This window comes from Amazonocrinis nigriterrae CENA67 (assembly GCF_016056305.1).
Lineage (GTDB): Bacteria > Cyanobacteriota > Cyanobacteriia > Cyanobacteriales > Nostocaceae > Amazonocrinis > Amazonocrinis nigriterrae.
In genome coordinates this window covers 115343-173013 of sequence record NZ_JAECZC010000108.1, presented here as the reverse complement: position 1 = coordinate 173013, position 57671 = coordinate 115343, and the positions used below count along the sequence as shown (strand labels likewise).

33 protein-coding genes (1 of these 33 cut by a window edge) are annotated in these 57671 nt (G+C 42.0%); 20 read left to right on the top strand and 13 right to left on the bottom strand.

Annotated features, from left to right (window positions below; genetic code table 11):
- Nucleotides 1-185: 185 nt before the first annotated feature.
- The 6 genes from I8748_RS33420 to tftA all read right to left on the bottom strand — a co-directional run bounded on the left by I8748_RS33420 (nt 186) and on the right by tftA (nt 8596).
- Nucleotides 186-1520 carry an LLM class flavin-dependent oxidoreductase gene (locus I8748_RS33420; protein ID WP_198128764.1) on the bottom strand — a complete coding sequence of 445 codons (1335 nt, stop codon included), beginning with the start codon at nt 1518-1520 and terminating at the stop codon, nt 186-188.
- A 359-nt stretch (nt 1521-1879) separates the two neighbouring features.
- Nucleotides 1880-2221, bottom strand: coding sequence for a 4Fe-4S dicluster domain-containing protein (locus tag I8748_RS33415; RefSeq protein WP_198128763.1), 342 nt, complete (start codon nt 2219-2221; stop codon nt 1880-1882).
- Between the two features lie 13 nt (nt 2222-2234).
- On the bottom strand, nt 2235-3872 hold the full coding sequence (locus I8748_RS33410) for an FAD-binding protein (protein ID WP_318781316.1): 1638 nt from the start codon (nt 3870-3872) through the stop codon (nt 2235-2237).
- A gap of 744 nt (nt 3873-4616) precedes the next feature.
- Complete coding sequence (locus I8748_RS33405) at nt 4617-5453, bottom strand: beta/alpha barrel domain-containing protein (RefSeq protein WP_198128761.1); 837 nt, start codon at nt 5451-5453, stop codon at nt 4617-4619.
- Nucleotides 5454-6048: 595 nt separating this feature from the next.
- Nucleotides 6049-6246 carry a hypothetical protein gene (locus tag I8748_RS33400; RefSeq protein ID WP_198128760.1) on the bottom strand — a complete coding sequence of 66 codons (198 nt, stop codon included), beginning with the start codon at nt 6244-6246 and terminating at the stop codon, nt 6049-6051.
- 997 nt (nt 6247-7243) lie between these two features.
- Nucleotides 7244-8596, bottom strand: a complete 1353-nt coding sequence (gene tftA / locus I8748_RS33395; protein ID WP_198128759.1) for a hormogonium tapered terminus morphoprotein TftA — start codon at nt 8594-8596, stop codon at nt 7244-7246.
- Nucleotides 8597-8842: 246 nt separating this feature from the next.
- Here tftA and dnaG point away from each other — a divergent pair, with 246 nt between their 5' ends.
- Nucleotides 8843-10786, top strand: a complete 1944-nt coding sequence (dnaG, locus tag I8748_RS33390) for a DNA primase (protein WP_198128758.1) — start codon at nt 8843-8845, stop codon at nt 10784-10786.
- Nucleotides 10787-10860: 74 nt separating this feature from the next.
- On the opposite strand, the gene I8748_RS33385 is transcribed toward dnaG, so the two are convergent.
- From I8748_RS33385 to I8748_RS33370, 4 genes are all read right to left on the bottom strand, one after another.
- Nucleotides 10861-11163: an RpnC/YadD family protein gene (locus I8748_RS33385; RefSeq protein ID WP_318781315.1), complete on the bottom strand. Its 303-nt coding sequence runs from the start codon at nt 11161-11163 to the stop codon at nt 10861-10863.
- A 40-nt stretch (nt 11164-11203) separates the two neighbouring features.
- Nucleotides 11204-12073 carry an Rpn family recombination-promoting nuclease/putative transposase gene (locus I8748_RS33380; RefSeq protein ID WP_198128757.1) on the bottom strand — a complete coding sequence of 290 codons (870 nt, stop codon included), beginning with the start codon at nt 12071-12073 and terminating at the stop codon, nt 11204-11206.
- Between the two features lie 189 nt (nt 12074-12262).
- Nucleotides 12263-12688, bottom strand: a complete 426-nt coding sequence (locus I8748_RS33375) for a hypothetical protein (RefSeq protein ID WP_198128756.1) — start codon at nt 12686-12688, stop codon at nt 12263-12265.
- 1266 nt (nt 12689-13954) lie between these two features.
- The gene (locus tag I8748_RS33370; RefSeq protein WP_198128755.1) at nt 13955-14578 is read right to left on the bottom strand and encodes a class I SAM-dependent methyltransferase; all 624 of its coding nucleotides are present in this window, start codon (nt 14576-14578) and stop codon (nt 13955-13957) included.
- A 96-nt stretch (nt 14579-14674) separates the two neighbouring features.
- Here I8748_RS33370 and hemH point away from each other — a divergent pair, with 96 nt between their 5' ends.
- Nucleotides 14675-15841: a ferrochelatase gene (hemH, locus tag I8748_RS33365; RefSeq protein WP_198128754.1), complete on the top strand. Its 1167-nt coding sequence runs from the start codon at nt 14675-14677 to the stop codon at nt 15839-15841.
- A 67-nt stretch (nt 15842-15908) separates the two neighbouring features.
- On the opposite strand, the gene I8748_RS33360 is transcribed toward hemH, so the two are convergent.
- Nucleotides 15909-16448, bottom strand: coding sequence for a DUF4126 domain-containing protein (locus I8748_RS33360; RefSeq protein WP_198128753.1), 540 nt, complete (start codon nt 16446-16448; stop codon nt 15909-15911).
- 665 nt (nt 16449-17113) lie between these two features.
- Between I8748_RS33360 and I8748_RS33355 the strand changes: the two genes are divergently transcribed.
- The 4 genes from I8748_RS33355 to I8748_RS33340 all read left to right on the top strand — a co-directional run bounded on the left by I8748_RS33355 (nt 17114) and on the right by I8748_RS33340 (nt 22876).
- Nucleotides 17114-18976: an NAD(P)H-quinone oxidoreductase subunit F gene (locus I8748_RS33355; RefSeq protein ID WP_198128752.1), complete on the top strand. Its 1863-nt coding sequence runs from the start codon at nt 17114-17116 to the stop codon at nt 18974-18976.
- 77 nt (nt 18977-19053) lie between these two features.
- Complete coding sequence (locus I8748_RS33350) at nt 19054-19752, top strand: carbonic anhydrase (RefSeq protein WP_198128751.1); 699 nt, start codon at nt 19054-19056, stop codon at nt 19750-19752.
- Between the two features lie 68 nt (nt 19753-19820).
- Entirely contained in the window at nt 19821-21323 is a 1503-nt protein-coding gene (locus I8748_RS33345) for an NADH-quinone oxidoreductase subunit M (protein ID WP_198128750.1), read from the top strand.
- A 230-nt stretch (nt 21324-21553) separates the two neighbouring features.
- Nucleotides 21554-22876, top strand: coding sequence for a CO2 hydration protein (locus tag I8748_RS33340; protein WP_198128749.1), 1323 nt, complete (start codon nt 21554-21556; stop codon nt 22874-22876).
- A gap of 453 nt (nt 22877-23329) precedes the next feature.
- Here the strand turns inward: I8748_RS33340 and I8748_RS33335 are convergent, their stop codons facing one another.
- Nucleotides 23330-24685 (bottom strand): AAA-like domain-containing protein, encoded by a 1356-nt coding sequence (locus tag I8748_RS33335; protein ID WP_198128748.1) that lies wholly within the window; start codon nt 24683-24685, stop codon nt 23330-23332.
- 515 nt (nt 24686-25200) lie between these two features.
- Between I8748_RS33335 and I8748_RS33330 the strand changes: the two genes are divergently transcribed.
- From I8748_RS33330 to I8748_RS33265, 14 genes are all read left to right on the top strand, one after another.
- Nucleotides 25201-26670, top strand: coding sequence for a hypothetical protein (locus I8748_RS33330; RefSeq protein ID WP_198128747.1), 1470 nt, complete (start codon nt 25201-25203; stop codon nt 26668-26670).
- 188 nt (nt 26671-26858) lie between these two features.
- Nucleotides 26859-28601, top strand: a complete 1743-nt coding sequence (locus tag I8748_RS33325) for a carbamoyltransferase family protein (RefSeq protein WP_198128746.1) — start codon at nt 26859-26861, stop codon at nt 28599-28601.
- Nucleotides 28602-28692: 91 nt separating this feature from the next.
- Nucleotides 28693-29160: a hypothetical protein gene (locus I8748_RS33320; protein WP_198128745.1), complete on the top strand. Its 468-nt coding sequence runs from the start codon at nt 28693-28695 to the stop codon at nt 29158-29160.
- Between the two features lie 206 nt (nt 29161-29366).
- On the top strand, nt 29367-35903 hold the full coding sequence (locus tag I8748_RS33315) for a non-ribosomal peptide synthetase (protein WP_198128744.1): 6537 nt from the start codon (nt 29367-29369) through the stop codon (nt 35901-35903).
- Between the two features lie 336 nt (nt 35904-36239).
- The gene (locus tag I8748_RS33310; RefSeq protein WP_198128743.1) at nt 36240-39392 is read left to right on the top strand and encodes a type I polyketide synthase; all 3153 of its coding nucleotides are present in this window, start codon (nt 36240-36242) and stop codon (nt 39390-39392) included.
- A gap of 135 nt (nt 39393-39527) precedes the next feature.
- Nucleotides 39528-40859: an aminotransferase class I/II-fold pyridoxal phosphate-dependent enzyme gene (locus tag I8748_RS33305; RefSeq protein WP_198128742.1), complete on the top strand. Its 1332-nt coding sequence runs from the start codon at nt 39528-39530 to the stop codon at nt 40857-40859.
- A 395-nt stretch (nt 40860-41254) separates the two neighbouring features.
- Nucleotides 41255-42577 carry an MFS transporter gene (locus tag I8748_RS33300; RefSeq protein ID WP_198128741.1) on the top strand — a complete coding sequence of 441 codons (1323 nt, stop codon included), beginning with the start codon at nt 41255-41257 and terminating at the stop codon, nt 42575-42577.
- A 239-nt stretch (nt 42578-42816) separates the two neighbouring features.
- A complete protein-coding gene (locus I8748_RS33295; protein ID WP_318781314.1) occupies nt 42817-43977 on the top strand; it encodes an ABC exporter membrane fusion protein in 1161 nt (386 codons plus the stop codon).
- Between the two features lie 15 nt (nt 43978-43992).
- Entirely contained in the window at nt 43993-45150 is a 1158-nt protein-coding gene (devC, locus tag I8748_RS33290; RefSeq protein WP_198128739.1) for an ABC transporter permease DevC, read from the top strand.
- A 49-nt stretch (nt 45151-45199) separates the two neighbouring features.
- Nucleotides 45200-45895, top strand: coding sequence for a DevA family ABC transporter ATP-binding protein (locus tag I8748_RS33285; protein ID WP_198128738.1), 696 nt, complete (start codon nt 45200-45202; stop codon nt 45893-45895).
- Between the two features lie 556 nt (nt 45896-46451).
- The gene (locus I8748_RS33280) at nt 46452-48341 is read left to right on the top strand and encodes a ShlB/FhaC/HecB family hemolysin secretion/activation protein (protein WP_198128737.1); all 1890 of its coding nucleotides are present in this window, start codon (nt 46452-46454) and stop codon (nt 48339-48341) included.
- A gap of 20 nt (nt 48342-48361) precedes the next feature.
- Complete coding sequence (locus tag I8748_RS33275; protein WP_198128736.1) at nt 48362-52498, top strand: two-partner secretion domain-containing protein; 4137 nt, start codon at nt 48362-48364, stop codon at nt 52496-52498.
- A 42-nt stretch (nt 52499-52540) separates the two neighbouring features.
- Nucleotides 52541-55465 carry a CHAT domain-containing protein gene (locus I8748_RS33270; RefSeq protein WP_214662864.1) on the top strand — a complete coding sequence of 975 codons (2925 nt, stop codon included), beginning with the start codon at nt 52541-52543 and terminating at the stop codon, nt 55463-55465.
- Nucleotides 55466-55552: 87 nt separating this feature from the next.
- Nucleotides 55553-56311 carry a DUF928 domain-containing protein gene (locus tag I8748_RS33265; protein ID WP_198128735.1) on the top strand — a complete coding sequence of 253 codons (759 nt, stop codon included), beginning with the start codon at nt 55553-55555 and terminating at the stop codon, nt 56309-56311.
- Here I8748_RS33265 and I8748_RS33260 read toward each other — a convergent pair.
- Nucleotides 56289-57671, bottom strand: partial view of a CHASE2 domain-containing protein gene (locus I8748_RS33260; RefSeq protein ID WP_198128734.1) — the 3' portion only. The gene runs 1347 nt beyond the window's last position; the window shows 1383 of its 2730 coding nt (coding positions 1348-2730); the start codon falls outside the window, past its right edge — the gene reads right to left on this strand; it ends in the stop codon at nt 56289-56291. The two genes, I8748_RS33265 and I8748_RS33260, sit on opposite strands and share 23 nt — an antisense overlap.

Here is a 57671-nt window from a genome sequence, read left to right as displayed (position 1 = left end):
ACCCAGTACCCAGTCACCAGTACCCAGTCCCCTGCTATATATCGTGTCAGATTGATTAGAAATCAATTGCAAGCGAAACACTCTCAGAACTTACGCACAGGTAACGAAAAATCGTAGACGCGAAGCGGTGAGGGGGTCGCGTCTACGATAAATTAAGCCCAGGAGCAATTTTTGCGTAAGTCCTATCAGTGATCAGACTGGAAGAAGCGGTTAGCGGGGCGGGTGAGTCCCAGATTTTCGCGTAGGGTTTTGCCCTCATACTCTTTGCGGAAGATCCCACGCTGTTGGAGTTCTGGGATCACCTTGTCTACAAAATCGTTCAACCCTTCAGGCAGAAAAGGGAACATGATGTTGAAGCCGTCAGATCCTTCTGAGAGCAGCCATTGCTCCATCTCATCGGCGATGGTTTTGGGTGTACCGACAAAGGCTAGTCCGCCATAACTACCAACACGTTGAGCTAACTGGCGGATAGTCAATTTCTCGCGTTGCGCTAGGGCTACCACCCGCTCACGAGAGCTACGTCCGGTGTTAGTCTGGGGAATTTCTGGCAAGGAGTCATCCGGATTGAAGCCAGAAACATCATAGCCAAGAGCGCTATTGAGGCTGGCGATGCCACTGTCATAATGTACTAAGCTATCCAAATGTTCACGCTTGGCACGCGCCTGGACAACAGTTTCGCCCACAATCACCAAAGCTCCCGGAAGAATTTTGATGCTTTGTGGATCACGTCCGATCGCCTGCGCCCGTCCTTTAATGTCTGCAAATAAAGCCTTACCTGCCTCCAGATTTCCAGCCGGTGCAAACACAGCCTCGGCGGTTTCGGCGGCTAATTGTCGTCCAGCTTCGGAAGCACCCGCTTGAACGATAACTGGCCAACCCTGGACAGGTCTAGCAATGTTCAATGGCCCCCGCACGGAGAGATATTTCCCTTTATGATGCAGAACGTGAAGCTTTGCAGGGTCGAAATAAATCCCTGCTTCCACGTCACGAATAAACGCATCATCAGCAAAGGAATCCCAAAGACCCGTGACAACATCATAAAATTCTCTAGCCCGCCTGTAGCGTTCGTCATGCTCCATCTCTTCTTCTAAACCAAAGTTGAGTGCTGCGTCTGGATTAGCTGTGGTGACAATATTCCAGCCAGCACGACCGCCACTAATATGGTCGAGAGAGGCGAAGCGGCGAGCGATGTGGAAAGGTGCGTCATAGGTTGTGGAAGCCGTGGCCACCAGCCCAATGTGTTCGGTGACGCTGGCGAGGGCAGAAAGTAGGGTGAAAGGCTCAAAAGAGGTAACGGTGTGGCTGCGCTTGAGTGCGTTGATCGGCATATTCAGCACTGCTAAATGGTCGGCCATGAAGAATGCATCAAACTTGCCCTGCTCTAGTTTCTGGATGAATTGTTTCAGCGCTGGAAAGTTGAAATTAGCATCAGGCAAAGCTCCAGGATAGCGCCAAGCCCCAGTATGTATACTAACGGGGCGCATGAACGCACCTAGTTTCAATTGCTTCGAGCTACTCATGAAACCTCCGTATCATGATTCTAAATGTGCCGCTCTCCCGTGCAAACTCATGCGGGATGAGGTGAGTTAATGGATAAGCAATAGATATAGGACTTACGCGCATTGTCATATTTTTTTAGTCTGGGCAGTACTTGGTCAAAAGGAGCCAGTCGTGTGGGCGGGTTTCCCGACTTGAACGAACTGGCGTTCAATAGTCCAAAAAATTATGCATTTTGACTATTGACTCTGGACTATTGACTGCCATTGCAGAAAATCTTTGTGCCAGTTGCGTAAGTCCTAAGATATTAGAACATGGAGGCGATCGTCATGAAATTCTTTGATGTGTCGTTTGAGAATACGACCTCGATGCAACACCTCAATTAACTTTGATAAGGACGCGGCAGTTGGCGTAGTTTATGAGCAGTATCTAATTCACTATTGTTTTTTCTGCCATATCCCCAACCCAAGATGCGACGATATTCACCCATGATGCCACTAGCAATTAAATCTTCTTCATTGACTGCAACATTGGTATGAGATTCAGGTGCAACATAGAGTGCGTCCGCAGGGCAATATGCCTCACACATAAAACAAGTTTGACAATCTTCTTGTCGGGCAATCACGGGTGGTTGGTTGGGTACGGAGTCAAAAACATTGGTAGGACAAACTTGCACACAGACATTGCAATTAATACAGAGTTGATGGCTGACAAGCTCGATCATGATACTGCTCCTACTACAACTTTGATACAGAGGGTGTGGTTTGAGTAGTTATTACTGGTGCTTTCGCGATCGCATCTGTAATCCAATCACGCCTTACCCAAAGTCTATCTAAGCCGCCGGTGGCTTGATAATAAAGCTGATTGGGATCGGTTTGGGGATAGTCTATACGAATATGTTCACTACGAGTTTCAGTACGATGTAATGCGCTAAAATATGCCCATCGTGCTACAGCCACTAGAGCAGCGGCTCGACGAGAAAATTCTACATCGCGCACTGTATCTTGCTTCGGGGTTTTTTGTAGCTGCTGCCACAGTGTTTCTAATTTGGCTAGGGAATTCAAAAGCCTCTGCTCACAGCGCAAGTAATTCTTCTCTAACGGAAACATCTCAGCTTGGACACCACGCACAATTGCCTCACTATCGAATGTTTCGGAAGTGGGGGATTGCGATCGCAATCCCACGCTTCCGGCAGGACACACAATCCTTTCATGGGCATGAGAACCCAAACTCTTGGCAAAAGCTGCTGCTCCTTCCCCTGCCCATTGTCCTGTAGAGATTGCCCAGGCGGCATTGGGGCCGCCACCTCCAGAAGCTAAACCAGCTAAAAACTCCCGCGATGCTGCATCACCGGCGGCGTAGAGTCCAGGAACTTTTGTACCGCAATTATCATTTACAATCCTAATTCCACCTGTACCACGCACCGTACCTTCTAAAACTAGTGTTACGGGTACTCGTTCTGCATAGGGATCAATGCCAGCTTTTTTATAGGGTAGAAAAGCAATGAAATGAGACTTCTCAATCACTGCCTTGACTTCAGGAGTGGCTCGATCCAAACGAGCATAAACGGGGCCTTTCATCAGGGCATTGGGAAGGAATGATGGATCGCGACGACCGTTGATATAACCACCCAGATCATTACCTGCTTCATCGCTGTAACTAGCCCAGCCAAAGGGAACACCTCGTGTGACTGTGGCATTAAAAGCGGTGGAGATAGCGTAGTGATTTGAAGCTTCCATACTGGAGAGTTCACCGCCGGCTTCCACTGCCATCAATAGTCCATCACCTGTGTTGGTATTGCAACCTAATGCTTTACTCAAGAATGCACAACCACCATTGGCCAAGACTACTGCACTAGCACGAATAGTATAGGTACGATGATTTTGTCTCTGCACACCTCTTGCTCCTGCCACTGAGCCGTCATCAGCCAATAAAAGCTCTAGAGCAGGACTTTGGTCGAGAATCTGCACACCAACACGCAAGAGATTTTTGCGAAGTACCCGCATATATTCCGGGCCATAATAACTCTGGCGCACAGATTCCCCATTCTCCTTGGGGAAACGATAGCCCCAATTTTCCACTAAAGGCAAACTGAGCCAAGTTTTTTCGATTACACGCTCGATCCAACGTAAGTTAGCAAGGTTGTTTCCTAAGCGATAACGCTCTGATAAAACTTTGTCCCAATTCTCTGGAGAAGGAGCCATGATGCCGTTGCCACTAGCCGCAGCAGCACCACTCGTACCCAAAAAACCTTTATCAACAATAATTACCTTGACACCTTGAGATGCAGCTGTCCATGCAGCCCATGCAGCGGCAGGGCCACCACCAACTACCAGCACGTCAGCAGTTAACTGTAGTTCATCGTTGCTATACACTGTAAGCAATTTTTATTCCTCCTTTTTGGCTGTCAATTTCCATACTTTGCCTCTGTTACCTATGTTCAGCACCAGGTTTTGTCAGTAATTCTTTTTAGGTAGCATGTTTAAAATGCGACTTTATCCAAACACAAAAATATGCTCTGAGTGGGAGATATGAGACAACTGCTGAGCCACTACACTGGCGAAAACTGCGGGTGCGAGAGCCATATGGATTACAAGGCTGTGGTGAATATCTGTGAGAATTTTCTCAAGCTAGGGGTAGCAGTCAAATCTGCATATTGTGGTCTATCCATAAATAGAGGCTGGAAGCAAAAGCCCCATTGCTTTGTGGGTATTGTTGTTAACTTCCTATCAAACTTTCTTTTAAATACTTATGCCAAGCTTTTCAGGTTTTTTTGCAATTTTAAGTGGGTATGCAAAATTATTGATGTCATCGCATAGGTAAGGCCAGTAAGTTAGGACTCACGAAACGAAATATACCCTTTGCCCAAAGCATCCCCGCTTCCTCAACGAAGTTTACGACAGGGTAGGGTAGGAATCTTCACACCTATATATTCCGCTAAAGCCACCTTTGCCAAATGTATATTGAATCTTGTCTGACTACTTATGCAGTAGATAGAGTTTGCATAATACATACAAGGAATGTCTACGGCAATTTACAGTTATTATGATACCCTAATATTTAGTTTTTCAAACATTAAATCTAGCAAAATGATCTTTCATCGGATTGGAACTGGTAAGTTACGTTGAAACTGCTGTCAATTGACTCAGTGTCTCTGATGCTTGATGCAGCCATGATTGATCAATAGCAGTGTGGTAGGTAGGATGATTAGCGATCGCCTCCACAACCTTTCCCAAGTCAGCGTTACCAGCACGCGCCCCTAATCCATTAATAGAGCATTCAATTTGTCTTGCTCCTAGTTCCAATGCAACCAGTGAATTCTCAACCGCGAACCCCAAGTCATCGTGACAGTGGACTGCAAGGGTGGACTGCTCAATATTAGGAACTCGGTGCATAAGCATATTAATTAGATCAGAAAACTCACTTGGCTGTGCAACCCCTAGACTGTCGGGAATACTGATTGTTGTTGCACCACTTTTAATAGCTGTTTCCACCGCTTTGCATAAAAAATCAGGATGGCTACGTGTGGCATCAAAGGCTGACCATTCCACGTCTGGGCAGTGGTCTCTTGCCAACGATACACTACTGCTGATGATTTGTAGTACCTCTGATGCTTCCGTATTTGCCTTCAGGCGAACTGGGGTAAACAAATTGATGCGTCCTTTGACTGCTTTTTTGATCGCCGCCGCCACCGCAGTAATTTCTTCTGGGTTACTACTGGCCAAACCGCAGATTGTAGAATGTTTTACCTGCTTAGACACCATGAAAATTTCATCAGCGTCTTTAGAAAATGCCCCTGGATAACCAACCTCAATGACATCCACTCCCATTTTGTCAAGAATTTTTGCCAAGCGAATCTTTTGATCAACTGTTAACTTGCGTTCTAGGGCTAGTTCTCCATCTCGTAAAGTTGTATCAAAAATTGTAATTTTAACGGTTTGGCTGAGGTCATACATAATAGGTTGGATACTTTTACGATAAAAGTATTTACGAGTTTAAGCTTTTTTAAGCGTCAGACTGACGCGATCGCTCATGGGCAGAATTTATGTATCGATTTGTTGTCAAATTGTAGTGCTAGTACAACCGCTTTCCTTTGTCCTTCTGGCTGGGGTGTGATTTGAGCCAAAAGCTTGGCTGCGATCGCACTAGCACCAGTGCAACTATAGCGTTTCTCGGTAAGCGTGAAGTACAGTTTTGACCTCTCTCCAAACCTCTCTCCTTTTAGGAGAGAGGCTTTGAATTGTTCCCCCTTCCCGCTTCGGGAAGGGGGTTAGGGGGTTAGGTCTATTTGCATACCTGTACCTCACTAGATTGAAAATGGCTATAAATCGCCTTTCCTTTCAGAATCAGTCTTCGTTCATGCTTTGAAAGCACATCAGTTTTACTCTTAATATTTTTATAAAAATATTAAGAGCAAAACTAGTAGTCTGCCAACCCAAAAATGTTAGGTGGAGGTTGGGTAAAGGTCAAAGGGAAAAGGGTAAGAGACAAAAACCTTTCCCCTTTCCCCTTTCCCCTTTACCCCGCCAAGTTTTGGCGTACTACTAGGTACTATTTAATTCCTGAGATATCAGGCAATTCACAAATATGGGAGTGATTAATTTCCACTCTCAAATCTCCATATTTTAGTGTAATTTCCTTACCCATCAATACCGTGACAATCAGTACTGTAGATAAAACAACACTGACAAACACAGTATAAACTAGACGATTATCTTTTCTAGAAGAAATCACCTTTCGTGGAAACATTCTTGTGTCTTCCTTTTTTTCAGCAGTGAAGGATATCAGCAAGAGAACTTGAAAAAGGAAGACAATTAAGGCGCGACCACTTAAGAATCTGTCTTTCTCAAAATTCTCAATGCTGACTCCGGCGTTGCTTTTGAAGCAACGTTGAATACATTATAAGCTAACGCTTAAGCTCAGTGCAGCAAATATGATGTAATTCTGAATTTAGGCGTAATTTAGGAGTTATTGCAGTTTCGATTTCAGAAATAACTAGCTACTACAGCAATTAATCTAGTATTTTTAATGAGTAATTTTTATTACTAAAGTTTTCATTTTTTGTGAGGTTTTTAACTTCTTAGAAGAACTAACGCGCTTTAACTGTAGCCATTCCTAAAAAATATAATTTAAGCTTATATGCTGTTTTTTATCAGCAATAAATAGTGTTTCTTGCTGTACGTATTATATTAAAATAATAATAAAAATTATACATTAATACGACTTAGCAGTTGAATTTACTGATTCAACTGCTAAGCTGTTTTTTTCCAATAAGATGGCTGCCAGAAGACAGACTCTTAAGTGGTCGCTTCTTAATCTTAAACAAGTTTCTGAAAAATGTCAATAAATAAAACTTTTTACTATAACTGTTTTGAATAGTAAACGTCAACCGTAAATACACACAAAAACAGCGTTGTCATATTTTACTATATATATTTATTTAAGGCTTGCCAATTTGACAACTTCATGCATTCTTTAATAAAGATTCACTAAAATTAAATATTAATAATGGACTACTCCTTGCACGCAAAAAGATTACCGTTTAGGCATCTCTTGACCACAGGAGCAGAGGAAAAGAAGTTGCATCGGTGCGCTGACACCAAAAAGGGAGTAATTAAGCGCTTGTGAAACAACGAAGTAAAGCAATCACAAAGATTGGAGCGATCGCTACCCTTTGGCAAAGTTGAACAGCGAACACTTCACTTGTTTGCGATCGCTGCGGACTTTTTATCACTCTCCTAGAATTTTAAAGCAGTCCTGCTGATTTATACAGTCGTTTAACCATCGCTGTAATTTTTGTACCATAATCTAAATCTGCTGACCAGCGCCCTGAGAGCTGATAGACTGATGGTGCAATGCCACGAGTCACAAAACGAAACCGTGGATCTACAACTTCGCTCACTAAAGGTTCTAAACTAGCGTAAGCTTTGAGATGTTGGATATGTGCCCTCACCCCAATTCTAGCACTTTCAAAAGTTGCTACTTCTGAACCACCACCAATTGCACCTAAGCCTGCAAAGTTATTTTGCTCAGGTCTAATATCACCACCAAAAAGTAAAAATCCAGTTTCTACACACATTTGGCAGAAGGCAATATCATAGTTTACCCCCTCTATATTGGCTTCTTCTCGATAGAGTTTTGGGAGATCAGGAAATTTTACTAAGGCATTTTCATTGTTATTTCTGAGGAATAATTGCAACTGCACTTCCGAGGTATTACCATTTGACATCACCTGATCTATTTGAGCAGGACAAACTGCTAAATTGGATCGTAAGGTGACAGTGCGAGTGCCAGCATCCCAGGAAATAGCAACATTAAAATCCCCCAATTCAACAGCTTTTACATAGACTATTTTACGATAGGTAATACGGCGGACATTGGGTGCTGTTGACAGGTCAATTCGCAAGCGATCAACTAAATCAATGGGGATATAAGCATTACCATTAATTAGTACTCCTTGTTCTTGATAATTTTGCCCATTAATATTAATATTAATTGGCGGATAATTTGGTTCTTGGGGGGTTTGGGGATTTGGATCAATTACACGGCTCCAAGATGCCAAACCATCAGCAACTCCTAGAGCAAAATCCCGGCGGCGAGTTTGTAGCAAAGCACGATCCTCTGGACTGCTGAGAAATGCGACTTGCATCACCAAGGCAGGTAATATTGTTTGACGACAGAATGCTAAACGACCCAATCCACTATCTGTATCTGGCTTAACTCCGCGATTTGGCAATTGGGGTACGCGGCGTAGTAACCCTACTAATAGCAATTCAGCATTACTTTTGCGATCGCTGTTGCTAGCAATGTAGAAAACGCTAGCCCCCCGCACAGAAGGACTACTAGCCGCATCAGCTTGAATTTCCAGGGCGACATCACCGCTACGGCCACGAGAATTAATCCAAGCGATGGTGTCTGCCGCACTCAAATCATCGGGAACTGCTAAAATTTCAAAACTCCGCGCCCTTAGTTCCGTTACAATTAAATCCCGTAGCAGAATCATCTCCCTGGCTTCGGTTGTACCACCTGCGATCGCACCTGGGTCAATTCTTCCTGCTTCTTTGCCTCCGTGAGCCGCTGAAATAAATATACGCCCCATCTACAGTATTTCCTCTTATAAAATTAAGCGTCAGCAATTCTATACATAGATTTGTGGCTTGGCAACAACAATATAATAACTATCAGAAGTATTTTGTCATTTGTCCTTTGTTATTTCTCTAAAGTTCATAACTGATGACTGATGACTGATGACTGATGACTGATGAGTGGGGATGAGGAAAATAACAACTGACCACTGACCACTGACAACTGACCACTGACCACTGACCACTGACAACTGACCAATATGCAAATTCCCCGCTTGCACCCAGATACAATTGAGGAAGTTAAACAACGCGCTGATATTGTAGATGTCGTATCAGAACATGTACTTTTACGCAAGCGTGGAAAAGATTTTGTGGGGTTGTGTCCCTTTCATGATGAGAAAAGCCCTAGTTTTACAGTCAGCCAGACAAAGCAAATGTACTATTGCTTCGGCTGTCAAGCTGGGGGAAATGCTATCAAGTTCCTCATGGACTTGGAAAAGCGCTCTTTTACTGAGGTGGTGTTGGATTTAGCGCGGCGTGCAGGCGTGCGTGTGCAAACTCTTGAACCCGAACAACGCCAAGAATTACAGCGTCAGCTGTCTTTGCGGGAACAATTATATGAAGTTCTCGCATCCGCAGCACAGTTTTATCAACATACCCTCAGACAATCCCAAGGACAAAGAGCAATTGAGTATTTGCGATCTAACCGCCGACTTGGGGAAGAAACAATTCAGCAGTTTGGTTTAGGTTATGCACCCGCAGGTTGGGAAACCCTTTATCGCTATCTAGTAGAAGATAAACACTATCCAGTACAACTAGTAGAAAAAGCAGGATTGATTAAACCGCGCAAGGAAGGGAACAGTTATTACGATGTGTTTCGCGATCGCTTGATGATTCCCATTCGTGATGTCCAAGGACGCGTCATCGGCTTTGGAGGTAGAACTCTCACAGATGAGCAACCTAAATATTTAAATTCACCAGAAACCGAACTTTTTAGCAAAGGTAAAACCCTATTTGCTCTCGATCAAGCCAAAGGAGGAATTTCTCAGCAGGATCAAGCGGTAGTGGTAGAAGGATATTTTGATGCGATCGCTCTCCACGCTGCTGGTATTAATAATGCTGTCGCCTCCCTCGGTACTGCCCTCAGCTTAGATCAAGTCAAACTGGTATTACGTTATACTGAATCAAAACAGTTGGTACTCAATTTTGATGCTGATAAAGCAGGGACAAATGCTGCTGAACGAGCAATTGGGGAAATTGCCGATTTAGCATATAAAGGTGAAGTTCAACTCAAAATTCTCAACCTCCCCGATGGCAAAGATGCAGATGAATACTTGCATACTCATACGCCAGAAGACTATCAACAACTATTGGCAAATGCTCCACTTTGGCTAGACTGGCAGATTCAAAAAATTACCAAAGACCGCGACTTAAAGCAAGCAACTGATTTTCAACAGGTAACTCAGCAGATAGTTAAATTACTGAAAAATATAGCTAATAGTGATACCCGTAACTATTACGTTTCTTATTGTGCAGAAATACTCAGCTTAGGGGATACCAGACTTATACCTCTACGAGTAGAAAATTTACTGACTCAGATTGCTCCCGCTGCGGCTACATACTCTAAGCCTTTACCAACTAAAAGAGAGTGGAGTAGTAGAAGCTATTCCCAGTCCCCAGTCCCCACTGGCGAGGGCTTTGCCAACGCCAAAGGCGATCGCAGTCTTTTAGAACTAGCAGAGGCTTTATTGTTACGAATTTACTTGCATTGTCCAGAACAGCGTCAAGCTATTATGGTAGCCCTAGATGAACGGGATTTAGAATTTAGCCTTTCTCACCATCGATTTTTGTGGCGGCAGATTTTAGAGTCAACAGATGAGCAAGTTGATTTAATTTCAAGTCTGCAAGACAGATATTTGGAATTGTCTGAGGATATAGGATTAGTTTCCCATCTGTTTCATCTCAATGAGAAAAGTAAGAAAGAAATACTTCGCACTCCGCAAGTGATTCAAGCTGCGATCGCTTGTATGGAACGCGTATTCCGTGAAAAGCGCTATCGCCACTTTTTGGAATTATGGCAGGAAACAGATCCAGATGTAGCACCAGAAAGATGGCAATCATACTATCAAGCATTCTATGCTGAAAAACTGCGGCTTCAAGAACTAGACCGTCAACGGCAATTTTCGCTTACTGACTTACTGTGATTCATTATTAACGTTTTAAGCGTCTGATAATCCTAGTCAATTCAGCCGATAGCCTCGGAATCACAACCTTTTGCCTAATTTGGCTGAGTGCTTTGGGCTACAAGTCTTACTTGCTCTATATCTAAACCTAATGCTTGTGCTATCTGTTCCACAGTTGCACCCAAGCTCATTATAAAAGGTACTGCCTCTAATTTGCCCTCAATCTTGCCCTCAATCTTGCCTTCAATCTTGCCCTCAATCTTGCCTTCTAACTTAGCTTCTTGATAAACTCTAGTTTGTTTTAACTCACTTAAGCCCAACATTTGCTCAATCTCCTCTTGTTTTTCTCCCAGCAATTTTTCCAAAACAGCAAGCCGCTTGTTTTGGGAAAATAACACAATCTTGACGCTCAATCTCTAAGAGGTTGTGTGCAAAGTATCAATCTTGATCTTGTTCCTGATTTGACTGAGTGCTTTGGGCTACAAGTCTGACTTGTTCTATATCTAAACCTAATGCTTCTGCTATCTCTTCCACAGTTGCACCTAAGCTCAGCATAAAAGGTACTGCCTCTAATTTGCCTTCAATCTTGCCCTCAATCTTGCCCTCAATCTTGCCTTCAATCTTGCCTTCAATCTTGCCTTCAATCTTGCCTTCTAACTTAGCTTCTTGATAAACTCTAGTTTGTTTTAACTCACTTAAGCCCAACATTTGCTCAATCTCCTCCCGGCTTGCTTTAGGAAATTTATAAATAATTATCGTCTCTATTAATTGTAAAAGTTCCCGCTGGGTAACTTCATCAGTTATTTGTTGCCTAGTGGCTTTGATCAATTCCTTGGCTTTTGTACCAACAGTTGATTCTGGTTCAATTACTAACTTGACTGTCTCAATGCCAATAGACTGTTCTCCCTCTGAGTCTAGTTCATCGAGATAAATACGGCTTACCCGCTGACTTGTCAGCAATTCAATATATCTTTCTGTATCTGCTGTATCGATACTCCTGCTGGGATAAACGACAACTCCCTGCCAATTATTAGCCAATTCGGTTTTATCCAAATAAAGGAAGATTTCTGTAAAAAAGCGTGAATAGAACTTTTTGTCAACTTGGAATTGGACTTCAACAAAATAAATGGGTGGTGATGGTGCATTGTTCCTAGGGAGAAACACACCATCAATTCGGAAGGCGAGTTGTTTAACTTCAACTGATGAAAATTGATAGGTATTTGCTGTTTCTGGTGGTTGATGTATCAGTTCAAAGAAGATGCTGGGGAAGCTTTGGAACAAGCGGTAAAAAATTGTGTCTGTTTTCACACATTTTGAAAAATATGGGTTAATTGCACAACTTTATATTTTGTGCATCTAAATTGCATATTTTCAGTTTTGTGCCCAAACTGTCAATACCCATCTCCATCTGCGAAAATAGTCAAATTCAATACCTCAAACTTCCTTTTGTTTGCATCTTCACTCCAACTGTTGTACAAATTGAGTATTGAGATAGAATTAAGCTGACTTGGACTGTCTTTGAGAATAAAGATTATCGCAATATAGCCCCCAAGCAAGTCCAAATAAACCACTTAGCGAACCTGCGATCGCAGCTGTTACACCCCATCCCAATGGCCCAGTCCAGTTAGTAATTTCCTTCAAGATTGCTGTACTTGCTTTGGTAACTACATAAGCTGTTCCTGTTGCACCAATTGTTACTAAACCTAATTGTGCCAGTATTTCTAATAATTCCTTCTTGGATAAATCCTCCTCAAAATAGATTTTCCAAATATTGGTATACATTAAAATATCAGAAGCTGTGACTAGTAATTGTTTAGGAATTTCTACACCTGGGGTTGGAACGGCTGAGGCAGTACCGCTACCAATGGCATATGTTGCGATCGCTACGGCTGTGTCCAATCTTTTCTTGCCTAGATTACTCATAGTCTCATCTCCTGTAAATCTTGCAGATATGGTATTCACTAGTGAGGGTGTCCTCCATGTTATCAACCCTACACTGTTACCTACCCTAACTAGGATAAATCATCTGTTCATCCAAAAATCTGCAAAATCTTCTCTGCTTTACAGAAGAAAAGTTTCGCCCTATGCTTTGTAATGTGATTAATAAAGTCCGCTAAAGCGGACATACTATAAGGGCTTATTGCTACCTGATTGGGCAATAATCAGGTAGTATTTTTATTTTCTCTATTTATAGAAAAAGTTCAAGCCTTTTCAAGAAAAAATTAGACATAATTCCTGATAAAACCATAAATAAAAGTCCGCTGGCGCGGACTACAGACATTGGATAAGGTTAGGTTATTACAAAGAACCCCTACTATTTGTTAGAGGCTATCTTTATTTTTAGTCATAAAATTTTCAAATTCAATATCTTGAAAGTAAATTGTTAGACTTAAATAAAGGAGTTATGTCTAGTTATAAATCTACTAAAATTACCTTCAAAATAGTAGATTTTTATAGACTTCAAACTTTTTACATAGCAATGATAAAAATCAAAGCGTTTAAATTTGTTTCAACCAATCATATCAAGTAATTTATATAACCAAAATAATAGACAAAATTAAGAAAATTATGTCTATTCTCTTGATGTTGCATCAATTATTTTTAAGTTACAAATAAAAAGGTGGTTCAAGAGGAAAATCCCCAGATTTTATTAAGTCTGGGGTTTTATTTTATTGGAAATGATGATGCCCAGGTTGCCTGTCTTGAAAATACTTTGTACGGGCAGTTTGCTCAAGTCGGCAAAGCCTTTCGGCAGTCACTCATGGGGGAGACCCCCTTTGTGCGCGCTGCCTCACCACGCAACTGCCCTCGTCTTAGTGCCTTAGTGGTAAAAAGTTCAATCACCCTTCGGGTGACGCTCGCAAGCTCGCTACCGCTCTTGAGATCGGCAGTCCCCCAGACGCTCGGAAAGCGTAGCGTCTCCCCTTGGGAGAAGACTCGCGCAACGCTTGCGCTAACGACGCTGCGGCGCCAAGACGGCAACTCCCTCACCAAGTGGAGGATGTGGCGCCCAAGACGGGGGCTGCCTCACAAAAGACACAAAGACACAGAGAGTTTTCATCCGTTCTGTTGTAGGCAGTTGATGACAACTACTGAGGCTAATGTAACAAGAAGTATTCAATGGCAACTTAATTTTCTACAAAAGCTTCAAACCTCTTCCCTACACCCCTACTCAAGATGCCTCGCAGTTTATTTTATCGCCTGTATTACTTGCAAACTACCACCTGCATACAAACTGGGCTTACCTACATCAAACCCAGCTGTAGTTAACAACCCAGCCAAATCAGTTTTCAGCAACTGCCAAGCCGTTTCCGTCTCAAACAACAATAAAAACAGTGACACCCCAGGCCAAAATATCGCATTAGTAGGTGCGTGAAAATCCACCAGTGTAAACACTCCTCCTGGTTTCAGCACCCGATAAACCTCACTAATAATTTTTCGTAATTGCTCAGGCTGCATTTCATGCAGTGCGGCGCTGGTATGCACTACATCAAACAAATTATCTGCAAAGGGCATATTTTCAGCAAAAGCTTCCACATAATTAGCTTCAGGGACATTCTGCTGTGCGCGTCGCAAAGATAATGGGGAAGCATCCAATCCTGTTACATTTTGTGAATATTTCACTAAAAATTGCGTTGATTGACCACTGCCGCAACATAAATCTAATACCTGATTATCTGAGTAAATTGTTAAGCCTTGCAAAGCAAGTTGCCGAAAACGGGCTTCACCGCCTACACTAACAGCCGCCAAACGTGATATGCCATCATATAGCCATTGATAGCGGTAACTCCAATCGCGTAAAATTGTTGCCATTACATCTTTCCTGACTATTAACCTTTATATTTAATTAAAGATATATTGTTAACATTAGTAAAAAAATTCTGAAAAGATTGGGGGAAAGTAACTGCTATGGGTCGTGTAGGCGTCTTATTACTCAATCTGGGGGGACCTGACAAGTTAGATGATGTTGGGCCGTTTTTGTATAACCTATTTTCTGATCCGGAAATTATTCGCCTACCATTTCGCTGGTTGCAAAAACCCCTAGCTTGGTTCATTGCCTCACGGCGAACCAAAACATCTCAAGAAAACTACAAGCAAATCGGCGGCGGTTCGCCACTACGGCGAATTACTGAGGCTCAAGGCGAAGCCTTGAAGGAACAGTTGGATTATTTGGGGCAGGAGGCTAATATTTACCTGGGAATGCGTTATTGGCATCCCTACACAGAAGAAGCGATCGCTCAACTTACCCAAGATAACATCGAGCGCTTGGTGATACTACCACTGTATCCTCAATTTTCCATTAGTACTAGTGGTTCTAGTTTCCGGCTTTTAGAAAGACTTTGGCAAGAAGACCCAAAACTTCAACGCATTGAATACACTGTCATTCCCTCGTGGTACAAACAACCAAGCTACCTTCAGTCAATGGCAGAACTCATCGCCCAGGAACTCGACCAATTTTCTAATCCTAATGAAGTTCATGTCTTCTTCAGCGCTCACGGTGTTCCCAAAAGCTATGTTGAAGAAGCTGGCGACCCCTACCAGCAAGAAATTGAGGATTGTACTGCTTTGATTATGCAAACCCTCAATCGCCCAAATTCCTATACCTTAGCTTACCAAAGTCGCGTCGGCCCAGTAGAATGGCTTCAACCTTATACTGAAGATGCGCTCAAACAACTAGGGGCACAAGGCGTTAAAGATTTAGTCGTCGTACCTATCAGTTTTGTCTCAGAACATATAGAGACATTACAAGAAATTGATATTGAGTATCGAGAAATAGCTGAAGAATCAGGAATTGAAAACTTTCGTCGCGTACCTGCTCCCAACACCCATCCGGTGTTTATTAAAGCACTGGCAGACCTAGTGATTGATGCGCTCAAAAAGCCCAGTCTCAAACTTTCCCAAGTTACCCAGATGAAGAAAAAAGTCAAAATGTACCCCCAAGAAAATTGGGAGTGGGGGATGACTACTAGCGCTGAAGTCTGGAATGGTCGTATTGCCATGCTGGGCTTTATTGCCCTCATCATCGAGCTAATTACCGGCCGCGGTCTGTTGCACATGATAGGTCTTTTGCAATAAATCAAAGGAGTTAGGAGTTAGGAGTTAGGAGTTAGGAGTTTTATTTCTAACTGTTCACTCTTAACTCCTAACTTTTCTTCCAATACCAGTCATACCATTGCTTAGCGCTACGCACTGCAAACCAGAGCAAGATTAAAGCAATTAATCCTCCTTGTCTGGGGGCACCAAAGGCGAAAAGCACCAGAGCAATGCACAAAGTGTCTTGAAGAAAAACTGCCCACAATGGCAAGCCACGCAAGCGATAGAACCAACCAATTTGCACTAGCTGAAGTACTAAAGCTAACAAACCCCCAATTAGAGCAATTAGCCAGTCCGGTGCTGCTGTAGCTTCAGCGACTGCTAACCCCATAATTGCTCCTACGAGCGGAGACAATAATAACTGAACTAGTTGCACCAGTCTTTGTCCCCATAGCTTTTTTGAGGCAAGCAATTCAACTAATGACCAACTAGTGAGGCAGCCTAACAAGACTGGCGAAGAAATGTGAGATAAAATTGGAACTTCCGACCACAAGTTACTGCCATGCAACAGTCCAATGATCAATAGTGGTATGCCTATTCTCATTCCTGCTGCCGCAGAAGCAGAGAGTGTAGCTAGGATTTCAATCATCAGCAGACTCTAAGCGCTACTAAATAAGCAGATAGTTATTATTTATACTACCCATTGGTGGTGAAAATGGTAGCATCAAACTGAAATTTTTCAGCAATTTAGCCCATCTTGAATCCAATACGGTTCGGTTAAAGGGGAAAGGGGAAAGGGAAAAGGGGAAGAAAAATTTTTAACCCAAGCCCAGTAACCTTTTCCCCAAACCCTATTGTGAGTTTAAAATGCTTATCCGAACCGTATTGATCTTGAATCTAGTGCTGTGTTGACAAAAGTACAAATAGATCTACTATTGACAAGTAGCCTGTTATCATGCTGCTGTGGGGGGGGGGTAGCTCCATCTTGGTTATCCGTTAGTGCTTTCTAGGCGCGATCGCTCCAATAATCCATATATTTAAATCAATAGATACTATTGCTTGAGCTAAATAATAATCATAGACTGCAACTAATATTTACCATTGAATAATAATACATAAGAATTTATTAGAGTTAATATCGCTTAATTATCTAATAAGCTTATTTCCTTTTGACACATATAAAGCTAATCTATTTCTAACAAGATTAAGCAAAAATTAATTTGTCTTAGTTTCCATACTGAGATTACCTAAAAGGAACGCTTGTATTTTTACAACTGCGCTTTGTTTTGCTGCAAATTTTTTTGAGGTAAGTTCATGGCTCAATTTTTGCTTGAAACGGTTTGGCTAGTGCCTTTATACGCTTTGATTGGTGGGCTTTTAGCCTTACCTTGGTCGCCGGGAATTATTCGACGCACGGGGCCAAGACCTGCGGGTTATGTCAATTTAATCATGACATTTTTAGCATTTGTCCATGCGACTTTGGCATTTTTGGTAAGTTGGAATCAACCACCCCATGATGTATCTATACCTTGGTTGAGTACTGCTGGTTTAAACCTCTCCATTGATTTAGAAATTTCTTCAGTGAGTGTAGGTGCAATGGTAGTGATTGCTGGCTTAAATTTGCTAGCACAGATTTACGCCATTGGCTACATGGAGATGGATTGGGGTTGGGGACGCTTCTATTCTCTATTAGGCTTATTTGAAGCGGGACTTTGTGCCCTAGCCCTTTGTAATAATCTATTCTTCAGCTATGTGATTCTGGAAATGCTGACTTTGGGAACCTACCTATTAGTTGGGTTGTGGTTCAGTCAGCCGATGGTTGTCACCGGTGCTAGAGATGCTTTCTTAACTAAGCGGGTGGGAGATTTATTCCTGCTGATGGGAGTGCTGGCAATTTGGCCCTTAGCTGGAACCTGGAATTACACAGAATTAGGTAATTGGGCAGTTACTGCCGATGTCAACCAGACACTTTTGGCACTTGTTGGTTTGGCACTGGTGGCGGGGCCAATGGGTAAATGCGCTCAATTTCCTTTGCATCTGTGGTTAGATGAAGCGATGGAAGGGCCTGTTCCCAGTACCATTTTACGGAACTCAGTAGTAGTTGCCAGTGGTGCTTGGGTATTAATTAAATTACAACCTGTTTTGAGTCTGTCGCCCATAGTGACATCCGCAATGGTAGCTATTGGTACAGTAACGGCAGTGGGTGCTTCCATAATTGCGATCGCTCAAATTGACATCAAACGCTGCCTATCCTATTCTGTTAGTGCCTACATGGGTTTGGTGTTCATTGCCGTAGGTACACAGCAAGATGAAGCCGCACTGTTGTTGGTACTTACCCACGCCCTCGCCTCAGCCTTGTTGGTAATGAGTACTGGCGGAATCATCTGGAACAGCATCACCCAAAACGTCAGCCAGTTAGGTGGACTGTGGTCACGCCGTCCGATGTCGGGACTAGCTTATATTGTCGGGACTTTGGGATTAATTGGTTTTCCTCCCTTGGGAAGCTTTTGGGCATTGTTGAAATTAGCTTCCGGGCTGTGGGAAATTAAACCTTGGCTGGTAGGAGTAGTAATAGCGGTCAATGCTTTAACAGCCTTCAGTTTAACAAGAGAATTCTGTCTGATTTTTGGTGGTAAACCCAAGCAAATGAGCGAGCGATCGCCAGAAGTTCACGCTCCTATGGCTCTACCAATGATTATTTTGCTGGGTTTTGTTCTACATCTGCCTTTAGTGTTACAAAGCTTATCACTTCTACCGAGTTGGGCAGATCTCAATAAAGATGTTGCCTTATTACTAGTTTGGTCAACTATTTTTGGTTGCAGCATTAGCAGCATCATTTATCTGAGTAATATCGTTCCTAAACCGATTCGCCTGCCTTGGCAACCTCTGCAAGACTTAATTGCCTACGATTTTTACACCCCAAAACTTTATCGGATGAGCATAGTTTTGAGTGTTGACCTGCTTTCTAAATTGGTCGATCTTATTGACCGCTTTGTAGTCGATGGCATTGTGAATATGGTTGGTTTGGCTTCCATTGGTAGCGGTGAAAGTCTCAAATATAGTACCTCTGGACAAACTCAGTTTTATGCTTTCACTGTTCTACTAGGAGTTAGCGTTCTGGGAATATTTGTTACTTGGCCATACTGGGGAAATCAATTCTTAGACTTGATATTTTAGTTTGGCTCATAGCTCATTGTTAATAGTTCAACAATTAACAATGTGTCTGCCGATTTTTCCAGTGTGAGGAGAATACAATGAAAAGAAATGTTTCCAGAAGAAACTTACTGAGATTAGGTGCAGGAGTAGTAGGTACAGGCATAGTAACAGCAGGAGTAAGTTCTGAGTTAGTTTTTCCCCAAAAAGCAGTTGCTAAAGAAGATCTGACTCCTGAACAAGCACTGCAACAACTAATAGAAGGAAATAGCCGATTTGTTAAAAGACAACGAAAAAATCCCAACCAAACTTTTACACGTCTCATAGAAGTTGCTAAAGGTCAAAAACCCTTTGCTTCTATTCTCGGTTGTGCAGATTCACGGGTTCCCTCAGAGATTATTTTTGACCAAGGATTTGGGGATTTATTTGTATGTCGTGTGGCTGGTAATATTGCCACGCCAGAAGAAACCGGCAGTTTAGAATTTGGCAGTTTAGTATTAGGCTCAAAAGTAATTATGGTGGTGGGACATAAAAGATGTGGTGCAGTAGAAGCCACAGTCAAAGGTGCCCAAGTCCCTGGTCAAATTGCTACCTTAGTGGCTGCTATTCAACCCGGTATAGAATCATCCTTAAATCAACCTGGAGATAAATTGGAAAATGCTTGTAAAGCCAACATTTTGTCACAAATAAGAAAATTGAAAACATCCCCTATTCTCTCGCAGTTAGTTTCTGATAAAAAACTCATTATTGCTGGTGGGTATTATGATTTAGATACTGGTCGTGTCACAATAGTTGCTTAGCATTCGATGAATCTCAAACAGAACACTACAAACTTTAAAGTTACCCATTAATTAAACTTAAAATCACTATGCTCAGTGTTTTGATTTGGCTCCCAATTTTGACTGCGGCTGTGATTGCAGTCCTGCCTCTCAGTATTCCTGCCAATCGCGTTCGTTTAGGAGCATTAACCCTTTCTGGAATAATTCTTCTGTGGAATCTTTTCCTACTCTTGAAATTTGACATTAACAATCCAGGGATGCAATTACAAGAGTATCTACCTTGGAATGAAACTCTTGGTTTGAGTTATCAACTTGGGGTTGATGGAATTTCCATCTTAATGCTGATTTTAAATAGTTTGCTCACCTGGATTGCTATCTACAGCAGCAATCAGTACATTGAACGCCCCCGGCTTTTTTATTCCTTAATTTTATTCGTGAGTGGTGGAGTTGCAGGGGCATTTTTAGCAGAGAATTTACTGCTGTTTTTCCTGTTCTACGAACTCGAATTAATCCCCTTTTATCTGCTGATTTCCATTTGGGGTGGTGCAAAACGAGGCTACGCGGGGATGAAATTCCTCATATACACCGCTGTTTCCGGAGCTTTGATTCTGGCAACATTCTTAGGTGTAGTCTGGCTAACTGGTTCCTCCAGCTTTAATTATGATGCAATTTCTACCCAAGGCTTATCAACAGCACTGCAAATTCTTCTCTTAGTCGGAATCATCCTAGGTTTTGGGATTAAAATTCCTTTGGTTCCCTTACATACTTGGTTGCCAGACGCTTATGTTGAAGCTTCCGCCCCGATCGCAGTTCTGCTTGGTGGTGTGTTAGCAAAGCTAGGAACCTACGGCATTTTGCGGTTTGGCATGGCATTGTTTCCCGAAGCTTGGAGTATTCTTGCCCCATCTTTGGCAATTTGGGGAGCAGTCAGTGCTATGTATGGAGCTGTAGTAGCGATCGCTCAAAAAGACATCAAGCGCATGGTAGCCTACAGTTCTATTGGACACATGGGTTACATCCTCCTCGCCACTGCCGCCAGCACCCCCTTAGCACTCGTCGGTGCAGTTGCCCAAATGTTTAGCCACGGTATTATCCTCGCCATCCTCTTCCATTTGGTGGGAGTTGTAGAAACCAAGGTGGGAACCCGCGAATTAGATAAACTCAATGGCTTGATGAGTCCCATACGTGGTTTACCCCTCACCAGCGCCCTACTTGTTTTAGGCGGTATGGCTAGCGCGGGCATTCCCGGTATGACAGGATTTATCGCTGAATTTATTGTTTTCCAAGGCAGCTTCTCTGTTTTTCCTATCCCCACTTTATTGTGCGTAGTCGCAACCGGCTTAACTGCCGTCTACTTTGTCATCCTTCTCAACCGCACCTGTTTCGGCAGACTTGACAGCAAACTTGCTTACTATCCACAAGTTCAATGGTATGAAAAAATGCCAGCCCTCATCTTGGCAGGCCTAATCATCTTCTTGGGAGTACAACCTACTTGGTTAGTGCGTTGGACAGAACCCACAACTACAGCGATCGTTGCAGCCGTTCCTCCCATCGAAAAAGCTGTAACTCCCCAAGTAGCCCTCAAAGAATGAGGGGGAGATGGGCAGAAGGGGAGAATTTAGAATCTTCTTTCTGTCTTGCGCCTTATTTTCAAGCTGGACAGTTATGTGATAAATCACATAACCAGAACATAAAAATATCTCTTCCCAATTCCCAATTCCCATTCCCAATTCCCAATTCCCAATTCCCAATTCCCAATTCCCAATTCCCAATTCCCATTCCCAATTCCCAATTCCCAATATCCCAATTTCCCAAAAGAAATATGGTACAAACTCCAGATAAACCCCTAACTAAATTACCTTCTTCTAATCATGAATTCGCAGAAGTAATTCATCGTTTGGAAGCTGGCGGTTCCATGTTACCGGATACGCCAGAAAACCTCATGCAAATTATCGGCATATATAAAGCTTATGCAGTGCCGATGGATTTTTATTGGCGCGACTTGCTTTATATTGCCGAACGTGTATTTTTAGAACCGTTGCCTTTCTTTAAATATTTCTTGCCCAAAGAATATTTAGAGCGTCACAATCACTATGCAGGTGATGATGCCGATTTACGAATTTGGCGTGGTGAAGCAACTGCCCACCCCGAACTTTTGGCATTTATGGAAAAGGGTGAAACTTTCAAAATGCCAAAGCTACTGCATCACTTGTTTCACGATCGCATCAATATGGAATTTGCCGAAGCTTGTATGCGGGCTATGCTTTGGCATCGTCACATGTACGCACCAGTGAATCAATTTGATGCTTATTTGGATAGCGAAGAGTACAAAGCCAATGCAGACAGGGCAATTAAGGCATACTTCCAAGGCAATCCCCTAATGCTGGGACTCTACAAGCTGTTTCCAGATATGTTTTTAGAACAATGCCGCCAGATGTCTTACTACTCGAATTTGGGCTTGTTCTGGGAAGTTATGGCCCCGGTTTTCTTTGAGATGTCAGACATCTATGATGAAGGCGGCTTTAAAGGCGTCCCCGATGCGATGCAATTTTTGGTGAATGCAATTTTTGCTATGGCAGGGCGTCCCATTTACCACCATGTCTATATTCGCGGCGAATGCTACGAAATTATCCCCAAATCTAAAGGCTTTACCTGGCTTTACGAAGCAGCATTACCCTACGTCGAAGCTGTGTTTTATCGTACTGCTCCTTTCCGTGGTACAAAATCTTACAATGCTCAGGCAGGTCAAGTACCTGATCAGCAAGAAGATTTCCACTATGGTATTCTCTATGCCGATGTATTTCCTGTTGGTACAGCAGGCATTCCACCAACACTATTAATGCAAGATATGTTGCATTTCTTGCCAGAATATCTTGTTGAGTATTATCAAAAACATTGCCGGGGTGAAGATGATATGTTGATTCAGTTGGGAATTACTTTCCAACGGTCAATGTACAATGTCACCTCTGCGGTAATTCAAGCTTTACGAACTGCACTGTTATATCCTTTAGAAGACCAAAATCCCAGGCATTTACAAGCTAATCGGGAATTTTTTGAAATGCAATTAAATCGTTTTTGTCGTGCTGAATATGGTATGCGTGATGCGGCTCGTTTACGAGATATTCAGCGACAGGATTATCGTTAGCAGATCCTCCAAAGCCCCCGAAAGTGCAAACTAAGGCACTCACAATTGAGTACAGAAACTCCGTCCGCTAATGCGGACGGAGTATTTCGCTTCTGCACCCCTACTCAAAAGCTGTCTATTATAGCCGTAGTCACATAGGCAATACCGTTCGGTTAAGACATCTCTTCGTTGAGACAGCAGAGGGGAAAGACTTACTGCAAGTCTTTCCCCTCTGCTCCCCTGTGCCCCTAATCCCCACTCCCTTCGGTCGTGGGGGCCCCGAGTTCCCCTGCTCCCCTGCTTGCCTTCACGAGTAAATTTCTTATCCGAACCGTATTGGTCACATAGGTTAGGACAATGTTCATTGCTAAAAACCTTGAAACATACGTTTCGTAACATAGTTTGGTTTATTTCCACCGACTTACTTAATAAGCGCGGACATGATATGACTATGCAACTTTGACAGACATTAGCTTATAACACTCTGCGGAAATACTCACGATACAAATTGCACCTAGGCATTACCTGATTGTCCTTTCGTTGCACTAATCCCATACTGTGCAACTTATAAATTTGCATTGAATCTAATTCCACTGGCTCAGGTGAAGTAACTACCTTTGTTAACGCTTCCTTTAAACCTTGGGCCTCTTCCGAGTGCAGCGTCTCTAAGTACCGTCGCAAATGGTTGCTGTAAATTCCCGCTTCTGTCGAAGCATCTTGTAATAGCTGCTTTAGCGTTGCCTTTTGAGTGTAAACTTCGTACATTGCTAACCGCACCAGATAAGGATGCCCTCCAACTATATTCATTAACTCCCTTACCTGAGTATCATTCCAATTCAATCCATGAAGGTGAGCTAAATCTGTCACCTGCTTGTGGTCAAATTCCTGCAACATCACTGGTAGTCCCGCATTAAAGGGAGATTGGTTCATGTCTAAGGGAATATAAACTTCGGTAGAATGTGCCATCACCAGCCTGAGTTGTTTCCATTGCTCAGAAATTTTCCCTTTTTCATGCCAGCTTCGCAGCATTCCTAAAAAGTCTTCGACAACTTGGTTATAGGGAAAAATCCGATCTACTTCATCTAACCCTAAAACCAAAGGACAGTCTATTTCTGGCAATAAATACTCCTCAAAATAAACTGTGCAGTTATCATTGCTACCTAAAATCTCTGTATCCCAATAATCTTTTAATCGGTTTTCTAACTTTAACTTCCGACCAACCATTAAACACAACCAGCGCAGAAACTTATCCAAATTCGTTAAAATTCCTCGCTCTACACTACTTAAATCTAAATATACCGTTTGATAATTCTGGGATGCAGCATAAGATAAAACCCTAGTCATTAATGAAGTTTTGCCCATCAGCTTCGGTGCTTTAATGCGAATTAGAGAAGCGGATTTAACAACTGTTTCGTAACAAATAGACTCTATATTATCTCGCTCTATGTAAAAAGGAGAATCCAAAGGAACTGATCCTTCTGGAAATGGTAGCTCTGCTAACGGGGATTGTAGCTGCTTGAGGTTGCTATCAATATGTGGAAATAGTTGTCTTCCCCAAGCTCTCTCTAGCGCTCCTTTAAAATTACTCTTTGTTACCTCTTCCCCTAGTGCCTCTGAAAGCTTTTGCCATAGCTGAGGGCCGATATCTCCCCTGAGATAGTTGACAGAAAGATGGGACTGCTCAGCCATCTTTTCATAGGTCAGACCCTCCCAGGAGCCTCGAAGCACTTTCATTTCAATATCTTTAGGGTGTTCTCCAATATTATTGAATACAATTTGCTCTACAACCTGTTTAGCTTTTTCCCAGGTAAAGGCTGATGTTGAATTCATGGATGTTGAGGAAGCAAAAATAACTTCTAACAATATCCTAAAGTAAAATGGGAGAATTCCAAAAGCATAAAACAGCACCTACAAAAGCTAATAATACGCATCTATCTCAAGTTATAAAAATAACATCTGTATACAAAGCTGCTAAAAAGCACTTAACATCTGATTACTGAATTGACTAGCCCTATTAACCTGACTTTAGCCAATATTTTCATACCTATAGGCTACTACAGCTAGTTACTTCAGCCTAAAAATACCTGATTTTTCCCCATTGTACTATTTTGAATTTAATAGGAATCTAAATTACATCAAGAGTTTACAAAAACAACCAATGTAAAAGTAATTCTTTTCGTGTTCTTCTTCGCGTCTACCTTTGGGGTTATGCTTTGCAGTATGCATTTTTGGGTAAGGCAAAAAAAAGATTTCTGCCAGAGGTCTAATATATTTGATTGACCTCAACTATAGATATATCTCAATAAATCAGATAGTTTTGTTGTCCAAATTAGAGGAAGATTGTAATGAGTAAGGGAAATGTTGAGCAATTTTTGGAAGCATTAGGTGCATTTGAATCGGGTAAAGCGTCAGGAGATCCACTACAGTATAGTGCCCAGAACCAATATACTAACGCCACAGGCAAATACCAATTTACAGAAGTAATATTTCTAGATCTTGGTTATTACAACAGCGATGGTAATAATTATGATGGAAATTTTAATGGCAGCTGGACAGGCAAGAATGGAGTGAGTAGTCTAGACTCTTGGAAAGCAAAAGCTGCTGTTCAAGAAACAGCAATTAGAGAAGCTTTTAACAAAAACTATGGTTATGTTAATGATGGTTTGAGTAACCAGGGAATTAACTCAATTGACCAGTATCTAGCCAATTCTGCCAACCAAGTAATAAAGACAGTAAAATTTTACCAATTAAATAATGACCGTACAGACTTTCTCAAAGATGCTCAGGGAAACCGAATAATCAATACACAACAAGTCAGTATCTCCTTGTCTGGTATCTTAGCAGGGGCACATCTTCGCGGCGGTTATGGTATTGCAGAAATTTTAGTTAAGTTGAATAACCAAAAACAATTCGACTTTACTGCCTCAGAATTCAATCTGGATTACTACAAGACTTATATTGTAGATGAAATTAACACACCAGTTTTTAAGTATCTCAATGATTTCGGTGGGTATGATGTTAAGAAAGCAGATTTCTCTCTTGGCAGTTATGGGAATACGACAGATTATGTTCTGTATGGCACTCCCAATAATAATACTATAAATGGTGGTTCTGGAAATGACAAAATCAATGGTGGTTCTGGTTATGATTCCCTGATTGGTGGTAGAGGGAATGACATTCTTGATGGTGGTTCAGGCAATGACATTCTTGATGGTGGAGAGGGAAATGATATTTTGCGAGGAACTAATCAAAATAGTAGTTTTCGTAGTGATGTTGATACACTTACAGGCAGACAAGGTGCAGACACTTTTGTTTTAGGGACTTATTTATCCAATGGAATTAATGACATATTTTATAGCGGGTCAGGTGTTGCTCATATTACTGACTTCAACAGAACACAAGGAGATAAAATTCAAGTTGCCGGAAATAAAGTAGACTACTCAATTAGGTACAATAATGGCAATGCATATATCTATTACAAAGGCAATGAAATAGCTAAAGTCTTCAAAAATACAAATCTTTGTTTAGCTTCAGACTTTCAGTTTCTCAGCCCATCCATTGAAATTTTTGAAAAGTCTAACTATCAAGGTAAAAGTTTAAAACTTAGTCCAGGTCGCTACGATTACAACTACATTAGTACTTACTTTGGTAATGATATTCTCAGTTCGCTGAAAGTATCTAATGGGTTGTCAGTTAGGCTTTACGACAATGGTGATTTTCAGGGTAAAACTCTAAATATTACCAGTAATACTTCTTATGTAGGTAATAGTTTCAATGATTTAACTTCTTCCATAGAAGTTACACCAATTTTTTGAAATTAATTGGTTGGAAACAGGTATGGCAACAAAAAATGTAATAAATTCTCAAGATTGAAAGCTTTGTAATAGCTTTATTTTGTTGCCTAGCTTATCTTTTAATTCATCATATTCACTAAATTGAAAAGATAAGTGTTTACCTGATTATAAGTCAACAAGATTGATTTAATCAATTCAAGGAGAAGTGTATGAATCGCTATTATATAGGTTTAGCTAATACCTGTCACGATCCAGCGATCGCCATCGTTGATTCTACAGGCAAAGTCATGTTTGCAGAAGCCTTAGAACGTTATCTACAGAACAAAAGAGCTTGGGATGTTCAACCGGATAACTTTAATCAAATTGTGCAACTGATTGAAACTTACTGCGACCCCAAGGCAGAGTTTGTAGTGTCCACGACTTGGAACTTTGATACCTGGCAAGTTTATTTACATCAATTGTACTTTTACTTCTATTTGGGTATAGAAGGTACTAAAAGCATTATGCAACCTTCCTGGAAACAGCTTTTGTCCCATCAGCAAAACTTCGATTGGTTGGCTGTTCTCCAGTTTACAGCGCTGTTAAAAACAGGGAGAAATTTAGCCTTTCAAATGCGATCGCGATTCAACAGCGATCGCATCCTCTTCAAGCGATACCGACACCACCTGACTCATGCAGCCACTGCTTGCTATAGCAGTCCCTTCACTGAAGCTGCTTGCATGATTGTAGATGGCGAAGGTGAAAAAGGCTCGCTCAGCTGCTACAGCTATAGAAACGGACAATTAAAGCTTATACAAGAGTCCACAGCTACCGGTAGTTTAGGAGTTTTGTACGCCCAAATTACTGAACTTTGCGGTTTTGATTGGCGCAAGGGTGAGGAGTGGAAAGTGATGGGTTTAGCACCTTACGGCAAAGTTAATCCTGAACTGTACAACTTAATCCGCTCGCTGATTGAAGTTAAGGACTGTAGTCTAAAATTTGCCCCTCCCCGTCAGATGGCTAGTATATTCGCCGACCTCAAGCGTAAAGCAGCGCCTGCTAGCGCTTCCTATTGGGAAGTAGTAGACCTAGCCGCTAGTGGACAAAAGGTATTTAGTGATGTGATGGAGGAACTTCTCAACAACTTCTATAAATTAGGCATTTCCGACAATCTGGTTTTAGGTGGGGGATGTGCATTAAATTCATCATTCAACGGTACCCTCCTCGAAAAAGTCCCCTTCAAAGCCTTGCACGTTCCCTCCGCGCCAGCAGACGACGGAAATGCAATTGGTGCAGCTTTACTAGCCTATTATGATGATCATCCAAACGAATCACGCCAACCCAGTTTTCAATCACCTTATCTAGGTTCCGCCATTAATGAAAAATCGCTGCACAATCTACTTAAGTTTGGTAAGATTTCGCGAGTCCGCCACTTACCAGGCACTGTACATTTAGAAGCAGCAGAGTTGCTATCTCAGGGTAAATTGTTGGCATGGGTTCAAGGACGCGCTGAATTTGGCCCCCGCGCACTAGGCAATCGCTCTATCCTTGCAGATCCTCGTTCTCCAAATATGAAAGAAGAAATCAACAAGCGGGTCAAATTCCGTGAAGAATACCGACCTTTTGCTCCATCTATCTTGCATGAGTTTGGACACAAATACTTTGAAAACTACCAAGAATCACCCTATATGGAACGCACCCTCTCCTGGCTACCAGAAGTTAGAGAGCAAGTACCAGCGGTAGTTCACGTCAATAATACCGGGCGTTTGCAAACAGTCAAGCGGGAATGGAATGAAAAATATTACAACCTAATTGAAGCTTTTTATGAAATTACAGCTGTACCAATTATTCTCAATACTAGCCTCAACGTGATGGGTAAACCAATTATCCACACTGTTGAAGATGCTATTAGCGTATTTTATACAACTGGTCTTGATGCACTGGTTATTGAAGACTATCTGATTGAAAAGTAATACCATTTTGGATTTTAAATTTAAGATTTTGGATTTCAGTCCAAATCTTAAATATTAAATCTCAAATTCTCTCGTCAAAATTATCAAGATTATGTCCCGATGTACAAATTCATCTATTCCTGAAAATGTGATACCTGCTTTAGCAAAGTTACAATCCGAGGTAGAAAAGGTTGAAAATTCCTTGTTAGAATTACGCCAGAAAAAGCAAGAGATTATGCAAAATCAGTTAAGTGCCGGTATTCAGAAGTTGGCAACTCTAGCTAATAATATCAATACTCTATCTAATAGTATTGAAAGTGAGATTTTGAATTTTCAAGCTACTGCTATTGAGGTTAATCGTCTTTATCAGACTATGCAAGATTCTCCTATTTTTAAAGGACTGATAGAGGAGAAATCGATACGGCTCCCTCGGATACCTCTGAATATCTGGGAAATTGATGATCCAGCTATTTTTGTTCCTACTGTGATTAGGAGTAAATCTCAGTTCATCTTGACGGCAAAGTCTGTTGATATCAATAAACAAGAGATGATGCTTCAACAAGTTGATAGTGCTGATTAACTGTAACGGGTGCTAATACCAATTCTCCGTAAACTTGAGCTTAATTATTAGACTTCTTGCATAAATCTTTTTTTGTCTCACGCAAAGGCGCAAAGAACGCAAAGTAAGAGGTAAACAAGAGGAATGGGAAAGTTGATTTATCTGGACTAATTTTTGCAATGGAGAGTCCACAGGAAGTTTGTATTCAATTTTGAGAGTCATCGCCCATGATTATTACATCTGATAACTTGAATTTGGAATTTTCTCAAGAGATTGCTAATCTAGTAAATCTTCTGCGCTATAGAGCTATCGTTCAACCAAATAAAGTAGCTTTTACTTTTGTAGAGGATGGAGAAATAGAGAAAGCAAGCCTGACTTATGGAGAATTAGATCGGCAAGCTAGGGCGATCGCAGTACAATTACAATCACATGGAGTTGCAGGCGATCGCGCTTTGTTACTCTACCCACCTGGACTAGAATTTATTGCTGCCTTTTTTGGCTGTTTGTATTCGCAAACGGTGGCTGTTCCGGCTTATCCGCCACGGCGTAATCAGAATTTATCACGGTTGCAAGCGATCGCGTCAGATGCGAAGGCTAAGGTTGCACTGACCACAACCTCAGTATTAACCAACTTCCAAAGTCGGTTGGTTGAAAATCCAGAGTTGGCATCTCTGCAATGGTTGGCTACTGATGATCTCAACGGTGAATTGGCATCAAACTGGCAAAAACCAGAAGTGAGTGGGGACACCTTAGCTTTTCTCCAGTACACTTCTGGTTCTACGGGTATACCGAAGGGTGTAATGCTGAATCATCGTAATTTACTACACAATGAGGAAATGATCCGTAGGTCATTCCAACATACTGAAGAAAGTATAGTTGTTGGTTGGCTGCCTCTATTTCATGACATGGGATTAATTGGGAATGTGCTACAGCCTTTGTATTTGGGGATACCAAGCATTCTCATGTCACCTGTAGAATTTCTCCAGCAACCTTTGCGTTGGCTTAAAGCAATTTCTCGCTACAAAGCAACCACTAGCGGCGGCCCTAATTTTGCTTATGACTTGTGTGTTCACAAAATTACGCCAGAACAGCGCCAAGGTCTAGATTTGAGCAGCTGGAGTTTAGCTTTCAATGGTGCTGAATATATTCGGAAAGAAACGCTAGATCAATTTGCAGCTACTTTCGCGCCTTGCGGTTTCCGTCGAGAAGCATTTTACCCCTGTTATGGAATGGCTGAAACCACTTTATTTGTCTCAGGGGGTGAGAAAAAAGCACTACCTGTAGTTTCTCAGGTGGAGGCTGAGGCGCTTGAGCAAAATCTGGTTGTACAGGGTGAAGAACACAACTCTAAGAAAATTGTCGGTTGCGGTCATGCATGGTTAGATGAAAAAATCGTCATCGCTAACCCCAAATCTTTACGAGAATGCTCATTTGGTGAAGTGGGAGAGATTTGGGTGTCAGGTGCAAACGTCGCTCAGGGTTATTGGAACCGACCTACGGAAACAGAAAAAACTTTCCATGCTTTCCTAACAAGTGGTGAAGGGCCATTTCTCCGCACGGGAGACTTGGGATTTATCAAGGATGGTGAATTGTTCGTTACCGGTCGCCTCAAGGATGTAATTATCATCCGGGGTCGCAACCATTACCCTCAAGATATTGAACTAACTGTAGAACAAAGCCATCCAGCACTTAACCCAGGTTGCGGTGCAGCTTTTGCAGTGGAAATCGACGGTGAAGAACGGCTGGTTGTGGTTCAGGAAGTTGAGCGTAGTTATTTACGAAAACTGGATGTCAATCAGGTAGCTGCAGACATCCGTAAAGCAGTGGCGCAACAGCACGAGTTACAAGTTTATGGCGTGGTACTGTTAAAAACTGGCAGTCTCCCGAAGACTTCTAGTGGTAAGATTCAACGTCATGCTTGTCGCAGTGGTTTTATCGCCGGAAGTCTCAATGTTGTGGGTTCGAGTATCCTAGAGCAGACAGATAATTCAGTTGCAGATACTAACATAACTCCAGAGATAGCAGCGATCGCATCGCCGACACAATCCCCACTAGAATTAACATTGCGCGACAAAATCGCCCAAATATTGAAGATTGCTGCATCTGGACTGCAACTAGAACAGCCTCTGCATACCTTGGGTATTGATTCACTACAAGCGATCGCAATTAAAAACGAAATCGAATCTAATTTCGGTCTTGTTTTACCCATAGAAGTGTTCTTGGAAGATATTAGCATTTCTGAATTAGCTGCCCGTATCCGCTCTCAAGAAAGATTACCTTCTCCAAGCATCTCAACTAAATTACAATCTACTGTTCAAATCCAAACCAAGCCACAAATACAAGAAAGTTCCGCCATCACCCACAATCAAGTTGTTGAAGAAGGTTTGCAATTTAGCTTATTTTACTTCTCAAGTAACGAAGCTGAATTTACAGACAATAAATATAAACTTTTGATTGAAGGAGCAAAATTTGCAGACCAAAATGATTTTACTGCGGTTTGGATACCAGAACGACATTTTCACGCCTTTGGCGGACTCTACCCCAATCCTTCTGTATTAGCTGCTGCTTTGGCAATGGTAACTCAGCGGGTTCGCATTCGTGCTGGTAGTGTTGTCTTACCCCTGCAAAATCCCATCCGAGTCGCTGAGGAATGGTCTGTGGTCGATAATTTATCCCAAGGAAGGGTAGATTTGGGCTTTGCTAGAGGTTGGAACCCCAATGATTTTGTACTTTCACCAGATACCTATGCCAATAGTACAGAAGTGTTGTATTCAAGTATTGAAAAAGTACAAAAACTCTGGCAAGGTAAATCAATTTCGTTACTAAATGGCATTGGTCAAGAAACAGAAATTCAAATTTATCCTTTACCCAAACAGCAAGAATTGGCTATTTGGTTAACTTGTAGTGGCAGCAAAGAAAGATTTATTGAAGCTGGAGCCTCTGGATTTAACATTTTAACAGCCCTACTCTTCCAATCCCCTGAAGAATTAGCAGAAAAAATCGCTCTTTATCGACAGTCACGAGCAGCAAATGGTCACGATCCAAATACAGGACGCGTTACCTTAATGCTACATACATTTATCGGCGATGATATTAACGATGTTCGTCAAAAAGTCAGAGAACCATTTATTGAATATCTGAAAACATCTGTGAATTTATGGCGACAAGGTGCAAAAAGTCTAGATGATTTAAACGAGCAACAACGCTCAGACTTATTAGCTTATGCCTTCGAGCGCTACTTTCAAACTAGTGCATTATTTGGCACACCAGAAACCTGTTTGCAAATGGTTAATCGCCTTGAGGAAATTGGTGTTAACGAAATTGCCAGTCTGATTGATTTTGGTATTGATGGCGATTCCGTAATAGCTGGTCTTGATTCTTTGAAAAAACTCAAAGAACTTGCTAATCAGGGCGAAATTCCAGATACAGCTACCACAAAGATTTTTCCTCTTTCTCGCAATCAGCAAGCACTATGGTTTTTGTACAAACTTGCACCAAAAAGCCCAGCTTACAACACTGCATTAACAATCCGTATCTGTGGTAATTTAGATAAACAAGCTTGGCAAAATGCTCTGCAAAAACTAGTAGAGCGTCATCCCATTTTACGAGCAACTTTTACAGAACACGAAAGTGAATCTGTACAAGAAATTCGGTTAGCTCAAAAAATATCTTGTGCAGAAATTGATGCTAGAAATTGGACTGAAGCAAGACTGAAAGAGGAAGTAATAAAAGCCTATCAACTTCCCTTTGATTTGCAGCGAGATTCAGTATTGAGAGCCAGTTTGTTTACTCGTTCTGAACAGGAGCATGTTTTCTTACTAGTAATACATCATATTGTGCGTGATGGCTGGTCAGTGTTAATTTTGCTGGATGAGTTGCAAAAGCTGTACTCGGCTGCGAAAGCAGGTACAAAAGCTTCCCTACCGCCAATCAAATATCACTACAGCGATTACGTACAATGGCAAACGCAGATGTTGTCAGGTGCAGTGGGAGAGCGTCTATGGCAGTATTGGCAACAGAAACTTTCTGGTAAACTACCTATTCTAGAATTACCTAGCGATCGCCCGCGTCCACCAGTACAAACATATCAGGGAGCTTCCCACGTTTTTCAGCTAACTGAAGAAATGACTGCGCGTCTCAAGGGGATGGCTAAAGCCGAGAAAGCTACCCTATTTACACTCCTCTTAGCAAGCTTCCAGGTACTGCTGCATCGCTACACAGGCGCTGAAGATATTCTTGTGGGTTCTCCCTTTGCAGGTAGACAACACACTAAATTTGCTCGGACGGTTGGTCATTTTGTCAACTCTGTAGTTTTAAGAGCAAATCTTGCCGGAAATCCCACCTTCAAAGCATTTTTGGCTCAAGTCAGACAAACAGTATTAGAAGCGATCGCTCATCAAGATTATCCTTTTGCGCTACTAGTAGAACGCTTGCAACCAAACCGGGATCTCAGCCATACTCCTTTATTTCAAGTCAACTTTGTATATCTGCAACAAATCGAGCGATTTGGTAAGACTTTAGAGTTTTTCCTACCTGAAGAAACAGAGGTGGAAATTGACTGTGACGATTTGCAGTTGAAACCTTTTGTGATTCCCCAAGAAGAGGGACAATTTGATTTAACCTTGGAAGTCGTAGAAGCAAGTCAATCTTTATTTGCGGCCTTTAAATACAACACTGATTTGTTTGATCCTAGTACTATCGAGCGGATGGCGGGGCATTTCCAGACAATGCTGGAGGGGATTCTGGCTCAACCAGAACAACCCATTTCCCAACTACCTCTGCTTTCCCAAGCTGAACAACAGCAATTGCTAGTGGAATCTAACCAGACTCAAACAGACTATCCCCAAGACAGATGTATTCATCAGTTGTTTGAAGAACAGGTAGAACGTACTCCCGATGCAGTGGCTGTGGTTTTTGATTCACAACAACTCACCTATCGACAATTAAACGAGCGTGCGAATCAATTAGCAAACTACCTGCGGACTTTGGGTGTGAAACCAGAAGTACTAGTAGGTATCTGTGTAGAACGCTCCTTAGAAATGGTAGTGGGAATGTTGGGAATTCTCAAAGCGGGTGCAGCTTATGTACCTCTAGACCCAGCTTATCCTGATGAACGTCTGAGTTTCATGCTCTCGGATGCTCAAGTGCCAGTATTATTGACACAACAGCAACTTGTTGCAGACTTACCCAACCATGAAGCTGTTGTAGTTTGCCTAGACTCTGACTGGCATCATATCGCTCAGCAAAGTCAGGAAAACCCTATCACTGACGTGACATCTCATAACTTGGCTTACACCATCTACACTTCAGGGTCTACAGGCAAACCCAAAGGCGTACAAATTATACATAACGCTGTGGTGAATTTCTTATGTAGTATGCGCCAACAGCCAGGAATGACCGCAGATGACGTACTTTTGGGAGTGACAACTTTTACCTTTGACATTGCCGTCTTAGAAATTTTTCTGCCAATGATTGTAGGTGCTTGCTTAGTCATGGCAAAGCGTGAAGTCACCATTGATGGTAAACAGTTGTTAGACTTGCTGATCAACTCTGGTGCCACAGTCATGCAAGCTACCCCAGCAACCTGGCGATTACTGCTAGAAGCTGGATGGCAAACTTCCCATAAATTAAAAATACTTTGTGGAGGTGAAGCTTTACCCAGAAAGCTAGCCAACGAATTACAACCTAGAAGTACTTCCTTGTGGAACGTTTACGGCCCCACAGAGACTACCATCTGGTCACTAATTTCGCAAGTCGAATCTGAACAACAATTAATTTCCATCGGCCATCCTATTGCCAACACAGAAGTTTATATCCTAGACCGCCATCTGCAACCAGTTCCCATCGGTGTACCTGGGGAATTACATATCGGTGGCGCAGGCTTAGCGCGAGGCTACCTGAACCGTCCTGAATTGACAGCAGAGAAATTTATTCCCAACCCCTTTTACAGAAGCAGGGGTGCAGGGGAGTGTGGGTGCAGGGGGGGGAGAGAAGACCAATTCTCTAATTCTGCACGGCTTTATAAAACTGGGGACTTAGTGCGTTATCTGGGCGATCGCAGCATTGAGTACCTGGGACGTATAGATTTTCTAGTGAAAATACGTGGTTTCCGCATTGAATTAGGAGAGATAGAGGCTGTACTCAGCCAAGATCCGAGTGTACTCCAAGCAGTAGTTATTGTCCGCGAAGACATTCCTGGCGAACGGCGCTTAGTCGCCTACGTAGTGCCAAATCAGGAACTAGCACCGACAACCACTGATTTGCGTCGTGTCCTCAAAGACAAACTACCTGATTACATGATTCCTTCAGCTTTCGTCATCCTGGAAACCTTGCCACTGACACCTAATGGTAAAGTAGACCGCCGTGCTTTACCAGCTCCTCAAACTTTGCGCCCAGAGATAGCAGCTAATTATGAAATGCCTCAAACCGAAACCGAAATCTTGATTGCAACCATCTGGCAAGAAACACTGCAACTAGAAAAAGTCGGCATTCATGACAACTTCTTTGATTTAGGTGGTCATTCCTTACTCATGGTGCAGATTCATCACAAACTGCAAAAGATGTTTGCCCAAGAGATATCGATGATTGAAATGTTTAAATACCCAACAATCAACTCTTTAGCTAAACACTTAACCCAGAACTTCAGTGAAAAATCTCCTTCTTCACCAACCTACCAACAATCCCCTAATCGTCATATTCGCAGAACTGCCATGAATCAACAAAGACAGTTAAGGACTCAAAATCGCTCATTCAGCAAATCATAAACCTCTTGTATGAATCAGATGATCAAACGCTAAACAAACATAGCAATCCTATCCTTCCTTCTTCTCTCTGCGTTCTCTGCGTCTTGGCGGTTCGTTAAAAAAAAGACATAATCAAATAGTTTTAACCTTAATTGAAAAGTATTGCTCTTTAACGAACCGCCCTCCGGGTTCACCAGTCGCCTACGGCGGGAAACCCGCCTACAGCGCTGGTTCACCAAGTACGCCAAGTACGCCAAGAAAATAAAGAGATTATTTAATTAATAATTTAGGATTGCTGTAAGTTTCTTGTTACTCTCTGCGCCTCTGCGTGAATCTAATCAATATGAGGATATTTATATGAGAACAATTGATGTATTTGATACCAATAATAGAAATGGTTTAGAAATAGCCATCATTGGCATGTCTTGCCGTTTCCCTGGAGCAAAAAACATTGATGAATTCTGGCATCACCTCAAAAACGGTGTAGAATCAATATCATTTTTCACTGACGAAGAACTACTATCTACAGGCATAGACCCAACATTATTAACTAACCCTAATTACGTCAAAGCGAATGCCATATTGTCAGATGTCGAAAACTTCGATGCTTCATTTTTCGGCATTTCTCCCAAAGAAGCAAAGCTCATAGACCCACAACACCGCTTATTTTTAGAGTGTGCTTGGGAGTCTCTGGAAAGTGCTGGTTACAACCCAGAAAATAACAAAACTTCCATTGGTGTTTATGCTGGAGTAGGGATGAATACTTACCTATTGAAAAACATTTATCCTAGCTTAGACAACTTAGATTTATCAGTCAGTAATTATCAACTGATGATTGCCAATGATAAGGATTTCCTACCAACGCGAGTCTCTTACAAATTAAATCTCCAGGGGCCAAGTGTCAGTGTGCAAACTGCTTGTTCTACTTCCTTAGTTGCTGTCCACATGGCTTGTCAGAGTTTGCTCAACGGCGAATGCCATATGGCTCTAGCCGGTGGTGCTTCTATACGCGTTCCTGAAAAGACTGGTTATTTATATCATGAGGGAATGATTTTTTCGCCTGATGGGCACTGTCGAGCCTTTGATGCTCAAGCTCAAGGCACAGTCGGCGGTAATGGTGTGGGAATTGTCGTGCTGAAGCGGTTGGAAGATGCGATCGCCGATCGCGATTGCATTCATGCGGTGATTAAAGGTTCAGCTATTAACAATGACGGTTCTCTGAAAATTGGTTACACAGCTCCGAGTGTAGATGGTCAAGCAGCAGTAATTTCCGAAGCCCAAGCAGTAGCAGATATTGCAGCATCAAGCATCACTTATATAGAAGCTCATGGCACTGGTACAAATCTCGGCGACCTGATTGAAATGGAAGCTTTAACAAAAGCTTTCGGCGCTAGTACCCAAAAGAAAGGCTTTTGTGCTGTTGGTTCTGTGAAAACCAATATCGGACATTTGGATGCTGCATCTGGTGTGGCTGGTTTAATTAAGACTGTCTTATCTCTGAAGCACAAGCACATACCACCCAGCCTGCATTTTCAACAACCCAATCCTCAAATTGATTTCGCTAACAGTCCTTTTTACGTCAATGCTACCCTCTCAGAATGGCAAACAGACAATACTCCGCGCCGGGCTGGGGTCAGTTCTTTTGGTATCGGTGGCACCAATGCCCATGTAATTGTGGAAGAAGCCCCTGTTTTAGTTCCCGATGTATCTGAAGTTGAACGTAGCTGGCATATGTTCACTTTGTCAGCTAAAACTGAGAAGGCTTTGGAGGAATTAGCACAAAGCTATGCAGACTTCTTGGCAGTTCATCCAGAAACACCATTGGCAGATATTTGCTTTACTGCTAACACCGGGCGATCGCATTTTCAACACCGTCTGGCTATCTCTACTCAATCTCATACACAGTTACAAACGGCACTCAATGATTTTACCGCTCGTAGAGAGCATCCTTTAGTTATATCCAGTCAAAGCAACAATAAAAAACACCCAAAAATAGCCTTTTTATTCACCGGACAAGGCTCACAGTATTTAGATATGGGTCGTCAATTATACGAACAAGAGCCGATTTTCCGGCAAACCCTCGACCGTTGTGATGAAATTCTGCGTCCCTATCTAGAAAAACCATTGCTACAAGTCCTTTATCCACAAGAGGCGGAGTCTTCACCCCTAGACCAAACCGCCTACACCCAGCCTGCCTTATTTGCTTTAGAATATGCCCTGACACAACTTTGGAAATCTTGGGGAGTCGAACCAACTGCCGTCATGGGTCATAGTCTCGGCGAATATGTCGCGGCTTGTGTAGCAGGAGTCTTTAGTTTAGAGGATGGACTCAAGCTGGTTGCTGAACGGGCCCGCCTCATGCAGAACCTACCGCAAACTGGAGAGATGGTGGCAGTATTTGCCTCAAAGACAACCATCCTAACAATTACGGCTATTGATGAGGAAAAAGTCAGCTTTGCTGCCTGCAATGGACTGCAAAACACAGTAATTTCTGGAGAAAAACAAGCTATTCGGGAAATTTGTATCGCCTTAGAAGCCGCAGGAATTAAAACTAAAAAGCTACAAACTTCCCACGCCTTCCATTCACCTTTAATGCAGCCAATTTTAGCAGAGTTTCATCGAATTGCTGCAACTGTTAGCTATAGCGTTCCACAAATTGACATCATTTCTAATCTTACTGGAGAGCGGCTAACAGCTGAAGCGATCGCTCCTGAATATTGGTGTCGTCATTTACGCGAAGAAGTACAATTTGCCCATAGCATAGAAACACTGCATATTGATGGTTATGACGTGTTTGTCGAGATGGGGCCAAAACCAATATTATTAGGCATGGGTCGCCATTGTCTACCAGAGGTTAAGGCAACTTGGCTTCCTAGCTTGCGTCAAGGACAAGAAGATTGGCGAGTTTTACTCTCAAGTTTGGCAGAACTTTATATTAGGGGAATATCAATTAACTGGTTTGGTTTTGACCAAGAATATGTACGACAACGAGTCAATTTACCAACTTATCCCTGGCAACGCCAACGTTATTGGGTGGAAACAGTGGTTGACCGCAATCAAACAAGATTGCCAATCAACAATGATAGTTTAATTCTTCCTACAATTACACCTGATAATAACAGCGATCGCTCTCAATCATTGCGTTCTTATTTGTTGGCAGAAATCGCCAAAACCTTACAAATTCCTGTTGCCAAACTAGACATCCAGCAATCTTTAAGTAGCTTAGGAATGGATTCCTTAATGTGTTTGGAATTAAAAGACCGCATTCAAGCTGAATTAGAAATAGAAATTCCCATAACTAACTTTTTTGCTGCCCCCAGTATTGACCTATTAATCACCCAACTACTATCTGATATCAAAGCAGATACAGACCCAACAGAAAGTCTCATCATCAATCAAAATGAAAACTTTACAGCAGCCGACAATTGGTTATTAGAAAATCTCTTGTCTCATCTCGATGAATTTTCGGACTCAGAAATCGATTCATTACTACAAGAAGCATTGAACTAGGTCTGGCAATTCAACTTTGCTTAGTCAACCAAGCTTGAGAATCTCCCTTTTCCTCCTTCTCTGCGTTCTCTGCGTCTTGGCGGTTCGTTTTTTCCCCCTTCAAACCTTGCTTACCAGACTACTAGGAGCATAAAAATGACAGAACTAACTACAAACCTATCAACTTTATCTTCAGAAGAAAAACGCCTACTTTTGAAACAACTCATTCAAAAAAAGACAACTGCAGTAGAAACATCTTCTAAAGATAATGATGATATTCCCCTGGCATACTATGATTTTTCCCATTCTCCACAGTACCGCAACCTAGAACAAATGATTGCCAGCATCAAAACCAAAGGTGGAGTTGTTGACCCTTATTTCAAAGTTCGTGAAGGGTTAAATAGCAATACTATAGTCATAGATGGGCGGGAAGTTATTAATTATTCCAGTTACAATTATCTGGGATTTGCCAACGATCCAGATGTATCTTTAGCAGCAAAAACAGCCATTGACCGCTACGGGACATCCGTATCAGCTAGCCGCTTACTATCAGGTGAAATTCCCATACACCGCGAGTTAGAACAAGAAATTGCATCTTTAATAGGTGTAGAGGATGCGATCGCTTTTACAGCAGGTCATGCCACTAATGAAAGCACAATAGGTCATCTTTTTGACAAAAATGACCTAATACTCCATGACGAGTTAATCCACAACAGTATCCTCCAAGGATGCTTATTATCTGGTTCTACCCGCATCAGCTTTCCACACAACGATTGGCAAACTGTAGATCAAATACTTACCGAACAGCGCCGTCGCTACAAACGGGTATTGATTGTCATCGAAGGTGTTTACAGCATGGATGGCGATATTCCTGATTTGCCCAAATTTATCGAAATTAAAAAGCGTCACAAAGGGTTTTTAATGGTAGACGAAGCCCATTCTATGGGTGTGATTGGCGATCGCGGTCGTGGTATTGGCGAGTATCATAGCGTTAATCCTGCTGACGTAGATTTGTGGATGGGTACAATCAGCAAATCATTCGCTAGCTGTGGAGGTTATATTGCAGGTTGTCAGGCTGTAGTCAGATATTTGAAATATACTGCACCCGCTTTTGTTTATAGCGCTGGTATGTCGCCAGGAAACACAGCCGCAGCACTAGCTTCCATACGCAAACTGAAAGCAGAACCACAAAGAGTACAATCTCTGCATGAACGAGCTAAATTGTTTTTAGAATTGGCAAGCGATCGCAAGCTCAATACTGGTATGAGCAAGCACTCAGCAGTGATTCCGGTCATTGTGGGAAATTCCGTGCGTTGCATCCAACTCTCCCAAGCCTTGTTTGACCGGGGAATTAATGTGTTACCTCAAATCTATCCTGCGGTAGAAGACAAAGCCGCTCGTCTGCGATTTTTTATCAACTTCAACCATACACCTGAGCAAATTCATTTCACTGTTAACGCTGTTGCCGAGGAATTAAGTCAAATTTAGTAGTCTGGCATCCAATTTTAGATTTTGGATTAATTCCTCATGATCAGTCTTTAACCGGACACAATATTATTTCTCTCTTTCTTTGCGTTCTACCCTTCGGGAAGCCACTTCGTGTCTATGTGTTCTTTGTGGTTCGTTTATCTTTCTTCAACTTTACTCCCTTCCCGACAGAAGAATACTTATTTTGGCGTTGCTGATTATTGGTATGAATTTTTCACGCAAAGGCGCAAAGACGCGAAGAATCTACCTTTAACTTTGGTCAAACATCTCAATTCATACTCAAATTCACCAGCGCCCTTATTTTTAACCACAGAGGCGTAGAGAACACAGAGTGAAAAGAGTCTCTACCTCTACAAATATGACTGCCATAAACATTGCAACTATCAAGAAAAGACATGGCCAAACGTATCATAACTGATAAACTACAAGTATTTATTATTACCTGGCTTGGGCAACTCATCTCACTCATCGGCTCAGGACTGACTGGTTTTGCTCTTGGTTTGTGGGTTTACCAACAAACAGGATCAGTTACTCAGTTTGCGCTAGTTTCTTTGTTTACTACGTCGCCTGGGATTATACTATCACCTATTACTGGTGCGCTTGTGGATCGCTGGGAGCGACGCGCAACCATGTTACTCTGTAACACTGTGGCGGGTCTAACTACCCTGGTTCTTGTATTACTGCTTTTCATGAATCAACTTCAGGTTTGGCAGATTTATACTGGCATGTCTGTCATTTCAGTTTGTACCGCCTTTCAGTTTCCAGCTTATACTGCAACTATCACATTGCTTGTTCCCAAAAAGCATCTTGGTCGCGCCAGTGGGATGACAAACATCGGGGAAGCATCAGCAAGGCTTTTTGCCCCAGCTTTGGCAGGGGTAATGGTTTTGACAATTGGAGTTTTGGGTGTGCTTTTGATTGACTTCGCCAGTTATCTCTTCGCTGTCGTTACTCTGTTGATTGTCCAGTTCCCCAAACCTAAAAAAACTACCGCAAGTAATCAAGGAAAAAGTTCGCTGTTAAAAGAAGCAGTTTATGGCTGGACTTACATTATCAAACATCCGGGTTTATTGGGGCTGTTATTGTTTTTTGCCGGAAGCAATTTTGGCTTGGGAATTGCCAGCGTCTTGATTACACCTATGCTTCTAGCCTTTACTTCACCTGCAATCCTTGGCAACGTGATGTCTATTGCAGGTAGTGGTATGTTAGTGGGTAGTATTATCATGAGCGTTTGGGGAGGCCCAAAGCCGCGCGTGTATGGTGTGTTCGGTTTCGGTTTGCTACAAGCAGTGTGCTTACTCCTCGTTGGACTGCACCCTTCCATACCACTAATTACAGCAGCAGCCTTTGGCGTTTTTTTCTGCGTGCCATTTATGGATGGTTGCAATCAAACCATCTGGCAGACCAAAGTACCACCGGATGTGCAAGGACGAGTCTTTGCAGTGCGGCTAATGATTGCCTGGTCTTCGTTTCCGTTGGCCTATCTCCTAGCTGGCCCCCTAGCCGATTATGTATTCGAGCCACTTTTGGCTAGTGGTGGTCTACTGGCTAGTAGTGTCGGTACAATTATCGGCGTTGGAACAGGGCGAGGCATTGGTCTATTATTTATAGTTTTGGGAATACTCAATTTTTGGGTAGCAATTTTTAGTTATCTATATCAACCTCTGCGAATGATAGAGAAAGAAAATATTGCTGCCATTTATCAGCTACAGGAATAATACCAATTCGTAATTCGTAATTCGTAATTCGTAATTGTAGAGACGATTCGGCGAATCGTCTGTACTCAGATATGGCATGGTTTTCGTGGTTTGAATGTGTTGCCTCATTTTCGAGAATTACTATAATGTGAAAAGCAATTTAATGACTGATAAATGATGACTGATGGCTGTGAATAATGGGATATTTTTTATTTGGGAATCTCTGTAAAAATATCAATTAAATTGTTGAGGTTGTAAAGGTGAATTTAGATTTAGTTTTTAAGCCTTCAGGTAAAAGGCTAATTCCAATGGCAATCGTTGGTGTTTTAGGAATTGGTATGATTAAAATTTACCAATTTTCTCACACCCAAGCACCGAATTCTCAAATGCCGATCGCAAAGATTCAAAGCCAAAAAAATCAGGTAAGGTCGGTTGCAGCGCTAGGTCGGGTAGAACCTCAAGGTGAAGTAATTACAATTGGAGGTAGTGTTGGAGAGCGCATTGATAAGTTGTTAGTTCAAGAAGGTCAGCAAGTAAAAGTTGGTGATGTCTTAGCCTATTTAGATAGTTATCAAGAACAGTTAGCCGCAAAAAATGCTGCGGCTACTCAGTTGCAAGAAGCTCGTAATCGCATGAAAGCTGAGAGCATGTTTGGCAAAGCTCAAATTGCAGAAGCAGAATCTCGAATTGGGCAGATAAAAACGCCTCAAATGTCAGAAATTGTTGCTCAGAAAGCAACAATAGAAGGAATCGAGGTAGATTTACAAGCTAAACAAAAAGACTTAGAACGTTTCACTTATTTGCATAATCAAGGAGCTATTTCCCAACAATCTTTAGATGATAAAGTATTAGAAGTTCGTACCAAACAAAATGAATTAAATAATGCCAAAGCTACACTAGCTAAGTTAGAACAAGGACGAAGTACCGACCTCCTCAATGCACAGACGCAAGTCCGGTCAGCACAAGCGAGTTTACAGCTAGCAGAAAGTAAAGTTCAAGTAGAATCAGCAAATAGTAATTTAAAGCTAGCGATCGCGCGTTTAGAACGTACAATAATTCGTACCCCTCAGTCTGGTCAAATTCTCAAAATTTTTGCTCATTCAGGAGAAGCAATTTCTGACCAAGGTATTCTGCAAATTGGTAACACTAAACAAATGTATGTCGTTGCAGAAGTTTATGAAACAGATGTCAGTAGAGTAAAAGTTGGTCAAACAGCGGTTATTTCTAGTAATGCTTTGCCTAAAGATATCATAGGTGTAGTTGAACAAATTGGTTTAAAAATTGGCAAAAAGGATGTTTTGAATACTGACCCAGCAGCCAAAATTGACGCCAGGGTGGTGGAAGTCAAAATCCGTTTAACAGATAGTCAACTGGTTGCAGGACTGACTAATTTAGAAGTCAATGTACTCATCAAACCTTAATACAGGTTATTCACTATGAAGTTTCCATTGATTGTAGCTTGGCTACAACTTACTCATACAAGAACTCGGTTATTAATTGCCCTAGCGGGTATTGCTTTTGCTGTAATTCTGATGTTTATGCAATTAGGCTTTAGCGATGGTTTATATAATAGTAATATACGCGTACATACCAAGTTGAAAAGTGACATTTTTTTAATTAGCTCTAGAAGCATTGCCTTGAATACATTAAAAACCTTTTCCGAAAGACGTTTATACCAAGCACAAAGCTTTGATGGTGTGGAATCTATAAGTTCTGTATATCTAGACTTTGGTTTTTGGACTAATCCAGAGAACTATACTAGTCGGCAAATTTTAATTCTAGGAATTAATCCTGATGAGGATGTTTTAGATTTACCAGAAGTAGAACAGAATATAGACAAAATTAAGATTCCAGATGTTGTTTTATTTGATCGGGATTCTCGACCAGAATTTGGCCCAATAGCTACTGAATTTGACCAAGGGATAACAATCACTACAGAAGTCAATAATCGACAAATTACCATAGGAAGTTTATTTGAGCTAGGCACATCTTTCGCCGCAAATGGTACTTTGATTACAAGCGATTTAAACTTTTTACGTATATTTAGCAATAAACGCCAACAAGGACTGATTGATATCGGGCTAATTCGATTAAAACCAGGTGTGAATGTTGAAAATTTAGTAGAAACTATGAGGAAAGAATTACCTCAAGATGTCAAAGTGTTATCTAAACAAGAATTTATTCAGTTAGAAAAAGATTATTGGCAGAGTAGTACAGCTATTGGATTTATTTTTACCGTAGGTACAATTATGGGATTCATGGTTGGAGCCGTAATTGTTTATCAAATTCTATATTCAGATGTATCAGAACATTTAGCAGAATATGCCACTCTCAAAGCGATGGGATATAAAAGTACATTCTTGTTTAGTGTTGTGTTTCAAGAAGCTATCATCCTATCGATTTTAGGTTATATTCCCGGTTTTGCATTGTGCCTGGGATTGTATGACATGACACGCAATGCTACTATGCTGCCAATTTTTATGACCTTTAGTCGAGCGGCAACTGTTGTCATTTTAACAATTTTGATGTGTGCTGCATCGGGAGCGATCGCAATACGTAAAGTGCAATCAGCAGACCCAGCTGATATCTTTTGACGGGATTGCAAGTTATGACAAACTCAATAATTTCAAGGTTTATATAACTATGAAACAATCTCCTATTATCAACATTCAAAATCTCAACTATTATTTTGGTCAAAGAGCATTACGTAAACAAATTTTATTTGATATCAACCTCCAAATTCACCCTGGTGAAATAATTATTTTAATGGGTCAATCAGGTTCAGGTAAAACAACATTGTTAACTTTAATCGGTGGCTTACGGTCTGTACAAAATGGCAGTTTAAAAGTTTTTGGAACAGAACTCTATAAAGCAAATAATCAGCAAATTATCGATATCCGACGCCATATTGGATATATTTTTCAGGCTCATAACTTGCTAGGATTTTTGACTGTCTTACAAAATGTTCAAATGTCAACTAAACTGCATAGAGATTTTTCTCAACAAGAAGCTGACGCTAGATCCAAAGCTATGCTAGAAGCAGTGGGATTGAGCCATAGATTAAATTACTACCCTGATGATCTCTCCGGTGGACAAAAACAAAGAGTTGCAGTCGCTCGTGCTTTAGTAAGTTATCCTAAATTGGTCTTAGCTGACGAACCTACCGCTGCTTTAGATAGTAAATCAGGGCGAGACGTTGTAGAACTGATGCAGCGACTAGCTAAAGAACAAGCTTGTACTATTTTGATGGTCACTCATGACAATCGCATTCTCGATATTGCCGATCGCATTATTCACATGGAAGATGGTCATCTAGTAGGCACTTCAGCTAAAACATGAGCCTTATTCATGATATGTCGCTGAACTAGAAATACTTACCGAAGCTGAACAGATATCTTATTCCCTGTTTAACTGATGCGATCGCGTAGGACTTGCCTTTTTAAGCGCTTATATATTCTTAACGCTAAAAACTAAGTTTTTATACCGCATTCATTATAAATTCCACTCCAAATATTCAGCCCGTTATTTAATTTACTAATAGAAGTTTCATTTTCATCTTCTCCTACCATCACATTCACAGTAAAAGGTTGTAGTTGCCTCCAATCGTAGTCATTGAGAAAACTTTGATATGTGACAATTACCTTTTTAGGTGATTGAGGAATGAAACTCCGCGATTTGTGCTATTGGCGGTGAAAATTACCTTTTTAGGTGATTGAGGATTGAAACCAAATGACAACTGACAACTGACAACTGACACAAAAGTTAAAATTACCTTTTTAGGTGATTGAGGATTGAAACAGTTGTGAATTTAACGAAAATAAGGAAGAATGGGGTGACAATTACCTTTTTAGGTGATTGAGTGAGGATTGAAACCATAATTTTTACATTATTCAGAATGGCGAAAGTATGCAGCACATCCTTCTATTGTTTAACACTAGCTTTGAAATTTTTGGCAATACCAGGGGTGTTAGTTGCCTTATATCAGGGTAGCGCCTTGGGTTATATTTTGCCTGATGGCTTTCAAGGTGCTGATAGTTCACGTCTGAGTTTCAATGTTAAAAGTAGGAGACAGTCTGTTGACACAATTGCAAACCTAGCGGTGCGAGAAACTCGCCTGTTGACCAGCAAGCCTCAACTCCATCAGAACCAAACACTGACATCAGTGCCAATTTTGTCTCAGGTTCTCGATTCACAACCGCCAAAACCGCCTCCTATTCCACAGCCACCATCAAAACCTGACCTTGAGCTTCCTCTTCAAACATTACCCTCTTCTGGAGAACGCTTTGACCTTCCGCAAAGTATCATTGTGAGCAAATTCGAGTTTGATGGCAATACGGCATTTAGCGACGAAAAGTTAAGCGAAGTCACTGCCAAATTTACCAAGCGATCGCTCACTTTTGCAGAATTACTACAAGTTGAAGCTACTATAACTCAGCTCTACACCGATGCGGGATATCTCAATTGCGGTGCTGTGATTCCAGCTGGTCAAATCTTATCTCAACAGGGTTCTGTCGTCAAAATCCAGATTATTGAAGGAGGGCTAGAAGATATTGCGGTGACGGGTACACGACGGTTGAACTCAAACTACATCCGCAGCAGATTAGCCCTAGCCACCGCTAAACCCCTAAATCAAAAGCGCTTGCTGTCAGCTTTGCAACTGTTGCAACTTGACCCCTTGATTGGGAATATATCAGCCGAATTGTCTGTTGGGTCGCGTCCCGAATTAAGTATACTGACAGTCAAAGTAGTAGAAGCTAACTCTTTTAATACAGAATTTTTTATAGATAATGGTCGTGCGCCTAGTGTTGGTAGCTTACGCCGTGGTGTCCGCATTAACCAAGGTAATTTACTCGGTTTTGGGGATGCCTTGAATCTGGAATATATCAATACTGATGGTAGCAACGCCTTTGATTTACGCTACAACATACCTGTTAATCCTCGTAATGGCACTATTACCCTCAGAGGGGGATTGACAAATACTGAAGTTGTCGAACCACCCTTTGACCGCATAGATATTATTGGTAATTCCAATTACTTCGAGTTAGGCTTTCGCCAACCTTTAATCTTATCTCCCAACAGAGAATTTGCTGTGGGTCTATCTGGGTTACGCCAAGAAAGCAAATCTGAACTTTTAGGTAGTGGTTTTCCCCTTTCAGCCGGTGCTAACGAACGGGGAGAGACTCGCATTTCAGTCTTACAATTGTTTCAAGAATATCAACAGCGGAATTCTCAACAAGCCTTAGCCCTACGCTCTCAATTTAACCTTGGTTTAAATATCTTCAATGCTACCGTCAACAATGACCCTCCTGATACTCGGTTTTTTTCTTGGCGGGGACAAGGACAATATGTGCGACTTTTAGCACCGCAAACTTTACTAGTGTTACGTTCTGACCTGCAATTGTCAACCCGTGCCCTTGTGCCTTTAGAGCAATTTGGGCTGGGCGGTTTGCATAGTGTCCGGGGTTATCGACAAGATATTTTCTTGACAGATAACGGCTTTTTTGCATCAGCAGAAGTGCAATTACCAGTAATGCGGGTAGAAAACGTAGGAGGAGTCTTGCAAGTAGTGCCGTTTATTGATTTTGGTGTGGGTTGGAATAGTTCCGGCAATCCAGACCCAAATCCTAATACCTTGTTGGGGTTGGGATTGGGTTTACAGTGGCAAATGAGCGATCGCTTCAATGCTCGTCTTGATTATGGTCTGCCATTGACAGATATTCAAGACAGAGGCAGGACTTTGCAGGAAGACGGTATTTATTTCTCAGTAGTGGCCAATCCTTTCTAAAAGTTTAGGAATCAAAAATTATGCAACATGCCAAGCGATCGCTCCTGTTTGATACTTTACGTCTACCTCTAGGGGTAAATTTTGTGTTGGCTTTGTTGTCTTGTATCGCTCCCTGGTCGGCAAAAGCACAAATCACACCCGATACAACTCTCGGCGATCAAAATTCAGTTGTAGTACCAGACACTCTTTACAACAGTCCGATTGACCGGATTAATGGCGGAGCAATTCGAGGCAACAATCTATTCCACAGCTTCCAAGAATTTAACGTAGGTGAAGGAGCAAGAGCCTATTTTACAAATCCCGGCGGAATTACAAATATTTTCACTAGAGTCACAGGAAGTAATCCCTCGAATATTCTGGGAACTCTGGGAGTTTTGGGTAATGCCAACTTTTTTCTGATTAATCCTCATGGAATTGTCTTTGGCCCCAATGCTCGTTTAGATGTAGGAGGATCGTTTGTAGCTTCTAGTGCAGATAGCCTATTGTTCGATAATGGGTTGGAGTTTAGCGCTACGAACCCGCAAGCACCACTGTTAACAGTTAATATTCCTGTGGCACTGCAATTGAGGCAAAATCCGGCGAGTATTGTGAATCAATCATCTGCTGTTCTGGCGTTGCAACCGACAAACACTTTGGCACTGGTAGGTGGAAATGTTGTGCTTGATGGTGGCAGCTTGCAAGTATCAGGGGGTCGAATTGAGTTAGGCGGATTGACTGGTGCGGGAACAGTTGGTCTAAATATCCAAGAGTCCCAAGGATTTCCAAAGTTAACTTCTTTGAGTTTTCCCGATGGTGTTGAACGAGCTGATGTATCCCTGTCTAAAGAAGCAGTTGTGAATGTTGCGGCTGGGGGTGGCGGTAGTATCGTGATCAACGGTCGTAACGTCAATATTGTGGGGGGAGGTCGGTTATTTGCTGGAATCAGCCAAGGTAATGGTTCACCTGGAACTCAGGCGGGAAACATCGAAATTAATGCCACTGATCAGGTGGTCTTGAGTGGGGTATCTCCCAATAATGCCATCAGTGGGGCGTACAACCAAGTAGAAACCGGAGCGCAAGGCAACTCTGGTGACATCAAGATTCAGGCTGGTTCTTTTGCAGTGAGTGATGGCGGTCAACTGAATGCTAGCACCACAGGTAAAGGAAATGCAGGCACCATTAGAGTAACCGCTACTAATCAGGCGGTTATTGATGGGCAATCTGTTATTGGGCAACTTAGCTCACTATTGAGCCAAGTTAGAGGAAATGGCGAAGGTAATTCTGGCGGTATTGAGATTAGCGCAGGTAGCGTTGAGATAACTAACGGTGGTTTGCTGGATACCAATACTTTAGGAAGAGGAGATTCGGGCAAGATTCGTATTTCTGCCACAGGTCAGGTGTTATTTGCAGGAGAATCTCGTTACAACAATCTCAGTCAAATACACAGCCAAGTGGAAAAAGGTGCTGTCGGTAACTCAGGCGGAATTGAGATTAATGCAGGTAGTGTTGCCATTACCAAAGGCGCTCAACTTAGTGCCAGTACTTCTGGACAAGGAAATGCAGGCAAAATCAGCATTACTGCTGGGAATCAGCTACTAGTAGATGGTGAATCTCTCTATAACTACCGTAGTACAATATTCAGCCAAGTGGGAAAAGATGCCGTGGGTAACTCAGGCGGAATTGACATAAATGCAGGTAGTGTTGCCATCACCAATGGCGCTCAACTCGGTGCTAGTACTTCTGGACAGGGCGATGCAGGCAAAATCAACATTACTGCTGGGAATCAGGTAATGGTAGATGGCGAATCTAGTACAAATTTCCTCAGTACAATATTTAGCCAAGTGGAAAAAGATGCCGTGGGCAACTCAGGCGGCATCGAGATTAATGCAGGTAGTGTTGCCATCACTAAGGGTGGTCAACTTAGTGCCAGTACCTCTGGACAGGGAGATGCAGGCAAAATCAACATTACTGCTGGGAATCAGGTATTGATAGATGGCGAATCTCTCTATAACTTCCGTAGTACAGTATTCAGCCAAGTGGAAAAAGATGCTGTCGGCAACTCAGGCGGAATTGAGATTAATGCAGGTAGTGTTGCCATCACTAAGGGTGGTCAACTCAGTGCCAGTACTTCTGGACAGGGCGATGCAGGCAAAATCAGCATTACTGCTGGGAATCAGGTAATGGTAGATGGCGAATCTAGTAAAAACTTCCTGAGTACAGTATTCAGCCAAGTGGAAAAAGATGCTGTGGGCAACTCTGGTGGAATTGAGATTAATGCAGGTAATATTGCCATCACCAACGGCGCTCAACTTGGTGCAAGTACTTCCGCACAGGGAGATGCAGGTAAAATCACCATTACTGCTGGCGATCGCCTACTAGTAGATGGCGAATCTCTCTATAACTTCCGTAGTACAATATTCAGCCAAGTAGAAAAAGATGCTGTGGGCAACTCTGGGGGAATTGAGATTAATGCCCCAATCTTTGAGTTGATGAGAGGCGCTCTTGTGGATGCTAGCACCAAAGGCTCAGGCAATGCAGGCACGACCAGCATTACTGCCACTGATCAGGTAATCTTTGATGGTGAATCTACCAACGGAAACCGTACCGCTGTACTCAGTCAAGTTTTTGACGGTGCATTTGGTAAATCTGGCGGTATTGTGATTAACACCCCAGTATTAGAGGTGACTCAAGGCGCTTTTTTAGATGCCAGTACCAAAAGTTCAGGTGATGCAGGTGCAATCCGTATTACTGCCACTGGCAAGGTAATATTTGATGGTGAATCGAGCCAAGGTAATGGCAGTGCTGCAACTAGTCAAGTGACAGCCGCTGCTATAGGCAATTCTGGAGGAATTGAAATCAATACTCCTATTTTCAGAGTTACCAATGGCGCACAAATAAATACTAATACTTTAGGAAAGGGCAATTCTGGTGCGATTCGAGTTACAGCTACTGATAGTGTAGTTGTTGATGGCACATCCAGCGATCGCTTTTTGAGTTCTGCTCTCGCCAGTGAAGTCGGGACTGGCGCAACCGGAGCCTCTAAAGGTATTACAATCAACACTCCTCGCTTGCAAATCAGCAATACAGCTTTTCTCAGTGCTAATACTAATGGAAATGGTGATGCTGGTAATATTGACATTACAGCCAACACTATTGAACTTTCCAGCGGCGGACAAATCCGTACTAACACTTCAGCTAGTTCCAAAGCAGGCGACATCACGCTGAATGTACCAAACAGTCTGACTCTCTCTGATTTGGGGACAGCAATCTTAGCTCAGACTGAAAACACTTCCAGCAGTGCTGGTGGTAGTATCTTCGTAATTGGCTCGCCTCAAAATGTACTGATTCAAAATGGTGCTGAACTTTCTGTGAATAGCAAAGGCAGCGGTACAGGAGGCGATATATTTTTACAAGCCAATTCTCTGACGTTGGATCAAGGAACAATCTCAGCCGAAACCAGCAAAGAAAGAGGTGGCAATATTACCCTACAGGTAGCAGATTTGTTACTCATGCAAGACGAAAGCAAGATCACTACCAACGCAGGTACCCAGAGCCAACCAGGGGCAATTGGTACTGGTGGTAACATTGCCATTAACACCGAATTTCTCATTGCACCACCCTCAAAACCAAATGGTAGTGATATAACCGCCAATGCAACTTATGGTGATGGTGGTCGTGTTGACATCACAGCTACCGGGATCTATGGTATTGAATTTCGCGACAAACCCAGAGATTTTTTCAATGACATTACCGCTAGTTCAGAGTTTGGCGGAAATCCGGGAGTGGTGAACATTAATGAACCGATTGATCCCAGCCGCAATTTAGTGGAATTACCTGCAAATGTTATCGATCCCAATGACCAAATCGCCCAAAATCCTTGTAGTAAAGGTGTTGGTAGCGAATTCACTATCACAGGACGTGGTGGCTTACCTCCTAGTCCTAACGAAGACTTGAGCCAAGAAGCTACTCAGGTTGGTTTAGTTGAACCAGTCTCAACCGTTAGTAATGTAAACCCAGTGCAAAAAACCTCTGCAAGTTATAATTCTCCCTCGCAAATTGTGCCGGCTCAAGGATGGGTATTCAACAATCAAGGTGAAATAGTTCTTACCGCCTACAATCCCAACGTCATTGGAACCCATCGTTTACCTAAGAATTTCACTAGTTGTCCTGCACGATGAAAATAGGTAATTTCAGGAATCATTTGACAGAATGAATAAAATATGCATAAAAAACAGCAGAGATGGCGATCGCGCAAAACAAGATTTTTCTTACAAATTAGCCGTCACAAACCTAGATACTATAGTAGTCAAGTGCGATCGCTAATCCTTGCAGTTCTCTTATTTTTCTTGTCTGTGGGAGGAGTGCTATTTACTACCCATGTTTGGGCATCAACTGCCATTGTGCTAACTCCACAACAGCCTTTGCAGTTGGTAGAACAAGGCAAAATGCTTTACCAAAACAGACAATTTGAGTCAGCCCTAAAGGTTTGGGAACAAGTTGCTGCGGCTTTTGCAGCGCGAGATGATAAACTTAACCAAGCGATGGCGTTGAGCAATCTTTCCCTGACCGCTCAACAACTCGGAAAATGGGAGCAAGCAAAACAAGCGATCGCTACTAGCTTAAATATCCTACAAACACAGCCAGAAACATCAGCAAAATTGCAAATCCTCAGTTCTACATTGGACATCCAAGGACAGTTGCAATTAGCAGTGGGAGAATCACAAGCAGCCTTAGCAACTTGGCAACAAGCAGCTGAAATTTATCAAAATATCGGCAATCAAAATGGTGCAATTAGAAGCCAGATTAACCAAGCTCAAGCTATGCAAGATTTGGGTCTTTATCCTAGGGCTTGCAAGACTTTATTAAAAGCTTTAGAGCTTGAACATCAAAAATGCCAAATTACAAAAGAACAATTGCAAACCTTAAAAGAAAGAATTAGCAACAAAAAAGATTCCTTTTCTTTAGATATCTTGGCTTTGCGTAGTCTCGGCAATGTTTTGCGATTTGTGAGTCAACTTGAACAATCGCAGATGGTCTTACTTACAGCTGGACAATTAGCTCAACAATCAGGAGATTCGCAGAATTTTGCTGCTATTTATCTGAGTTTAGGCAATATAGCGCGAGCCTTGGCTATTAGAAAAATACAGTTAGAAACGCCAAGGCAACAAGCGGTACTCACAGAATCTCTAGACTGTATGCAAGCAGCCATTACAGCTAATGCTGCCCAATTATATCAACAGGCAACTACTTGCTATCGGCAGGCTGAATTATCTATTTCATCAGAGATTAAAAGACAAGCACAATTGAATCGATTCAGTCTGTTGGTACAAACTCAACAATGGTCTGAAGTACCAAAATTGCTGTCTGACATTCAAACAAGTTTCAATAATTTACCAGCTAGTCATTCAACTGTCTATGCTGAAATTAAATTTGCTCAAAGTTTGATGTGTTTGCAATCAAGACTGAGTGAAAATTCATCAAATAATCTGTCTCCGATTCTACAACTATGTAGTTTCACCAAAAATCCACCTACAAGCATTGGTGCGAAAAGTCTTGAATCTGCAACAATTCCCTCATGGGCAAAAATTGGGCAAATTTTACAAACTGCTCTCAACCAAGCTCAACAATTGGGAGATAAGCAAGCACAAGCTGATGTGCGTGGTTATCTAGGGGGAATTTACCAGCAAATGGGTAAATTAGCACAAGCACAACAATTAACTGAACAAGCTTTACAACAGAAATCTGCTTTTAATAATTCCAGTATCACCTATCTTTGGCAATGGCAACTGGGACGGATTTACCAAACTCAACAAGACCAAAAAAGCGCATTGCAAGCTTATACCTTAGCCTATGAAACTCTTCAATCTTTGCGTCAGGACTTGGTTGGTATTAACCCAGAAATTCAATTTACTTTTCGTGACAGTGTAGAACCAGTTTATCGAGAGTTGGTCAATTTACTGTTACAACCTGTTGGTTCTCAACAGATAAACCAAACAGAAATTAGTCAGGAGAATCTGCAAAAAGCTCGTGATGTTATAGAAGCACTCCAACTAGCAGAATTAACTAACTTTTTTCGAGAAGCTTGTGTTACTAGCCAACCGCAACCAATTGACCAGTTAGACCCTAATGCTGCTGTCATATATTCGGTTATCTTACCAAATCGCCTGGCTCTGATTTTGTCTCGACCGCAAAAGCCTTTAAAATACCATGCAACTCCTCTAGTATCTGATTCTCAGCCAGGGAAAACAGGGGAAGTTGAACGCGTCTTTGATGATATGTTCACCAGCTTAAATCCTTATATCTCTGACTCAAACTCACTACGGGCGCGAGAAATTCTTTACGAATGGTTAATCCGTCCAGTTGAAGCAGAATTGCAAAAAGATAACGTTAAAACTTTAGTGTTTGTACTAGATGGAGTGTTGCGGGGAGTACCCATGTCAGCACTTTATGATCATCAAAATCAGAAGTATCTGATTGAAAAATATAACCTAGCTTTGAGTCCAGGATTGCAGCTGTTGTATTCACGTTCCCTTTCCCCAAATAAATTGCAAACTTTAGCAGGAGGTTTGGCTGAAGCTCGTCAAGGGTTTTCCAAATTGCCAGGAGTGGAAGAGGAAGTGCGGGACATTGCAGAGATAGTTCCCACAGAAGTTCTCTTAAACCAAGAATTTACCCGCAAACGCATAAAAGAGCAAATCGATAATGTACCTTTCCCCATTGTTCACTTGGCAACTCACGGTCAGTTTTCTTCCCAAGTTGAAAATACCTTTTTGTTAACGTGGGATGGTCGGATCAATGTTAAAGAATTAGATGAATTATTGCAAGCACGCGATCGCCCCGGTCGCAGTCCTTTAGAATTGTTAATTTTGAGTGCTTGCCAAACCGCCGCCGGTGATCAGCGGGCGGTTCTGGGACTAGCAGGGGTGGCGGTGCGTTCAGGGGCACGTAGTACATTAGCAACACTGTGGTCAGTACAAGATGAATCTACAGTTGAACTGATGAACAAGTTCTATTCCGAATTAAACCAACCTGGAGTAACTAAAGCTGTTGCACTTCGGACTGCTCAGTTGTTCTTGTTGCGATCGCCAAAATATCGTCATCCTTATTACTGGGCACCATTTGTCTTAGTCGGTAATTGGTTGTAAGTTGCAAGTAATTTGCTGTATTTTCGGAATTGAGAACTGTTAACTAGTATTACCTTAAGGATCTCTGACTTTACCGAAAGATAACCGATGTTAAATAGTCAACAGTTGATTTATTTAATTGCCGTAGGGTCGTTTCTTATAGGGACGCAACCAACAATTGCCCAATCAACTGCAAATATTCCAACGCCGACTAATCGGTCAAAACCCCAGCAGATAATATTCAAACCACCACCAAATGACGGGAAGCCAAAAACTACATCATCAGCAGGGTCGCGTCGTGATTGGCAATGTCCTCAAGATGCAACATCAACCACCCCAGCCAACCAGACCCCTATCATGGCTCTTGTTCCTGCTGATAGTAACTACGGGTTGACTATAGCAGAGCATCCAACATTTTTAGTGTATCTGCCACAAACATCTGCCAAGCAAGTAGTCTTAAGCTTGATGACCGAAGATAATCAACTGCATTCCCAAACTTTCATTCCTATTCAAGGTGAACCTGGTATTATTAGCATCAAATCAGCAGATAGCTCTCCCCCTTTGGAAGTAGGGAAAAATTATCAGTGGGTTTTGGTGTTGGTATGTGGGGAAAAACCTAGCCCTAATGACCCGGTAATTAGTTCCTGGGTACGCCGTGTGGCTTTACCTCATCCCCAAAATCATCAGAAGACAGCTTTGGAACAGGTAGATGCTTACAGTGAAGCAGGAATTTGGTATGATGCTGCCATTACTCTGGCGCAAATCAAAAACACTCAGCCTAACAATCAAGCCATAGCAGATATCTGGACTAACTTTCTCAAGTCTGTAGGGCTAGAAGCGATCGCTACTCAACCGCTACGATTGTAGAAGTGGCGATCTGTTTTTCTTGCAACTGCTGTTTAATCAAAGCCTGATGCTCTTGACTTTCTGACTGCTTGAGGTATTCAATTGCAATTGCTCCAGCAAGGGGATGATCTTGACGCATTTCTAAAAGCAGTGCTAAGGTTCGATGAAATTGCAGTCTTTCAATTTGGTTGTGAGTGACAAGCATTAGAGCGACTGCTGATCCCAAAAGCGCCAGCAGTGAGGGAGTAACGGGTAACCACCAACCTAACCAAAAGGCTAAAAAGCCAATTCCCACAAGCCCACCACTAGCAAGGGTGATACTAATAGCGATCGCAATTGTAGACTTCAACTGTCGGCTAATCACTGCTCCTAATCCCGCCCAAAGTAAAATCCACAGCCATTCTAGGGGGTCTTGCCAAACATGCAGTAAAGGTCTACCATCAATAGCTGCACTAATGATTTGACTGATAATATTGGCATGAACACTCACCCCAGGCATCGGTTGGGAAGAACTAAATAGACCACTGCTGTAGGGCGTATAAAATACATCTTTAATGCTTTCAGCAGTCGTGCCAATCAGAATTAGGCGATCGCGTAAACTATCAGGGGGGATGCGGTTTTTCAATACATCTCTCAAAGGAAAGGTAACAAAATTTTCCTGATTACCTCTAAAATTGAGCAAAATTTGATAACCTCCAGCGTCCGCATGGATGTAGCCGCCGTCATTGCCCAAAAACCGCTCAATAACTGCTTTACCCCAACGTAACCTTTGACGTTGGGGGTCGTTGTCAATTAATTCTGGGTTTATCCTTTCAGACTTGAGATAGTGTTGCGCCAACTTCAACGCCAAACTGTAGCGCACTTCATTTTTCGAGAGGTCTACTGATAATAATGCACGACGTATTTTGCCATCTGCATCTAATATTTGATCAGCAAAACCTACTCTTTCTGGGTTGAGAGTGGGAGGAGGCGCAACGGTATTAATGTTACTTCCCACGATTTTTTCAATTCCATATAAATTAGAAGTTGATTGGAAGATGTTAACTAAGTTTTGATGCCCAGGTTCTACAGGCAAATCTCGATAAATATCTAAACCAATTGCTCTAGGTTTTTGGGCTTTAATATTGGCAATTGCCTCAGCTAAAACTTGATCGGGGATAGGCCACTTTCCTACCTTTTTGATATCTTGTTCATCAATAGTAACAATCGCTATCCGCAAGTCTTGTGACTCTGGCAAGCGCCAGCGAAAAAACTGATCAAGCATATTCCACTCGCCACCTTGCAACAGTCCAGCAAAGCGTAGTAGCAGAATCGGTGCAGTCACGCCTATAGCAATCCGTGGTATCCAACCCCAGCCAATTCGCTGCTGCAAAACTTCTTG

Bases quoted from the DNA above. Each gene is read 5' to 3' on its own strand.
- I8748_RS33420 (WP_198128764.1), bottom strand. From the start codon at position 1,520: ATGAGTAGCTCGAAGCAATTGAAACTAGGTGCGTTCATGCGCCCCGTT.
- I8748_RS33415 (WP_198128763.1), bottom strand. From the start codon at position 2,221: ATGATCGAGCTTGTCAGCCATCAACTCTGTATTAATTGCAATGTCTGT.
- I8748_RS33405 (WP_198128761.1), bottom strand. From the start codon at position 5,453: ATGTATGACCTCAGCCAAACCGTTAAAATTACAATTTTTGATACAACT.
- I8748_RS33400 (WP_198128760.1), bottom strand. From the start codon at position 6,246: ATGTTTCCACGAAAGGTGATTTCTTCTAGAAAAGATAATCGTCTAGTT.
- tftA (WP_198128759.1), bottom strand. From the start codon at position 8,596: ATGGGGCGTATATTTATTTCAGCGGCTCACGGAGGCAAAGAAGCAGGA.
- dnaG (WP_198128758.1), top strand. From the start codon at position 8,843: ATGCAAATTCCCCGCTTGCACCCAGATACAATTGAGGAAGTTAAACAA.
- I8748_RS33375 (WP_198128756.1), bottom strand. From the start codon at position 12,688: ATGAGTAATCTAGGCAAGAAAAGATTGGACACAGCCGTAGCGATCGCA.
- I8748_RS33370 (WP_198128755.1), bottom strand. From the start codon at position 14,578: ATGGCAACAATTTTACGCGATTGGAGTTACCGCTATCAATGGCTATAT.
- hemH (WP_198128754.1), top strand. From the start codon at position 14,675: ATGGGTCGTGTAGGCGTCTTATTACTCAATCTGGGGGGACCTGACAAG.
- I8748_RS33360 (WP_198128753.1), bottom strand. From the start codon at position 16,448: ATGATTGAAATCCTAGCTACACTCTCTGCTTCTGCGGCAGCAGGAATG.
- I8748_RS33355 (WP_198128752.1), top strand. From the start codon at position 17,114: ATGGCTCAATTTTTGCTTGAAACGGTTTGGCTAGTGCCTTTATACGCT.
- I8748_RS33350 (WP_198128751.1), top strand. From the start codon at position 19,054: ATGAAAAGAAATGTTTCCAGAAGAAACTTACTGAGATTAGGTGCAGGA.
- I8748_RS33345 (WP_198128750.1), top strand. From the start codon at position 19,821: ATGCTCAGTGTTTTGATTTGGCTCCCAATTTTGACTGCGGCTGTGATT.
- I8748_RS33340 (WP_198128749.1), top strand. From the start codon at position 21,554: ATGGTACAAACTCCAGATAAACCCCTAACTAAATTACCTTCTTCTAAT.
- I8748_RS33335 (WP_198128748.1), bottom strand. From the start codon at position 24,685: ATGAATTCAACATCAGCCTTTACCTGGGAAAAAGCTAAACAGGTTGTA.
- I8748_RS33330 (WP_198128747.1), top strand. From the start codon at position 25,201: ATGAGTAAGGGAAATGTTGAGCAATTTTTGGAAGCATTAGGTGCATTT.
- I8748_RS33325 (WP_198128746.1), top strand. From the start codon at position 26,859: ATGAATCGCTATTATATAGGTTTAGCTAATACCTGTCACGATCCAGCG.
- I8748_RS33320 (WP_198128745.1), top strand. From the start codon at position 28,693: ATGTCCCGATGTACAAATTCATCTATTCCTGAAAATGTGATACCTGCT.
- I8748_RS33315 (WP_198128744.1), top strand. From the start codon at position 29,367: ATGATTATTACATCTGATAACTTGAATTTGGAATTTTCTCAAGAGATT.
- I8748_RS33310 (WP_198128743.1), top strand. From the start codon at position 36,240: ATGAGAACAATTGATGTATTTGATACCAATAATAGAAATGGTTTAGAA.
- I8748_RS33305 (WP_198128742.1), top strand. From the start codon at position 39,528: ATGACAGAACTAACTACAAACCTATCAACTTTATCTTCAGAAGAAAAA.
- I8748_RS33300 (WP_198128741.1), top strand. From the start codon at position 41,255: ATGGCCAAACGTATCATAACTGATAAACTACAAGTATTTATTATTACC.
- devC (WP_198128739.1), top strand. From the start codon at position 43,993: ATGAAGTTTCCATTGATTGTAGCTTGGCTACAACTTACTCATACAAGA.
- I8748_RS33285 (WP_198128738.1), top strand. From the start codon at position 45,200: ATGAAACAATCTCCTATTATCAACATTCAAAATCTCAACTATTATTTT.
- I8748_RS33280 (WP_198128737.1), top strand. From the start codon at position 46,452: ATGGCGAAAGTATGCAGCACATCCTTCTATTGTTTAACACTAGCTTTG.
- I8748_RS33275 (WP_198128736.1), top strand. From the start codon at position 48,362: ATGCAACATGCCAAGCGATCGCTCCTGTTTGATACTTTACGTCTACCT.
- I8748_RS33270 (WP_214662864.1), top strand. From the start codon at position 52,541: ATGCATAAAAAACAGCAGAGATGGCGATCGCGCAAAACAAGATTTTTC.
- I8748_RS33265 (WP_198128735.1), top strand. From the start codon at position 55,553: ATGTTAAATAGTCAACAGTTGATTTATTTAATTGCCGTAGGGTCGTTT.